This window comes from Acinetobacter sp. AS167, from assembly GCF_037152175.1.
In the GTDB taxonomy this organism is placed as follows: Bacteria; Pseudomonadota; Gammaproteobacteria; order Pseudomonadales; family Moraxellaceae; genus Acinetobacter.
In genome coordinates, this window is record NZ_JBBCMP010000008.1 from 57,672 (window position 1) to 115,342 (window position 57,671).

Consider the following 57,671-nt stretch of genomic DNA (forward strand, 5'->3'; position numbering starts at 1 on the left):
TTGTGGAACAGCTGGAATTTCAATTGTACGGGTCTGAGCCACTTCAGAAGCAGCTGCTTCGGTTGTTTCATTTTTTTGATTATTCTCATGTTTTTGGCAAGCGCTGAATAGGACACAAATGAAAAGTGTTGTGAGTGACAAATGTTGTTTTAAAACTTTCATAGAATGACTGTTGTTGTGAGTTATTGAATGCCACAAGAATAATAAAAATTGAACTGAAATAACATCTAACTGTCAGAACAAATCGCATCGCTAAAGCAATCTTTTTTAACACGCTTAAAGTCGATTGGGCTTAGATTTAGATATTGATTGAGTTGGGAAAGTGCCAATAATTGAGGAATATTTTCTAGTTTAGTGCGTTCTTTTTCACTAATTTGAATTTTTTGCTGTCTTTGCTCTTTGCTCATATTTAAAAAATGAACAAACTTTTTCGCCTGTGCTGAAAGCTCACCATCATTAGATTTTGCCAATCGTTCAATCACCAACCAACTTAAGGCATCTATATCGGTTTGATTTTCAAAACTTATCGAAATAGGCGCTTCTTCAGTACCTAAAAATAATAGACTGCTATATGCATTTTTTAGGAACTGCGCATCATTTAAAAAAGGGCTATTGGGGTAGGTTTGCAGGTAATCTTGCCAAAATTTAGCTCTTTTGGCAGTTTCTTCAGCATCAATATCGAGTTTATGATTTTTAAAAAGTGGGTGAGTATTTTGTTCTGCAAGATTTTCGATAAAAACTTGTTCAGGCGCAGTTAGATACGGCGCGAAAACTTTTGCTAGATATTGCGGGCTTCTACGATACACAATTTTATCATCTGTTTGTTCGGTCAGCTCAATATAAGCTTGCCCTTTGTGACGTAATAAATATTGATCACGAAGATTAAGTTGTTCAAATTTACTTTGTTGAATGGTGGGGTATGCAGCTTGATCTAAAGCATAATTTTCAAATGCTTGCTGTTGTTCTGAAGTACGTTCGATCTGTAAAAATTGTTGATACATACGTTTTGACTGATGCATCAATACCATTTGTTCCGCAGGTTTCATCAATGGCAAACACATACGAATATCTTGATTGACTTGCTCTATTGCAAGTGTGGTTCTTTTTTCGTTGATTGCAAGCATTTCATTTTTGAGATTTTGACAAATTTGAGTTAAATCAGGTATTGGATTTTCTTTTGGTGGAGTCTCTTTAGACTCTTTAACAATGTCAGTCGTTGGTTTTTGGCATGCGATAACCATCATGCAACTCAATATAACGAGTATGCCTGAAATGAGAAAATGAAGGATATTGCGAGGAAATTTCATTCGACCAGCATTTAAAAGAAGCTCAATTTTGTTCGGTGCCATTGTCGCTGAATCGAGGCTAAATAAATGAAATATTTTGTAGTTTTGTGATAATAAAACGTTAATTTTTGCAAGAAACTGAGGCGTGTGTCTAACTTAAGGTTGGTAAAAATTAGCATTCGATAAATAATCAAGAATTGGGTTTATATGGATTTTCATAGCAAAGTTACATATTTAAATTCAGTAGATTGTAGTAGTATATTTACTCTAATCACTTTGATTGGAAGCAAAATGAGCTATATTGAGAAATTTATTTGAAAGAAAAATACTTGTCATAAAATATTCATGATGAATGTGCTTTAATATTAATCCATAAAAATAGTTTTGTTGCGTGTGGAGCATCTAACCTTGAGCCCAAGTAATCCTGTATTAAACCATCACATATCTTCTCAATTTAATGAGGACTTACAGGATGTGAATACCAAATTTATGACCATGGGTGGTTTGGTAGAACAACAAGTCGCAAATGCAGTGCACGCTTTATTAGACACCAATGCCAATATGGCGATTGATGTTCAATTTCAAGACAATACAGTCAATCGTTATGAACGAGAAATTGATGAAGCACTGACTTTGATTCTGGCGCGTCGTCATCCAGCTGCAATCGACTTACGCATGGTAATTGCCATGAGTAAAGCCAATACCGATTTAGAGCGTATTGGTGATGAAGCTGCAAAAATTGCCCGCATAGCACAGACTTTATGTGAAGAGGGTGAATCGCCGCGTGGTTATATGGAAACACGGCATATTGGTAATCAAGTGCGTGTAATGATTCATGATGCTTTAGATGCTTTTGCGCGTGTAGATGCAGAACAGGCTTTAAAAGTTTTGTTGGCAGATGCAGATATTGACCGTGAATACCAATCTGCGACGCGCACACTAATGACCTACATGATCGAAGATCCACGTCATATTAGCCGTGTAATCAATGTGATGTGGGTATTGCGTTCACTTGAGCGGATTGGTGATCATGCGCGTAATATCTCAGAACAAGTCATTTATATTGCAAAAGGTTTTGATGTTCGTCATACCAGCGTTGAAGAAATTGAGCAAAAAGTACAAGGCAAGTAATTGAATTTATGATCAATAAAAAGACCTGAATCATTCAGGTCTTTTTATTTGTAATATTTAAGATTACAAAAATAAAATTACACCTGAGCAAGTGCTTGTTCTAAGTCCGCAATCAAATCCTCGATATGTTCAATACCCACAGATAAACGCACCATATCAATACTCACACCAGCTGCTTTTAGCTCTGTTTCATTAAGTTGACGATGAGTGGTGGTTGCTGGATGACAGGCTAAACTTTTTGCATCACCAATATTCACTAGGCGAGTAAACAGCTGTAGTGCGTCGATAAAACGGGTACCACCTTCACGTCCATCTTTTACCCCAAAAGACAGAATTGCAGAGGGTTTACCTTTAACATACTTTTGTGCCAAAGCATGCTGTGGATGATCTTTTAAACCTGCATAGTTAACCCATTGCACTTTTGGATGCGCCTGTAAATATTCAGCGACTTTTTGTGCATTTTCAGTATGGCGTTCCATACGCAAATTTAGTGTTTCTAAACCTTGTAAAATTAAGAATACGCTGAGTGGGCTAATCGCTGCGCCTGTATTTCTTAATGGGACAACACGTGCACGGGCAATATATGCTGCAGCACCCAAAGCTTCTACATAGTTCACCCCATGATAACTTGGATCGGGGGTATTTAAGACTTTGAAGCGCTCGGGATATTTGCCCCAAGGAAATTTACCACTATCGACAATCGCACCACCAATCGAGTTGCCATGACCTCCAATATATTTAGTCAATGAATGCACCACGATATCTGCACCATGTTCAAAAGGTTTCAGTAGGGCAGGTGTTGCAACAGTATTATCCACAATGACGGGTACACCATATTCATGTGCGATTTTAGCAATGGCATCTAGGTCAATAATATTACCCAACGGATTGCCAATCGACTCAACGAAAACCAATTTGGTTTTTTCATCAATCAAGCCGCGCAATGCTTCAGGATCTTGGTAATCAAAGAAACGTACTTCAATGCCTTGTTTAGGTAACGTATGGGCAAATAAATTATAGGTGCCGCCATACAGCGTTGAAACCGATGCAATATTGTCACCTGCTTCTGCAATAGTCTGGATTGAGTAAGTAATCGCAGACATACCAGAAGCCAATGCTAAAGCACCGATACCGCCCTCAAGTGCGCTCAGGCGTTGCTCAAGCACAGCTGTGGTTGGGTTCATGATACGTGTATAAATATTCCCTTGAACTTTAAGATCAAATAGATCTGCGCCGTGCTGCGTATTATCAAAGGCATAAGAGGTTGTTTGATAAATGGGAACGGCTACGGCTTTAGTCGTTGCTTCTGGTTCATAGCCTGCATGTATCGCAAGAGTTTCATCTTTATATGTCATGTTCTTCCGTCAACTTTTTATTAAATTTCAATAGAGTGTATCAAATAAATATATGAAGTAAACAAGGGTTTATATATTTTAAAATCATAAAAATAGATAAAGCCAACATTGTAGCCCGAGTTGAATTCAGTTTGAACGAGTAAATAGAGACCGAATATCGCTGAGTTCATTAAGCTGTCATTTGCTCAAACTAGCATAGACACTTCTATAAATTCTGTTATTAAAAAACACAATAAATAAGCAGTAATAAATAAACTAACTCGCCATAAAACAACTTTAACTTTAGTACGCTCTAGTTTACTGGGTTTGACCGCATGTTCTGATGATGAACAAAATTCAACAACACAGATGACCTTAACCAAAAATATAACATTGGCGTTTGGTGCTGACGCTTGTGTAATCATTGTCAAACTACAATGCACCAAGTTCAACTCAGACCAAGACACAATTTGTATATCATTATCAGTCGAATTTTTGTTGGTGATAATGTTTGAGATTGCAATTTGATTGAGATTATTGGTGTTGAAAATGTTTTCTTGATGCTTTTAAAATATCTCAATCAATTGGACAAATCTGAACAAAAATAGATAAATTCAGCGTATAATTGACGGTATTTATTTATTCGCATTTTGCGAATTTCTATTCATTATAGAGGAGTCCTACGTGGCCCAATATATTTACACGATGAACCGTGTGTCGAAGATGGTTCCGCCTAAACGCGAAATCTTAAAAGACATCTCTTTATCATTTTTCCCAGGTGCAAAAATTGGTGTACTTGGTTTAAACGGTGCAGGTAAATCTACCCTACTCCGTATTATGGCTGGCGTAGATAAAGATTTCTCAGGTGAAGCTCGTGCGCAACCAGGTATTAAAATCGGTTATCTTGAGCAAGAACCACCATTAGATCCAAATAAAGATGTTCGTGGTAACGTTGAAGATGGTTTACGGGAACCATTGGATGCATTGGCACGTTTAGATGAAGTTTTTGCTGAATATGCAGCTGAAGATGCTGACTTTGATGCGCTTGCAAAAGAGCAAGAGAAATTAGAAGCAATTATCCATGCTTGGGATGCGCATAACCTAAGTAACCAAATGGATCAGGCTGCGGCAGCATTGAATCTCCCAGCATGGGATTCTGACGTAAGCTTACTTTCAGGTGGTGAACGTCGTCGTGTTGCATTATGTCGTTTGTTATTGTCTAAACCAGATATGCTACTGCTTGACGAACCGACTAACCATTTGGATGCAGAATCTGTATCTTGGTTAGAACGCTTCTTGAAAGACTTTGCCGGTACAATTGTTGCAATTACCCATGACCGTTATTTCTTGGATAACGTTGCGGAGTGGATTCTTGAGCTTGACCGTGGACATGGTATTCCTTATCAAGGTAACTATTCTTCTTGGTTGGAACAAAAGAATGCTCGTTTAGAGCAGGAAAATAAACAAGAAGAATCTTTTGCTAAAGCATTGAAAAAAGAATTGGAATGGGTTCGTTCAAATGCTAAAGGTCAGCAAAAGAAAAACAAAGCACGTATGGAGCGCTTTGAAGAGCTTAACTCACGTGAGTTCCAACAACGTAATGAAACGTCTGAAATCTATATTCCACCTGGTCCACGCCTAGGGAATAAGGTTGTAGAAGTTGAGGGCATCAGTAAATCGTTTGATGGTCGTCTACTTTATGAAAACCTATCTTTCACGGTGCCACCAACGGCAATTGTTGGTATTGTTGGTCCAAACGGTGCGGGTAAAACTACATTATTCCGTATGATGACAGGCGAACAGCAACCGGATACGGGTAGCGTTGTATTAGGTGAATCTGTAAAAGTTGCTTATGTTGGTCAGATTCGTGACACTTTAGATAACAATAAAACCGTTTGGGAAGAAGTTTCTGGCGGTTTAGATATCTTAAGAATTGGCGAATATGAGATCGCATCTCGTGCCTATATCGGTCGTTTTAACTTCAAAGGTCAAGATCAGCAAAAGCGTGTAGGTGAATTGTCTGGTGGTGAACGTAACCGTTTACAACTTGCAAAGATTCTTCAGATGGGCGCAAACGTGATTTTGCTCGATGAACCGTCGAATGATTTGGATATTGAAACATTACGTGCACTAGAGGATGCAATTCTTGTATTCCCTGGTACTGTTATGGTGGTATCGCATGACCGTTGGTTCCTCGACCGTATTGCGACACATATCTTGTCATTTGAAAATGAACAGCCTGAATTTTACGAAGGTAACTATGCTGAATATGAAGCATATCGCTTAGCTCGTTTGGGTGATGCTGCTGTGCAAAAACGGACCAAATACAAAAAAATTGGGGGTTAACTCCTCATTTTGTTGATAAAAAACCAGCTTTCGAGCTGGTTTTTTATTGCTGATAGAAATGACATAGTTGGTCTCGTGCTTCGAGATGACCCTGATTTGCAGCAAGTAATAACCATTTGTATGCATTGACTTTATCTGGAGATAATCCAAGTTGCCCCTGTAAGTAAATCATGCCTAATTTATATTGTGCTGAGCTATACCCTTTGAGTGCTGAATGTAAAAAATACCAAATCGCATTACGTTGATATTTATATATTTTTTCATTGTGATGGTAATCAATATCAAGTTTATACTGCTGATTCAGCGCTAAATGTTCATAACTGGTTGCGCGATGGTAAATGTGCATTGATTCAGAGATATTAAATGATTGATATGGGGTGGAATAATGGTATTTATAACTGAAGATTTCCTTTAATTTTCGTATTGTTTTTATTAAATCCATAATGACTCATGCTTATTTTTTATAAAGTTCCTATCATAAGATTAAAGGAAATAAATAGAATAAGAAATACCCAGTGATCAGGATTTTTCCATATAAAAGTATTTAAAAAGTGATTCAAGATAAATAAATAGTTTATTCAGTTTTAATTCTTATTCAGTTTGATATCAGTGAGTTTAATAATTGATAATTTATATAAAATGAGTTGTTAGTCGTTATTTAAAATAATACCTATTATTTATGTATTCTATCTAGGTGTTTTAATAGGGCTTAATAAATAATATATAAAAGAATGCAAAATAACATTCTTCTATATATGTACTCATTATCAATTAAAGACGCATTTCAATTCCTTGCTCAGCAAGATATTTTTTCGCCTCAGGGATAGAGTATTGACCAAAATGGAATATAGAGGCTGCCAATACAGCATCGGCACCACCTTTTAAAATACCATCTGCTAAATGTTGTAAATTACCCACACCACCTGATGCAATGGTCGGAATGGTGACACGATCATTAATTTGACGCATTAAACCAATGTCATAACCCGCTTTAGTCCCATCTGCATCCATAGAGGTAACCAATAACTCACCTGCACCGAATTGTGCCATTTTCACAGCCCATTCAATCGCATCTATGCCTGTCGGTTTGCGGCCGCCATGGGTGAAAATTTCCCATTTATTTTCACCAGTTCTTTTTGCATCGATTGCTACAACAATACATTGTGCACCAAAGCGCTGAGAAGCTTCTTGAACGAATTCAGGATTAAATACTGCAGCAGAGTTGATGCTGACTTTATCTGCACCTGCATTTAATAACAAACGGATATCTTCAACTTTACGAACACCACCACCAACTGTAAGGGGGACAAACACACTTTCAGCCATACGTTCAACAGTACGATAAGTGGTATCACGGCCATTCGATGTTGCGGTAATGTCTAAAAAGGTGATTTCATCTGCACCTTGCTCATTATAACGACGGGCAACTTCTACAGGATCTCCTGCGTCACGGATATCTAAAAACTGGACACCTTTCACCACACGACCATTATCTACGTCCAGGCAAGGAATAATACGTTTAGCGAGCATAATTTTTTCCAAAAATAACAGGCGATTATGAAAGTTCGTGACTTAGGTGCTACACCTCGATAGTCGAAGCGGTTATTCTATCAAACTTATGTAAGTTTTTTCGCAGGTTTTCTATGTCGGTTTATACCACTTTGAGTTTAAAAGAAGTTCAACACTTTGCAGCACCTTATGGATTAGAGGTGGTTGAACTTAAACCAATTCAAGGCGGTGTGCAAAATACCAACTATTTTATCATTTGTGCTGATGGAACACAGTTCGTATTAACATTATTTGAAAATATGGATGCGCAAGCAGCAGGGGAATTAATTCCTGTTTTAGAACACTTGGGTCAACAAGGTTTGCCAGTTCCTGTTCCGTTAAAACATAGCGGTCAGTCGATTCATAGTTTAAAAGATAAACCTGCACAAATTGCGCCACGGATGTCAGGTAAACATCCGATGCCCTCTACAATCGCTCAAGTTGAGCAAATTGCTGTGGCACAGGCCAAAATGCATGTGGCGTTACAAGACTTCCCATTACAGCGTCAAGTGGTGCGTGATCATGCTTATTGGTACAACGTTGCTCAACAAATTAAACCGACTTTAGATGTAGCTGATAGTGCTTTGCTGAATAATCTTTTAGGTTTGTATGAAGCACTGACAATGATGTATCCAAATCGACCTAAAGGTTTTATTCATTCGGATTTGTTCTGTGACAATACTTTGTTTGAAGGCGATGAGTTAAAAGGCATTCTTGATTTTTATGAAATGAATCAAGATGAATTGCTTTTTGATATTGCGATTACGTTAAATGATTTTTGTACAGAATATCCGAGTGTTACTTTGAATGAAGCCAAAGCAATGGCTTTCTTAAATGCATATACCTCGATTCGTCCTTTGACTGAAGATGAAAGAGCTTGTTTAGAGTTATATTTGGCTATGGCCGCAGGTCGCTTTTGGATGATGCGTTTACAAATTGCTCAGATGAATGCTGCTGAAGCACGTACAGGTGATGATATTTTGCAGAAAAATCCGCAAGAAATGCGTAATATGTTGATCGAAAGATTAAAGTTTGTTACTGCTTAATAGTTTTTTAGGAAATAAAATGCGTGATCAAGGTCGTTTAGTTGAATGGTTTGATGATAAAGGCTATGGCTTTATTCAACCAAATGATGGTGTAAAAGATCGCGTATTTTTACACATCAAAGATTTTGCACAAAAAGGGCCACGCCCAATCGTTGGCTGTGCACTTGAATATGTGGTGCAATTAGATGGTCAAGGGCGTTATAAAGCAAAACAAGTCACGTATTTAAAAGCTACACAAATGGCGAAAGTGACAAGCCCGCAAGCGGCTAAAGCCAAACATTTACATGCAACAAAGCAGGCTAAATTACAGCCGATGCAAATTCTTTGCGCTGTTTATATTATTGTTTTGGCAATCTTGAGCATAAGTGGTTTGCTAAATGGCATGTTTATTCTTTTTGTCAGTATCATCAATGTGATGACCTATTGGTTTTATGCACAAGATAAAGAAGCTGCGCAGAGCAATCAGCGTCGTGTTCCTGAAAATACCCTGCATATTTTAGCTTTTTTAGGCGGTTGGCCCGCAGCTTGGCTAGCCCAGCAACGCTTACGACATAAAACACAAAAACAACCCTTTAAAAAGATTTATTTGTGTACCATATTCTTTAATATTTTATTGATTTTATGGTTAATTTCGCCTTTGAATATGTTTAAGATTTAAACGGGCGTTAGCAAATTTAAAAGGGCTTACAATGAATAATTATGTTGATCCAAATAATAGTAAATCTCTGACTTTAATTTTATATATCCTTTATATTGTTGCAATTTTTTCTGCGGGAATTCTTGCAATCATTGCATTGATTATCAATTATGTAAAATTGAATTCGGTCCGTGGTACGATTTTCGAAAGTCATTTTAGATGGCAAATCCGCACTTTTTGGTGGTATTTAGTCTGGACGGTAATTGCATTTATTCCGTTTATTTTTCTATTTTTTACCATGGATAATGTCAATGCCTTTGCTGGTGTTGCGGTGGGTGCTACGATCTTTTGTGCTGCCACTTTATTTATTTCTTGGATATGGATTGTCTATCGGGCCATTCGAGGCATTATTGCGCTGAATGATGATCAAGCCTTACCGATATAACTGAATGAACAATATTTGGTAAGTCTTGTTCTTGAGCAATACAGCTTGATCAAACAGTAATTTTAGTAAAAACAGCGTTCTGATTAAGAACGCTGTTTTTCTATCTCAGCCGAATTTTCTTCAAGCTGTCGTTTGTATAAAAATTTGGGTTTCCATTCACTGATGATAACCCCCAATACTACAAGTAAACCGCCAAAAAGAGCCAGCAATGGTAAGCGCTCACCTGCAATTCTCCCAAATAAAGCTGCCCAAACTGGTTCGCCAGCATAAATCAAGGCAGCTTGAGAAGGATCGACAGAACGTTGTGCCCAATTCATTGTCAATTGTAATAGAGCACTGGTTAAGCCTAGCCCAACTGAAAGCATCACCAATTGCCACGAGAAGGGTGGAATATGCAACTCGTCCACAAAAGGCATACTGGCAAATGAAATCAATGAAGCAAAGGCAAGCTGAATCACCGTTACACGCTGAATATTGACGCTTCCAGCAAAGTACCCGATGAGAATGATCTCCATAGCAATTGCAAATGAGCCAACTAATGTGACGATTTGCCCTGTATTTAAATCAATTTGATCAAAACCATTTCCTGTCAGAAAAATTAAACCGATAAATGCTAAAAAAATACCAAGCCAGATCATGATATGTGGTCTTTTACGAAAAATCACCCAGATAAGAATCGGAACAAGTGGTACATACAAAGCAGTTAAAAATGCAGACTCACTGCTACTAATAGTTTGCATACCTACCGTTTGTGAGCCATAACCTGCAGCAATCATGCCACCAATGAGCGCACCTGCGATTAGCTCTTTTAGATTTATACCTTTTAGATATTTATAAGATAATAATCCAACAGCAATGGTGGCCGCAGCAAAACGACAACCGACAAAAAACATAGGGGAACTATAGTTTAGGGCACAATGTACAATGACAAATGTACCACCCCAAATCATGGTCATGAGTATCAACGCAATTTGAGGTGTTCTGGACTTTAAAAATAAAGCGAGGGGAGAGGAAGACATAAAATAGAGTAATGTGGAAGAGCAGGGCTATTTTACGTGAAAGCACAGGATTGTGCAGATGTTAAGCTGAGTAATCGGGTATTTAAATCATTCAATTGTCATGCAATAGTGATAGCCTATTGAATCAAAATTTTGATAAAGAGAAATAAATCATGGTGATCGAACAGGCTTTATTTCATATTGTTGATGGTCAACAAATGGCTTTTGAAAAGAAATTTTATGAACTATCGGATACCTTTAGAAGTGCTCAAGGTTGTGAAAAATTTAAATTGATCCGATGTATAGAAGACAATCAAAAATATATTCTACAAATTCATTGGATTGACCTTCAAACCCATACAGATATTTTTATGAAAACGGATGAATTCAAACAGTGGTTTATGTCAATGAAACCCTTTTTAGCCAGTAAAATTGAAATGCAACATTTTGAAAATACATTGGTTTAAATAAAAATATAGCAATTCAAACACTATTTTTCACATATAAAAAAAGAGAACCTCTTAGGTTCTCTTTTTTAATCAGATCTTGATTTGGACATTAAAACCCTTGTTCATCCAATAACAATTGAGCTTCACGTAGGTTGAGTGTGCCTTCGTAAATTGCACGACCTGTGATCGCACCTAAAATACCTGGTTTCCCTTTTAAATTACGTACATCGTCTAGATTGGTTACACCGCCTGACGCGATCACTGGAAGACCTGAGTATTGCGCAAGATTTACAGTCTGTTCAACATTTACGCCTTGCATCATACCATCACGCGCGATATCGGTATAAACAATGCTCGAAACCCCAGCATCTGCAAAACGTTTTGCAAGATCAGTGGCTTTTACATCTGTGACATTTGCCCAACCATCTGTTGCAACCATACCATTTATTGCATCAATACCAACGATTATGTGTCCTGCAAACTTATTGCATGCTTCTTCAACAAATTCAGGATTTTGAACTGCTTTAGTTCCAATGATTACAAAAGAAACACCTGCATCTAGGTAATGTTCAATTGTTTCCAAAGAGCGAATACCACCACCAATTTGAATAGGAAGTTCAGGTTGTGCTCTAGCAATTGCCTCAACTACTGGTTTATGAATTGGTGTTCCCGCAAAAGCCCCATTCAAATCAACCAAATGTAAACGACGAGCGCCTTCATTCACCCAATGCTGTGCTGTTGCGACAGGATCATCAGAAAATACGGTATCGTCTTCCATACGACCTTGTTTTAAACGAACACATTTACCATCTTTCAGATCAATTGCCGGGATGATCAGCATGCTTTCGCTCCTTGCTTAATCTCAATTAAGAATTTATTGATCTTCATATTAGCAAAAACTTGATCAATTTCTAAGTGTCAGTTTAGGCTTTTATTGGGCTGAATGCTCAATTTAAGCTGAGTATGCGCGATCGTGTCAGGTATTAAGCCTAAATCCAGTAAGGCTTTGAAAATTAATATAGCAGCATAAGCATCGGCTGCCGCATATTCAATTTGAGGTGTTGTGAGGATTTTACGTGACCAATTTGAAGTGCTAATTGATTTACTTTTAGGGAAGTTGACCTTGAATAACAATGCCATCGCATTTTTAATCCCCAAAGGATTGTTGAAACCAAAACTCGAAAAGCATTTTGAAAGTTCGATAACACTGTTGAGTTGTATGCCTTTTTTACGAAATAGATGTGCATCATTTTTTAAGCCAAAACCGACTTTAATTTGATCAGGATTTTCAAAAAAAGGGGTTAAAAAATGAAGAACATCAGGTGAAACTTGAAATAAATAGGCTTTTTCAAAAGTCGCGAGTTGAATAAGGTGTGGACCTGTTTGTATTTCACCTTTATTAAATGTAGGTTTAGACTCGGTATCGAAACCAAAAAGGCGCGCCGTTTTTAATTCTTCTGCAATCGCGTGGCATTGTTGCAAGTCATTGATCACCATAATTTTATTCAAAAGTAAATTTTGAAAACGGGGAAAGCTCTGAATTTGCTCTTTACTTGGAAGTTGCTGAGTTTGAATATTCACAAATTTAAGCTCACAAATTTTAGTCGACCGGTTTAAGCATTAAAAATATTAATCATATTGTGTTATAACAAACTTTGAATAAAAGATGATAGTTTTATGGGTCGAAAACACAGGAATAAAGTGTATGGTTGAAAAAGATGATGATCTTTTTATCGAAGGTGCAAAGCGTTTAAAACAATTGATTCAGGATAAAAATATAAAAGCCAGTGATATTGTTAACGTACTTGAAACTTCTAAAGGGACCATGACCAAATGGTTGCAGAACTCTACACCCTCGAGTGCGCAAAGTCTAATTGAATTGGCCCGTTTAGTCGGAATGACTGAACGTTGGAATATGGAGTCTAAACACCAAGATAAAGCTGATCTTGTAACTAAAGCTTATGCTGAGTCTGAATTGGATTTAAGTCATGTCACAATGGAACAATTGATCAATGAAATTAAAGACCGGTACGCAGCTTTAAATTTAAAGGCGGATATTAAAATTAGTGTTGAACCGTTGGAAGGTGGTTTTGTCACCAAAGAGTAAAATAACCACCTTATAAACATAGGGTGGTTATTCCAGATGCTTTATTCAGATTGATTAATTTGCTGTTGATATTGTTGTAGTTGTTGTGCTTGCTCTATATAACTTTGATATGCTGGAATTGCTGTAATTGCAAGAATTAGAATACTGATTGGTAATACTACAATATAAATCCAGCCGAGTACTTTTTCCCAACCCTGAGTAATACGAGGTGCGCCATAGTTATTTGCCCCTGTATCTCCTTTTGCACAACTTAAATAAATAAAAAAGAATAAGTTAACCAAAGGTATAAACATGAGAAGAGATAGCCATCCACTTTGATTTTTGTCATGTAAGCGGCGGATTATAAAAATAAAACTGAAGTAAATCAGAGCAATGTAGATAATAATCGCAACTGCACCTAATATAAATAAGAGTGCAATAGAAGGTGAATTACTTAAAGCAGGGATGAATAATGCAGCGATAATACCCACTACGCACATAGATAGGCCCAATAGCATATTCCATCCTAAATAGGATAATCTGCCGAAACGGCCACCGGCGCTTAGAGCTGAATCATGGGTTTGAAAATTAGAGGGCATTTTTGTTTTCCTAGAATGAATTAAGGTTTAAATCAGTTTTTAAAATGAATTGTTGGATTTTTATTCAATTTGAATGAATCATAATAAACAGAGGATAAAAAATAAAGTCTTAATAGAATAAAAAATCAAGCCAACTGCAATTGGCTTGATTTTTAGAGATATAAATCAGGATGAAACTGACGAATGAATTAGATTTTCCATTCCACAAAGTTTTTCAGTAACTGCAAACCTGCTGTATGGCTCTTTTCTGGATGGAATTGTGTCGCAAACAAATTTTCTTTATGAATGGCTGTGCAGAACTGCAAACCATAATCACATGTTGCAGCAACAAGAGACTGCTCTTGTGGTTCGACATAATAGCTATGTACAAAGTAGAAACGGGTATCTTGATTAATATCTTTCCACATAGGATGATTCGGATCTATTTGATGAACTTGGTTCCATCCCATATGTGGGACTTTTAAGTCTTTCATATCTGGGAAATGTTTTACAACTCCATCAAAAATCCCCAGTGCTGGAGTACCTGCATTTTCCTCTGATGATTCAAGCAAAGCTTGCATACCGACACAAATCGCAAGTACAGGTTTATTAAACGCCGCATGGCGTACAACTTCATCAATACCAGCTTCATGCATACCCTGCATACAATCACGCATTGCACCTACACCAGGAAATACGATTTTATCTGCTTGAGCGATTAATTTTGGATCATTTGTGACATCTACAGTTGCGCCAACATGTTCGAGTGCTTTGGCTGCTGAATGAAGATTTCCCATGCCATAGTCAAGAAGGGCAATACGGGTCATTACAAGGTTCCTTTGGTCGATGCAACAGTATTTTCTGCACGAGGATCAACTTCACATGCCATACGAAGTGCGCGTGCAAATGCTTTGAACACACTTTCAATTTGATGATGGCTATTTTTGCCTTTTAAATTGTCAATATGCAAAGTCATTAAAGCGTGATTTACAAAGCCCTGAAAAAACTCGGAAAATAAATCCACATCAAAGCTGCCGATACGAGCACGTGTAAAAGGGATATCCATCCATAAGCCCGGACGACCTGATAAATCCACTACGACACGGCTTAAAGCTTCATCAAGCGGCGCATAGAAGTGACCATAACGTTTTAAGCCTTTTTTATCACCTAGTGCTTGCGCAAATGCTTGGCCTAGTGTGATTCCACAGTCTTCTACAGTATGGTGATCATCGATTTCTAAGTCACCATCACAATGAATATCGATGTCAAATAAACCATGACGCTTGATTTGATCAACCATATGGTCTAAAAAGGGAACACCTGTATTGAGCGTGCCTTGACCAGTACCATCAAGATTCACACGAACTCGAATTTTAGTTTCGTTGGTGTTTCTTACCACTTCACTGATACGTTGCGCCATAGACACGTTCCTCAAAAAACGTCAAAAATTAAAAGTTTGATGTAAAGATATTTCGCTGTGACGAAAGTCACAGCATATTAGATTGCTCAGGAGGGTTAATCAATGCCTATTACCGTACATGCTAAAACTTCACTCGAAAATGAAGAAGTTCGCGATCAGCTTGAGCGATTATATGACACCAGTCCTGAATTTGGGGATGGTCATGATGCCATAGAACAACTTGAGCAAAACTTGGCTCATTATACCTTACTTTATGTCGCAGAATTTAATACAAAGATTATTGGTGCATTATGGTGTACAGGGCAAGGTGAAAGTCGGACTCTAGAAAATATTGTGGTGCATCCTGCTAACCGAGGACGAGGCGTTGCAGAACGTTTAGTCGAAGAAGTTTGTCGGATCGAGGAAGAAAAGGGCGTTAAAAATTTTGAACCGGGCTGTGGAGCAATCCACCGTTGTTTAGCTCACTTAGGCAAAATCTAAGATGATCAAGAGTCTTTAATCAATTGAAGCAACCTGATTAGGTTGCTTTTTTTATTTGGATATTTTAGGAAAAATAAGTTTGGGCTAATCTTGAAGCAGAATATTCTAGTTTTCAGAGAAACACTTTAGACAAATTAAATTTTGGATGAATACCTTGGTCTCTAAATAGAAAATGCAGAAATTGGCACCCCATCACTTAAAAGTGTATGGAAAACAACCTTATTCAGCGTGAATGAGTGGTTTTTGTTGTAAAAATAAACTATTGAATGATTTTTGTGATTTCAATGCTTGACGGCTAAACCATTAAATTGTTTAATACGCCCCATCGGCGTGATAGCTCAGTAGGTAGAGCAACGGATTGAAAATCCGTGTGTCCCCAGTTCGATCCTGGGTCTCGCCACCATATTTAAAAATCTTTGAGATTTCAATCCCTGATCCCATCAGGGATTTTTTTTGGATGAAAAATATTCGGTTGAATAAAAAAGTCATGATTTTTATTGACTATTGAACTGAGATACGGCTTAATACACCGCATCGGCGTGATAGCTCAGTAGGTAGAGCAACGGATTGAAAATCCGTGTGTCCCCAGTTCGATCCTGGGTCTCGCCACCATATTTGAAAAACCTCAAACCTTGTTTGAGGTTTTTTATTGCCTGTTTACTTTTTGGGAATTCAAAAATTGATTCTCATCATTAAAAAATGTCACTGAGAAGTTGTAAATTGAAGCCATTGTCTTACAAAATATCTTGTCATGACTTATAAATGTCGTAAGATAAATCTTAGGTAAGTGAAATAGATTGTTATAAGAACAATGAAAGATTTATTTTCATCAGGTAGCCAGCTTTATCAGCAAGCCCGACCGAGTTATCCTCCTGAAGTGGTTCAGGAAATTTTAAATCATGTTCCAGAACGTGGTTTTGCTTGGGATTGTGGTGCAGGTTCAGGCCAATTTACTCAACTGCTCAGCCCTTATTTCGATCATATTGTTGCAACAGATATGAGCGAAAAACAATTAAGTCTTGCACCTTATTTTGATAATGTGAGCTATCAAGTCCAATCTGCCGAAAAAACCTCATTTATAGCACAGAGTTTTGATTTGATTTCTGTTGCTCAGGCCATTCATTGGTTTGATTTTGTAGAATTTTATAAAGAAGTTGAACGCACACTAAAACCCCAAGGTATTCTTGCGGTGATCGGTTACGGCTTAATTCATGTCGAAAATTCAGCCATCAATACAATGATTCAAAACTTATATACTGAAAAACTAGAAGGCTATTGGGATACAGAGCGCCGTTATATCGATGAAGAATATAAAACCATTCCATTTCCTTTTGAAGAAATAAATGTTGCTGAGTTTAAGATGCAGTACCAGTGGTCGTCTGCGCAATTATTAAAGTATTTATCCACTTGGTCTGCAATTAAACACTATTGCGAAAGAAATCAGGATCATCCATTACTTGATTTAGCTGAAGCATTAACCAACGAGCTTGCAGATTTGACCATCACATTCCCGGTTTTTTTAAGAGTGGGCAAAATTAAAAAATCAAAGAAAAAATGCTTTATGCACAAATAAAATAAGGATCGCATTTTATCTTTGATTACAACAAATATTGCTAACAATATGCTTACTTATATATTATTTAAAAGTAAGATAATTAATGAAAACTCCTGTTAAAATATTATCCCTTACTGTATGGGTATCGGTATTCAGCTCTACATCTTTTGCAACGACAGGTTATTTTATGCATGGCTATGGGGTAAAGGCCCAAGGCAATGCAGGAACTTCCATTGCTCAATTTCAAGATGCATTAACGATTGCTAATAACCCAGCAGGGTTAAGCTGGGTTGGTGATCGTATTGATGTTGGTGCAACTGTGTTTTCACCTGATCGTTCAGCTGAGTTTGTGGCTAATCAAATACCACAAGATTATCCTAATGCCAATGGTACATACGACGGCAATGGACGCAAATATTTTGTACTACCAGAGCTTGCCTTCAATCACCAAATTAGTCACCAAGTAGCTTTAGGTTTAGCAATATATGGGAATGGCGGAATGAATACGGGGTATAAAAATAATCCATTTGCAGCATTTGGCAACACTGGAACAGCAGGAGTGGATTTAACACAGGTTTTCATTACTCCAGCAGTTGCTTGGAAATATTCAGAAAATCAATCTATTGGAATTGCAACCAATATTCTCTATCAACGTTTTGAAGCGCGGGGAATTGGTGGGTTTAGCGCATTTTCAGCCGATAGTTTAAATTTAAGCAATCGTGGTAAGGATTCTGCGACTGGCTTTGGTGCACGTATTGGTTGGGCTGGAAAATTCTTTGATCAACGCTTAACTTTTGGTGCAAATTATTCTTCAAAAATTAATGCAGATCGCTTTGATCGATATCGTGGGTTATTTGCTGAACGAGGTGACTTTGATGTTCCTGAAAGTTATGGTGTTGGTGTAGCTGTCAAAATCACACCTTTATTAACAGTAGCTGCGGATGTGCAACGGATTAACTATTCGGATGTGAAATCGGTAGGAAATCCTTTTGATCTTGCACAATTACAACAAGGTCATGCTTTTGGTACACTACAAGGGCCTGGATTTGGCTGGAACGATATCAATATCTATAAACTGGGTGTGTCTTATCAAGCACATCCAAAGCTCACACTAAGAGCCGGTTATAGTCATAATGATCAACCGATTCCAGACAGTGAAGTCTTTTTAAATATTCTTGCTCCAGGGGTGATTCAAGACCACCTCAGCGTAGGTGCAACTTGGAATTTCGATCAACATCAAGAAATCAATATTGCCTATACACGTGCTTTAGAAGATGAGGTAAAAGGAAAAATTTCCCCTGCGTTTGGTAGTGGTGAAGCGAAACTCAAAATGAGTCAGGATATTCTAGGTCTATCATATGGCTATAAATTCTAAAATTTTTTGTAAATAACTATGAGATTAATTCTATTGGGCTTATTTTAATCTGGGATAAGGCGTTTACCTAAACACACGACTTCAATTTCTTCATAGCCAAGTTGCTCATAAAAGCTTTGTACATCAATGTTATCTTTGCGGATCAGGAGTTGCAGTTTTGGGCAGCCTAATGCAACTAAGCGCTTTTCAAGTTGTTGTATCAGTGCGGTCGCAACACCATTACGTTGATCATGAGGGTGCACGGCAAGATAGTTGACCCAGCCCCGATGCCCATCATACCCCCCCATAACCGTAGCGATCAATTGTTCATCTTTGACCGCCAATAGAAACAATCCGTCTTTTTGTGCGACTTTACGGAAGATATCAATTTCTGGGTTGTTCCAAGGACGGGTTAAATCGCAGACTTCCCACAGTGCGATGACTTCGTCTAAATCGGTTTCCTGAAACTGTCTGATAATAAACATAGAATTTTTATCTCTTGTTTTTTAAAACAATCTTTACAGCAGATTAATATAAAAAACCGCAGTTGATAAGTTTATTTTTTAGACAATGCGTAAATACTTTTTGCTGAGTTTGTTAACTTATAAAAACGTTATAGGCTGAGAATAGTGATTTTTTATTGATTGAAAGTGTGCATAATAATGGAGGCATAATTTAAAACAAAAAAGGAACTTCACGTGAATAAACAGGAATTTGATTATATTATTATCGGTGGCGGAAGCTCGGGCTGTGTGTTGGCTGGGCGTTTATCAGAAAACCCGCAAGTTTCTGTTTGTCTACTTGAAGCAGGAGGGGCTGGAGAGGGCTGGAAAGTAGAAGTTCCTTGTGCAGCGGTGATTAGTATTCCAACCAAGATCAATAACTGGGCCTTTGAAACTGTACCGCAAAAGGGCTTAAATGGTCGTAAAGGCTACCAGCCTCGTGGAAAATGCTTGGGTGGCTCATCGGCAATTAATGCCATGGTGTATATCCGTGGACATCGACAAGATTATGACGATTGGGCAGCCTTAGGCAATACCGGTTGGTCATATGATGAGGTCTTGCCTTATTTTATTAAATCTGAAAATAACCAAAGAATTAAAAACAAATATCATGGTAATGCTGGCCCACTTTCAGTTATTGATTTACGCAGTGATAACCCATTACAGCAAAAATATATCGCAGCCGCTAAAGAACAAGGTTATCGAATTCTGGATGACTTCAATGGTGAAGAGCAGGAAGGTTTAGGGGTTTATCAAGTGACCCATATCAATGGGGAGCGGTGCAGCTCCGCGCGGGCTTATTTGTTTCCACATCGAGATCGTAAAAATTTAACGGTCGAAACCCATGCACAGACTCAGCGGATTTTGATTGAAAATGGGGTGGCTGTGGGGGTGGAATATAAGCAGAGTGGGCAGCTCAAACAAATTTTTGCACGTCGAGAAGTGTTATTGAGTGCGGGAGCGATGCAGTCGCCACAGATTCTGATGCTCTCAGGTATTGGTGACCAACAAGAACTTGCTGAACATGGAATTGCAGTGAAACAGCATTTACCTGGTGTGGGTAAAAATTTTCATGATCATCCTGATTTTATTTTTGGTTATAAAGTCAGTGAAATTCAAGGGACATTTGGATTATCCTTGCCAGGTTCGATTGATCTATTTAAACAAATTGGGCGTTACCGTAAAGAACGCCGTGGTTTAATGACTACGAATTTTGCTGAATGTGGCGGATTTATTAAAAGTTCAAACGAACAAAGCCTACCGAATTTACAGTTACATTTCGTCATTGCGCTCGTGGATAATCATGCACGAACAATGCATACAGGACATGGTATTTCCTGTCATGTCTGCCTGCTCAATCCAATCAGTCGTGGTTCCATTAAGATGAGTGGACCAAGTATCGATGATCCTTTATTGATTGACCCTAATTTCTATGGGGAAGAGTCTGATTTAGAGGAAATGGTCAAAGGCTTTAAACTCACTCAGAAATTAATGCAATCTGATGCTTTTAAAAGCATGATTAAAGAAGATTTATTTACAGCCACTGTAAAAACAGATGAGGAGATTCGACAAGTTTTAAGAGATCGCTCAGATACCGTTTATCACCCTGTAGGAAGCTGTAAAATGGGAGTGGATGAGATGGCTGTGGTTGATCCACGTTTGCGAGTTTATGGTATTCAAAACTTGCGTGTGGTCGATGCGTCAATCATGCCAAAAGTGGTGAATGGCAATACCAATGCCCCTGCAATTATGATTGCAGAGAAAGCGGTTGAGATGATTAATCAGGATCAAGCCAGTGTGGCGTTTATTCAAAAGAAAGACAAAGTGCGTGTCGCAATTTAAGTCTTTAGATATTTAAAAATGAAGAGAACTCATTATTGAAATTTCAAATCAACTTAAAGATACTTTTTATAGAACAGTAGATATAGCGTGAATTTAAAAATGGGGAAATGAGCATTCAAGCAAAAATAGCTCAATAAAAAACGCCCCTCATTCAGGGCGTTTTTATTTTTACATCAGGTTTAAAATCTTATGCAGATTTTTTAGCTTGATCTACAGAAGCAAGCATATGGCCTGTTTCTTCAAAGTTATAGTGCCAAGAAAGTGCTTCACGAAGAATATGAGGTGTTTGACCACCCTTTTCACATGCACGATCAAAGTAATCATTCAATGCATCACGATACATTGGGTGAGCACAGTTGTTGATGACTGCACGAGCACGTTCACGGGGTGCTAATCCACGTAAGTCAGCAAGACCTTGCTCAGTCACAAGAATATCTACATCATGCTCAGCATGGTCGATATGTGAAGCAAATGGGACAACAGAAGAGATGTCGCCACCTTTTGCAATCGATTTGGTCACGAAGATTGCTAAATGTGCATTACGTGCGAAATCACCAGAACCCCCAATACCATTCATCATCTTGGTACCGCAAACATGTGTCGAATTTACGTTGCCATAAATATCGAACTCAAGCGCGGTATTGATACCAATGATGCCTAAGCGACGAACCAATTCAGGATGGTTTGAAATTTCTTGTGGACGGAGAACCAATTTGTCTTTGTACTGTTCAAGGTTGTTAAATACTTTTTCACCATATTTAGCAGAAAGAGTAATTGAAGAACCTGAAGCAAACTTCATTTTACCCGCATCAATCAACTCGAAAGTACAGTCTTGAAGTACTTCTGAATACATCACTAAATCTTCAAAGTTAGAATCTTTAAGACCTGTCAATACAGCATTGGCGATTGAACCGATGCCTGCTTGTAAAGGACCAAGATTCGAAGGTAAGCGGCCTTCTTCAACTTCTTTTTCGAAGAATGCGATTAAGTGGTTCGCAATACCCTGAGTTTCGTCATCTGGTAGTGTTACAGTTGATGGAGAGTCATGATATTCGCTATTAATCACGATACCCACGATTTTTGCAGGATCAATATTGATTGCAGGTGTACCAATACGTTGCTCAACATGCGTCAATGGAATAGCTTGACGTGTTGGGCGATAGGTTGGGATGTAAATATCATGTAAGCCTTCAAAAGCAGGGCTTAAGTTGGTGTTGATTTCAACAATCACTTTTTCAGCGAAAATTGCAAAGCTTGCAGAATTACCCACAGATGTTGTTGGAATGATGCCACCATCTTCAGTAATCGCAATCGCTTCAATCACCGCAACATCAGGTTTTTTCAACTGAAGGTTACGCATTTGCTCAACAGTTTCAGACAAATGTTGATCAATGAACATCACTTCACCATTATTGATGGCTTTACGTAAAGTGTTATCGACTTGGAATGGTAAACGACGCGCAAGGACACCAGCTTCAGTTAATTGTTTGTCTAGGTCATTACCTAAACTTGCACCTGTGATTAAAGTAATCTTCAACGGATTCACTTTGGCTTGTTTTACCAGCGCTAAAGGTACAGCTTTTGCTTCACCTGCACGAGTAAATCCACTCATCCCCACAGTCATCCCATCTTGGATAAAAGTTGCAGCTTGTTCTGCGCTCATGACTTTGTCATGGAGAGATGCTAAACGAATACGATCTAAAGACATGGTTTACGCTCAATTCTTGTTCAAAACTAGACGGATTGTACCGCCCTCAAACTGAATTGTGCATGCCTCTAATGCTAAGGTCTAATTTTTTCAATAAATGCAGGTATAAATTTTGGTGATGGTTTTTAAGTTATTATTTATTAATAAAATAATGATAGCTGTTTGTTAAATAAACAAAGTTAAGTGTTGGTTTATTGAGCAATCACTAAAAGTGATCACTCAAACTTTGTTTGATTTTTTGAATTGGATTTGTAGGTATCGGTTCTTCCTCAACTTTTATTGACGTTGGTAGTGAAATGATGGCTTGTAGCCCGCCTTCAGGACGGTTGGAAATCAACAGTTCACCTTGATGAATATCGACAATTCGTTTGACAATGGCCAAACCTAAACCACTCCCTTGCACCGTACGTGCAGCATCACCACGCACAAAAGGTTGCATAAGCCCTTCAATTTGGTCTTCGGGAATTCCTTCCCCATTGTCTGCTACACAGATTTTAATATGCTCATCTTCTACAAAAGCACTGAGTTCAATTGGTTCTGCACCATAGCGTTTTGAATTGTTGATGAGATTACCAATCAAACGTTTTAACGACAGTGAGCGAGCAGTAATGACAGGTAGTTCTTGCGGCGTGAACTGAATATCTAAAGGTTTAAACTGAATGATCAGTTCTTGTAGCAAAGCATTGATATTGGTGTCTTGAAGCTCTTCATCTGAGCCATCACGCATATATGAAATAAACTGGCTTAAAATGGCATCCATATCATCGACATCATAAATCAAACCTTCTTTTAAAAAGTCATCATCAGACATCATTTCTGCGCTTAAACGGATCCGTGTCAGCGGTGTTCTTAAATCATGAGAGATACCTGCCAACATGATTTGACGATCACGTTCAGTTTGTTCCAGTGTATAGACCATATGGTTAAAGGCTTGGTTCACCTCACGAATTTCTTGAGGACCATGATTGGTTTCTAAATAAGGCGCTTTTCCTGTTTTACTGTAGTTATTTGCTGCATGTTGTAAACGACGCAATGGACGATTGAGCTGCCTTACCAATGTCAAGATGATCACTGCGGCAATCAGTGGAATACCGAGTAACCAACCTAAAATCAGTTCAGGGCTATAGTTGGCATAAGTATTCAGAGGTTCACGCACCCAATTGCCATTCATTTCAGGTGTTTGAACCCAAATACGTGGACTGGGTTTAAACTGGAAATAAACCGTCACGTCTTTGATTTTTAATTCTTCTGCAAGCTGGTTCTCAATACGATTGGTAAAAAAATCGGCAATAATTTTATCTTTTACATTTGGATATTCTTTGGGATCAGTAACATATTCTACACCTACCCGTTGCTTTAACCACTCGTCAATATCAAGTTGTATTTCGTCATGATAAATCTGCAAACGTGGATTGTTAACCATTTCAAGTTCAACTGCTAAAAAACGTGCATGTTGCTGAATTTCAGGTAAATAAAGCGTTTTCCAGAAAAACCATAATGACATAAACAGGCTAAAGAACACTACAAATACGACCAATACGGTGGTCCGCATGGCTGCCGAGCGAGGTTTGACTTTATCGAGGAAGCGTTCCCAATGTGTACGTTTCCGTTCTTTGTAGGTAACAAAGTCGGTAAATTCTTGTGGATCTATGGGTTCTAATTTCACAGGAGCATTCCAATCTGTGCGATATTCTTAATCTATTGATTTCAGTTTAAAGGATGGTAGATTTATAGCAATATTATAAGTGTTAGGCTGTCTTGGTTTAACTTGTTAGTCAATATAAATATTTGATATTTATACTTAATACGATAAGGATTATTACTATGTTGAGATCACATATCTTTTTGCAGGATATCCAAACAATAAAACAGTAGCCAAGTCATAAGTAAAGCTCAGGTCTATGGAAAAGCTATCACGGCTGTAATTCTATAAAAATGGATAAAAAAATACTGGCACATTTAAAACCGAGCATGTGACCAGTATTTTTCAAGCTAGATTCATTCTATCGAATCAAAATCTATTATTCGGCACCATCTGGAACGAACACATAACCTACGCCCCAAACTGTTTGAATATAACGTGCACGTGCAGGGTTTTCTTCAATCAAACGACGTAAGCGAGACACTTGAACATCGATTGAACGCTCCATAGCACCCCATTCACGACCACGTGCTAGGTTCATTAACTTGTCACGTGTCAATGGTTCACGTGGATGCTGGACTAATGCTTTTAAGACTGCAAACTCACCTGTGGTTAATGTGACCACTTGCCCTTCACGTGTCAGGGTGCGTGTTGATAAATCTAGAGACCAAGGCCCGAAAGATACAACTTCTACATTTTGACTTGGCGCACCTGGCACTTCACGAACCTGACGACGCAGTACAGCACGAATACGTGCTAATAACTCATTTGGATTAAATGGTTTTGGCAAATAATCATCCGCACCAGCTTCTAAACCAGCAATACGGTCAGAGTCACTGCCTCGTGCAGTGAGCATGATGACAGGTGTATCTATATTTGATGAGCGTAAACGTCTACAAATACTTAAACCATCTTCTACAGGAAGCATAAAGTCTAAAACGATGAGTGAGAATAACTCACGTTGTAATAGGCGATCCATCTGCGTTGCGTCGTGGGCCGTTTTTACCACAAAGCCTTTATCTTCAAGGAAACGCTGTAAAAGGGTACGTAAACGCACATCATCATCGACCACTAAAATGCGTTCGACACGGTCAGTTTCGTTTTGTACGATATCTGTATTTTCAGCAGGTACAACCAAACTCATGATGTACTCCCTTAATGTTGTAAATTATAAATATTCGTCAATCTCAGTATACTGCCTAAGCTCTTGTTAAGACTATGTATCAAATTGCTCAAAAATACAATTTTCAGGCTGTTTTGAAACCAAAAAACAACATCTATAACGAATTGAGATGATTCTATGTTTATAAATAAAAAGATATACCATATGCAAATGAAAGTTTTATGTATTTTGGCAATATGTTTTATTTTAAGTGCATGTATTAGCCGACTTTCCAGACCTGAAATCTTAGGACAAGTGATTGACGAATTTGACCAACCAATTGCTCTAGTCCAGGTCGGTGAAGCCCAAACGGATATGCAAGGCAACTTTCGACTCAAAGAACGGCGCTATTCTGCATTTTTATTGAAAGAAATCATGTATATGGAAGCGCCACCGATATGGGTGCAAGAACGACTCAATAAACAGGGCTATCAGCAATGCTATTTAAAATATTTCAATTCACATGGCGGTGGGCAACGTAAAGGTGCGCAGTGGGACGTTGGAAAAATTATTTTACAAAGCAATTTAAATACAGCTAAGCAGGATGAAATACACGATTGCACTGTAAAAACTCAAGAAAAATGATCTTTTATCACTTTTTTCACTGCTAATTTGCAAAACAATTGTGGATTTTATGGTCTTGGTCTTTATAATCACTAACTTTTAGTCCTTATCCTTGTGGAATTAAACACGATGACTGACTTAGTTCAGCAGTTGGCAAGTGAACTTGCCGTACGTCCAAACCAAGTAGAAGCTGCCATTAAACTGATAGATGAAGGCTCTAGTGTTCCATTTATTGCACGTTACCGTAAAGAAGTAACGCAAGGCTTAGACGACATCCAATTACGCCAACTTGATACACGCCTTGTTTATCTACGTGATTTATTTGAACGCCGTGAAAAAGTAATCGAATCATTAAAAGAACAAAATAAGCTCTCTGATGACTTACTTGCTCGGGTAAATGCCGCTGAAACAAAAAATGCATTAGAAGAACTTTACGCACCGTATCGTCCAAAACGTACCAGTAAATCATTTAAAGCTAGAGAAGCGGGATTAGGGGAGTTTGCTGAGAAAATTATCGCAGAGCAAATTGATCCGACTGAAGCTTTGGCTGGTTTTAGCCATGAAGAATACCCAGATGTTGAAAGTCAATTAGACGCGATTCAACACATCATCATTGATGACTGGGCACAAAATATTTCATTAACCACAGAACTTAAATCAACATTTGCCAAAACAGCAGTGTTAAAAAGTCTGGTGGCATCTGATGAGAAAAAAGAAGTCGGTAAGAAATTCCGTGATTACTTTGATTTCTCTGAAAATTTAAATAAAGTTCCTTCACACCGTTTATTGGCAATGTTACGCGGCCGCCAAGAAAATGTATTGGGTCTTAAAGTTGATGGTGATGATCATGCACCACTTGCACGTATTGAAACTGAATACGCGCTTGAAAGTGTTCAACCACAAGCACGTCAAGATTTCTTAAAGCAAATCGCAAAACTGTTTTGGTTAGGTAAAATTCGCCCAACGATTGAACATTCTTTGTTGACTGAAAAACGCCTTGTAGCTGAATCAGAAGCAATGGACGTGTTTGCAGAAAACTTACGTCATTTATTGCTCTCTGCCCCTGCTGGTTCACGTACAACTTTAGGTGTTGACCCTGGTATTCGTACAGGGGTAAAACTGGCGGTTGTTTCTGATTCAGGTGATGTGCTTGCACATAGCACGATTTACCCATTTGCACCAAAAGAAGATAAAGCTGGCTCGATTGCTGAACTTGCACGTCTTTGTCGTGAATTTAATGTCGATTTAATTGCGATTGGCAATGGTACTGCGAGTCGTGAAACAGAAGCTGTTGTTGCAGAAATGATGGCTGCAAATGCGGATCTTACATTAACGCGTGTTTCAGTAAGTGAAGCGGGCGCATCTGTTTATTCAGCATCAGAATTGGCTTCTGCTGAACTGCCTGAGCTTGATGTTGCGATTCGTGGTGCTGTTTCAATTGCCCGCCGTTTACAAGATCCATTGGCTGAACTGGTTAAAATTGACCCTAAATCTATCGGTGTAGGTCAATATCAGCATGATGTGAATCAAACCAATTTGGCAAAAACACTGGATGCTGTTGTTGAAGATTGTGTGAATGCGGTAGGTGTAGATGTAAATACGGCCTCTCCAGCAATCTTGGGCTATATCGCAGGTTTAAATAAAGCCATTGCACAGCAAATTGTAGATTACCGGAAAGAAAATGGTCGTTTTGATAATCGTCAAGCATTGAAAAATGTACCACGTTTAGGTGAGCGCACGTTTGAGCAAGCTGCGGGTTTCTTACGTATTCAAGATGGCTCAGAACCTCTAGATGCTTCCTCTGTTCACCCTGAATCGTATGGTTTGGTCAACAAGATTGTTGAAGCAAAAGCGACTACAGTGAAAGATATCATTGGTAATACTGAAATTATTCGTCAAGTGAAAGCAGAAGATTTTGCCGACGACAAATTTGGTCTACCGACGATTCAAGATGTGTTAAGCGAGTTGGAAAAACCGGGTCGTGACCCTCGTCCAGAATTCCGTACAGCAAAATTCCGTGAAGATATCACTGAAGTCAGTCAATTGACTGAAGGGATGCAGCTTGAGGGCGTGATTACCAATGTGACTAACTTCGGTGCATTCGTCGATGTTGGTGTGCATCAAGATGGTCTAATACATATTTCAGAGCTTGCCAATGAATTTGTTTCTGACCCACATAAAGTTGTGAAACCAGGGCAAATCGTACAAGTACGTGTGTTGACTGTAGATGCTGAGCGAAATCGTGTGAATTTATCGATGCGCCCAGAAGGTTCAGAAGCACCAGCTAAAGCACCACGTCAAAAGCGTGAGTTCAATAACAATGACCAACGTGGTGAGCGTAAGCCTCAGGGTAAACGTCCACAGCAAGGTCGTCCAAACCATGATAATAAAGACAAAGCACCACGTCATGACAAGAAACCGCAAGCAACTAAACCTCAAGAGAACAAAATTGGTGGTTTAGGTGCATTGTTATTACAAGCAGGGATTAAAGGGTCTAAATAAGCTATAATTTCTCAATAAAGAAACCGCCGTTAGGCGGTTTTTTTATGGATTAGACAATTGCGGAAAGATCACAATCTTTTTTAAATGGACATGCTTCCCCAACCACAAGATTTTCAAGTAGGTTCTGAATATTCTGTAATTGGATAATTTTTTCACGAATGACATTGAGTTTGTCTTTTAAAATCATATGAAATTGTTCTGCTGGAATTTCATTGATGTTGACCAAGTCTAAAATCTGTTTAATTTCAGCCAAAGTAAAGCCTAAATTTTTAGCGACCTGAATCAGTTGTAATTGCTGTAAGTCTTGTTTTGAATAATCCTTATAACCATTATTTCGTGTCAATGGGCGGATAAGATCAAGCTTTTCATAAAAACGAATCGTATCCCGACTGAGATTTAATTGCTCTGATAATTCACCGATTAACATCACTTGCTCCAAATTTTATGTATTTGCAAGAAATACTTGACTGTGGAGTGTACTCCATCCTTTAGCTTAAGTGTGAACATATAAAGGGTGTATAAAGTGATGCAAAAGAATCAAAGCGTAGAAAAAATTGCCTTGGTGGTTGGTGCAACAGGGTTTATTGGTAAATTTCTTGTTGCACGATTACTTCAAAGCAATGATCAAGTTTTTGCCTTGTGTCGTAACCTTGATCAGCAAGAGTCAAATTTGAGAAATTGGCTAGAAAAACAAGAAATAAGTCATCAAAAATTATTCTGTATACAAGGTGATGTTACTTTACCTGCATTAGGTATTTCAGCTGAAGATTGGCAAGGGCTTGCTAAGGTGAATTATTTATTTAATACCAGTGCCTTATTTGCATGGAATCTTTCGACTCAACAGGCAAGAGAAGTCAATGTTAAGGGATTAATCAATTTGCTTGAATGCGTAAACGAACATTGCCAATTGAAACGTGCAATTCATCTTTCTGGCTATATGTTAACACTCACTCAGCACTTACAAGATGTTGGAGTCTGTTTGGAAAATATTGAGAAAACAAATTGGAAACGGGTGTACCAACAACTGGGTGCTTACGAGGCTTCTAAAATTGAAGCTCATTTTACTTGGGTGAAATATGCTCAACAGTTGAAAGTTGACTGGACAGTGATCCATCCTGCAACAGTGTTAGGGGATGAAAACTCTGGTGAGATTGCTGAAAATCAACCGATTGCTCATCTGATTACCCAGCTTAAACAGGGGAAGTTGACCGCTATTCCTGCAACTCCTCAGCATTATTTACCTTTGGTTTCTGTGACAATGTTGGTCAATGCGATATGCAACGCATCACAGGATCAACTTACAATTTATCAAGATATATTGATTGCCAATCCTACTCAGATTTCTTTACAAACTCTTATTCACAATGCGGCTCACAGATTAAATCTAAAAGCACCGCAATACTTCGTCTCGCTGAACATTTTAAAATTGATTTTAAAATGGAAGTGGCTTGCTCAAAAGCTAGATCTATCTGCTGAGATGTTGGATTTCATCCGAACTGAGCAATTAAATATAGATCAGTTTTTAACATTAAATCAAAAATGGAAAATACCAGAAACCAATCTTAAGCAGACCATTGAGTTGACTGCTAAATGGGTGAGCCAGAATCATTAGATCTAGCGATAAAAATGCCCATTTCAATAAATGGGCATTCAATATTATCGTGTTGTATAACCGCCATTGGCAAAAATAGTCTGACCAGTAATCCACCAACCCTCTGTTACCAAAAAGCGCACTAAAGGCTCAATATCTTCAATCTTGGTTAAACCACCTAGTGCAGATGCAGATTTATGATAGGCCACTGCTTCAGGCGCTTCTTGACCATAAAAAAATGGCGTATCCATTGGACCCGGTGCAACAGCCGTGACGGAAATACCACGATCGCCATACTCTTTCGATGCTGCACGGGTATAGTGCTCCACAGGCGCTTTTAAGCCTTCATAGGTTGAATACAATCCTGTGTAGGCTGCTAAAAGACTGGTCACGATAGAACAAATTTTTCCACCATTATTAAGATGTTTACCCGCAGATTGGATGAAGAAATAGGCAATTTTATTGTTAATGTCATTCATTGAATCAAACTCTTGTTCAGTTGTTTCAATCAACGGTTTTTTAAGTACTCGCCCTACGGTATTAATCGCAATATCGACGCCACCGAAGATTTCTTTGGCTTTGATGAACAATGTTTCGATATTTTGAATATTGGAGAGGTCTGCTTGTATCAAAGTTGCATTAACACCTAATTGTTCAATGGCTTTGAGTGTTTCTTCTGCATCTTTTTGGGTTTCTAAGCTGTTATAGTGAATGACAAGATTTGCACCTTGTTCTGCAAACTTACGTGCGATCAGACCACCTAAATTTTTTGCTCCACCTGTAATAATGACGGTTTTATCTTTTAAACTATGCTGTTTCATTTTTATTTTCCCATCTTGATAAGTGATTATGGAATGTTAAATGCTATTTTTTATTCTAGATAGTGATTAGAATCGAATAGATTGTTTGAAAAAATTGAATAATAGATGGATAAAATTGAACGTCTCAAAATTTTTTGCTTAGTTGCGGAAAAGCATTCATTTGCTCAGGTTGCTAAAGCGCTGGATTTACCACGTTCAACAATTACCTATGCAATAAAAGGCTTAGAAACAGAATATCAAGTATTGTTATTTAATCGAACAACACGAAAGGTCAATTTAACCAATGAAGGGGCTCAATTTTTTCAAGAGGTTAAACAACTGATTCTTCAGGCTGAAGGGTTGGATAAATTCAAATTAAAAAACCGTGAGTATACGGGTCAAATCAAAATTGGATTACCGTTAAGAATAGCCACAGGATATCTGATCCCTTATTTGCATGAATTTTATGAGAAGTATCCCAATATTAAAATTTCAATTCATAGTCATGATCATTATTCAGATTTAATCGAACAGCGACTAGATTGTGTGGTTCGTGTTGGAAATGTGACGAATGAAAATTTAATTGTGAGACCAATTACAAAAGTTGATTTATATACACTTGCCTCTCCAGAATATTTGCATAAATTGACTAGCAATTTAGAAATAGGGCATTCAAATCACCATATTATGATTGGTTATCAAATGAAAAATATGGATTCAGATTTTGCAAGTCTAGTATTTGAAGATACTCAGATAAAACTTCCTTACCAACTTTTAGTTGAGGATACAGAAAGTTATTTACATGCGGGGTTGCAAGGATTGGGGGTTATTCAGATTCCAGCATTTGATGCAATTCCTTTTATAGAAAGCAAAAGATTAACTAAAATATTTGAGCAAGAATCATGCTTAAAAATACCAATCAATTTTCTTTTTTTAGAAAGGAAATATCGACCAGTATATTTTCAATTCTTTATTGATTGGCTAGAAAGTCTACTCAAACGTAAACTTTCTATTAGCTCTTAAACTTACCAATGCTCACCTGGGAACAAACGAGCATATGCTCTTTGAACAAGGTTCAATTTTTGTTGCTCACCGACAGATGCAGTTGAGCTTGGGAACAGATTGAAGCCAATTGACATTAATTTGTTATTGATTCCAGGTGCAATTGAGTAAGTAATAGAGGCTAAACGACCTAAATTTGTAGCAACTTTCTTAGGACGTTTTACAATTGCATATGCAACTAAATCAGCGGCTTGTTCTGGCGAGAGTGTTGGTACATATTTATAGATCTTAGTTGGTGCAATCATCGGGGTGCGTACTAAAGGCATATAGACTGAAGTAATGGCAATTTTATGCGAATGTACTTCCGCTGATAAGCAGCGGCTAAATGCATCCAATGCGGCTTTTGATGCAACATAAGCGGAGAAGCGAGTTGCATTTGCCAATACACCAATTGAACTGATATTAATGATGTGGCCGTCTTTACGAACCATCATTTCTGGCAAAATATTCAATACTAAACGAACTGCACCAAAGTAATTGAGTTGCATAGTACGTTCAAAATCATGGAAACGATCAACAGACTCATGCACAGCGCGCCGAATCGAACGGCCAGCGTTATTAATCAAAATATCAATATGATCAACAGAAGCAACGATCTGTTTAGATACTTCATCAATTGCGTTCATGTCATTTAAATCACAAGGGAAAATATCAGCTCGACCACCTTCAGCTTGAATTTCAGCTTGAACCTCTTTCAGTGTTTCTTCAGTACGAGAGACTAAAAGTACATGCGCACCTGCTGCTGCAAGCTTTTTTGCAACTGTTAAACCAATGCCACTAGAGGCACCTGTGATGAGTGCAATTTTACCTTGAACCTTTTTTTGAAAAAGTTGCTCTAATTTTTGATTCATAGCTATTTTCCTGAGCCTACCGACATGAACAGATGCTGTATTTTTTTGTTTCGGGTGATTGGATCTTTGTTTAAAAGATGATCACTTTTGTTGGAAGGCAATAATATACAAAAAAAATAAAAATACTAGCATTAAGTGGCTGAATTTATAAAATATTTTTAGAGTAAATACTCTATTATATTTTTACTTATTTCGTGATTTTTACCATATATAACTGAGTTTTGAAAGCAAAAAAACAAATCTATTGCATAAAATATAATCAAGTGAATTTACTTGAAAATTAAATATATTTTTAAGTAAACAGAGCTGCTTTACAACTCTGTTTATAAGGGGGATATATACAATATATTTAACCTACTTTAAGAAAAAGCAAGTTCATCATATGCTTTTTTTAATTGTTCTTTGGCTGGGGTATGACCTTGGTGAGCAGCTTGTTCAAGCCATTTTTCTGCATGGCTATAACTTCGGTCTAAACCAAGTTGTCCATTCAAGTAGCTGAGACCCATTTTATACTGAGCTTCTTGATCTCCACGTAAAGCAGCCCTTAAATAGCACCACATTGCATTACGATTTGCGATTTCATCTAAGCTTAGATTTTTGTCTTCAAAATCATGTGCTTGAGCCTTTTCGAGAGCAGCTTCAGAAGCATTCTGTTCGAATGCCCGACGAGATGTTGAATCTCCTAAAAAACGGTTAAAAATATGTACCAACATATACAACCTCCTTGCTAATCCATTAACAAAGTAAAAGAGACTGCTAATCACAAAAAAATGATTAGATATAATTAATCTAGCTGATTTTTTAGAGTTTGCAAATAGTTAAATGTAATTTGTCAATTGCGATTTTTACATATTTGTTAAAAAACACATTATTTAACAAATTATCAATTCTATTTAAAGCATAAAATTACTCACTGTAATTTTATTACATGAAGAAAACTTGCTATATTTAGGTTGTTTTGGATTTCGGATAGAATCTGTGAAACGCTCAAGTGTTTTCATCACAGTCTTGCTTAGTTTGTTTATGTTCCAAAGTCTTTGGAATGTAGCGGCGGCTTTTTGTGATCATGAAAGCACTAAGCTTCCATCACAACGTATAATTAGTCAGCATTTTGGACACCATAATGCGCCTGATTGTACCCAGGATCAACAGCAACATCCGCAGCTGTTAGATATATATGGGATAGATAAACCGATTTCTGATCAGTCAGTATCAAAACAATTACCAGCACACCAAGATGTGCGTTCCAATGATTTCCTCAATCATATAAATGATGATCATCGTGATCATTTGCCTTCTTTTGCGCATTTCATTGTGGTTGATAATCAGCAACACACAGCACAGCCTAAATTTGTAGGCTATCCTGAATCTATCTTTATTGGCTGGAATAATTTGTATCAGTCCCCTGATCTATATTTGCCCAATCCTCCCCCTCTTTCATCCCCGCTATAAGGTGGGGTAGCCGAAAATCTTGCCCACCGCTAATGGTTTAATTTAGTGGGGCATTTTCATGTCAAAAGTAATACGTAATTTAGTACAAAAAACTGCATTCGGTTTTAGGCCGTCTTTGCTCGGTGCACTGATGTTCAGTGTGATGTCATCTGTTACTTGGGCAGACAACACATCTCAAGCATTAACGTTACAACAGGCAATTGCAAAAACTGAGCAATATCAGCAGACGCAGAAGGTCTGGCAAACGCAGCAGCAAATTGCAACAGCGAACATTAAACAAGCAAAACTGTGGACAAATCCAGAGTTATCCGTATCGCAAACGGGTTTTGGTTCCAATCAAGATCAAGAGCTTTCAATTGGTGTTTCTCAACGATTGGATATTTTTGGTGAACGTAAGTCAGCACAGAGGTTGGCACAACTTTCAAAAGATCAAAGTGACTTAAATCAGCGAATTTATCAGGCTCAACTTGAATTGGCTGTGAAATACCAATGGTCACAGCTGGCGATTTTTGAATTAGAACGCAACGTGGTCCAAGAGCAGCTCAACGTCAGTGAAGAAAATCTGAATGCGATTCAGAAGCGCTATCAAGCGGGGAGTGTCGCGCAGGTTGATGTAGATCGTGCCAGACTGAGTCATGCAGAAAATGCTCGCTTATATCGTCAAGCCGATTTGCAGGTGCAAGTTGCCAAGCAGCAATTGTCCAACCTTTGGGGCGATGCTGATAAATCGATTCGTATCGGTTTAAATCCTCAATCTTTATGGCCGTCTTCGACACACCAACAGGTACAAGAATATCTCGCGGACAATCTTTTTGAAAAATCACGTCAGTTACAGGTGTTGCAAGCAAAAGCGACAGTGGCGCAATTAAAAGCTTCGGCACGGCCTAATCCGACTGTGAATTTAGGCGTGAATCGTACTCGATCACCTGAAACCTCGACTGACAATGCTTTAGTTGTGGGGGTCTCTATCCCATTGAATATTTTCAACCGCCAGCAATACGGTGTGCAAATTGCGCAAGCAAAGCAGGATTTACTCAGTAGACAACAGGAGTTTTATCTCCGCCAAAATGCTTTGCAGGTGGGAACATTATTGACTGAATTGCAAGGACTGGAAGTACAGTTTAAAGCAGTCGATGAGTCTCAGATTCCGCTTGCAGCTCAGGTTCAACGTAAAACTTTGCAGGGGTTTACTGTCGGTAAATTTGCCGTTAACGATGTGCAACTCGCAACATTACAGTTGCAAGAAGTGCGTTTGAGAAAAGTGCAATTATTGAAAGATGGCTGGCAACGTGCCATTGAAGCGGAAAGTTTGAGCCTCGGTATTGAACCAAGTCAAATCATGGCAAAAGATGCTTTAGCGCAGATCAATCAGAGTTTATGGCAGGACACACAAGCTTTACCAATTGTGGGCGGGGGAAATTAATATGCTGAATCAATTTAAATCTTTTAAACTTCAGAAAGGCAAAATTTCTCAACGCCTAATGATCATCATTACGCTTGTAATGACTGCTCTTATTGCCATGGGATTGTTCTTTTCAACCAAAAAAGGCACGAGCAAAGAAGGTGGCGAGAAAGAAGCAGAGCATGCTGAAGAAGGACATTCACATGATGAAAATGCTAAGGGAACCACCAAAGATGGTTCCGAAGAAGCGAAGCACAGTGAAGAAGAGGGTGGCGAGAAAGAGAATGCTGAAGCCATTAGTTTGACTGCTCAGCAGATCACAGAACAAGGGATTAAACTAGCTAAAGTAGAGATGGGTACTGTTACCAAATCAGCTTCTTATCCTGCAAAAGTCACAGTCAATACAGATCGTCAAGCACATGTATCACCTGCATTTAGTGGGCAGGTAGTTGCCGTGAATGTTGAATTGGGACAGCGTGTGCAAAAAGGGCAAGCGCTGGCCACTATAGTAGTGCCTGATTTGGTCGATCAGCAGGCAAACTTACAGGTTGCACAGACAAGTCTAGAGCTGGCACGTCAGGACTATGAACGAGAGCGCCAGTTATGGTCACAAGGTATTTCTGCCAAGCAGGATTATCAACGGGCTTATAATGCCTACAAACAAGCACAGATTCAGGTGCAAGCCACCAGATCACGTTTATCTGCTTTTGGTGCCTCATCAAGCAGTAATGGTCGTTATGTTATCACAGCACCAATTGCAGGCATTATCAGTAAAAAAGACTTGGTTATGGGTGAAAATGTGCAGCTTGCTAGCCAGCTATTTATCATTGATCAACTGGATCAGCTATGGCTTGAATTTATTGTACCAAGTTCAGAGTTTTCAGCGATTGCTCCAAATCAACAGCTTGAATTTAAGTCACTGCAGACGGGGAATATGTTTAAAGCACAGATTCAAAGTTTAAACAGTGAAGCTGATGTGCAGACAGGACGTTTACAAGTCCGTGCCAAAGTGTTGTCGAATGCGGCTGAATTGCGTCCGAATTTGATGGTCAACGTTCAACTACAACAGCAAGGCACTTCTCAAGCATTGCGTGTACTCAAAAGTGCTATACAGAAAGTTGAAGGAAAAGACGTAGTGTTTATTTCCAGCGAACATGATAAGAAAATCGAGTTTACTGCGCAGCCTGTTGTGTTGGGTCAGGTGTCAGGAGATGGTCTGTGGGTTGAAGTGAAAACTGGTCTGACCCAAGGCCAGCAATATGCTGGTCAGGGTAGCTTCTTGCTGAAATCTGAATTGGAAAAAGGAGAGGCGAGCCATGGGCATTAATGATTCTTCTGATTCTAAGTTAGACAGAGATGCGGATTCAGCATTACCTCAACCTGAAGGGGTGTTTGATCGACTGATTCAATTTTCGATTAAAAATGCCATTTGGGTTATGCTGTTTATTGTGGCGTGGATTGGCGTGGGGATTTACGGCTATCAAAAATTACCAATTGATGCTGTACCCGATATCACCAATACCCAAGTACAAGTGAACACACAAGCTGCTGGTTTTACCGCATTAGAAGTTGAGCAAAGGATTACCTATCCTATTGAAACTGCGATGGCAGGTTTACCCAAGCTAGAGTTGACTCGTTCCATTTCCCGTTATGGTTTATCCCAAGTGACCATTATTTTTAAAGATGGGACGGATATTTATTGGGCACGACAACAGATTAATCAACGCTTACAAGAAGCCCAAACCGAACTGCCAGATGATATTGCACCGACAATGTCTCCTGTATCGACAGGATTGGGTGAGATTTATCAGTGGGTGATCAAGGCAGAGCCGAATGCAAAAAAACCTGATGATACGCCCTATACCGCGATGGATTTACGTGAAATTCAGGACTGGATTGTACGACCGCAGTTACAACGTGTTCCTGGTGTTGCAGAGGTCAACTCGATTGGTGGCTTTAATAAAACTTATGTGGTCACGCCTGATTTAAATCGTTTGCAACAATTACAAATCCCTGTCAGTGACCTACAAAATGCTTTAACTGGAAACAATGAAAACCGTGGTGCTGGTTTTATTGAAACCAATGGGCAGCAATTGACAGTACGTGTTCCAGGAACTTTGAACAATATTGAAGATATTCAAAATGTAAGTATAGGCAATAAAAATGGTTTTCCGATCCGAGTTGCAGATGTAGCGACTGTATCGATTGGACATGATTTACGTACAGGTGGTGCAACTTACAATGGCGAGGAAACTGTACTTGGTATCGCCATGATGATGATGGGTGAAAATAGTCGTACTGTGGCGAAATCAGTGGATGCCAAAATCAAGGAAGTTCAGCAATCTTTACCGAAAGGTATTGTGATTCAAACCGTATATGACCGGACAGCTTTGGTTGAGCGTGCGATTAGTACAGTACAGAAGAACCTTGTAGAAGGGGCGATTCTGGTTATTGTTATTCTGTTCCTATTTCTTGGTAATTTCCGTGCAGCGTTGATTACTGCATGTGTGATTCCATTATCGATGCTATTTACTTTGGCGGGTATGGCTGAGCAGAAAATTAGTGCCAATCTAATGAGCTTAGGCGCACTGGATTTCGGGATCATTGTAGATGGTGCGGTCGTTATTGTTGAAAACTGTATTCGGCGACTGGCAGAGGCACAACATGCAAAAGGCAGATTACTTTCACGGGTAGAGCGTTTTAAAGAAGTTTTTCTTGCGGCTAAACAGGCACGTCGCCCTTTAATCTTTGGTCAATTAATTATTTTGGTGGTGTACTTACCTATTTTCGCCTTGTCTGGTGTTGAAGCAAAGCTTTTTCACCCGATGGCTATGACAGTGGTATTGGCACTGGTGGGTGCAATCATTCTTTCAGTTACTTTTGTTCCTGCTGCAGTGGCTTTATTTGTTAATGGTGAAGTTAAAGAAACAGAAAGTCGCTGGATGCTGTGGTTAAAGCAAAAATATGAAAAGCTACTCAATTTAGCCTATAACTTCCGAATGTTAGTCGTCACCCTTGCGGTGAGTATTCTGTTTTTAACGGGCGTGCTTGCCACACAAATTGGTAGTGAGTTTGCACCCACCTTGAGTGAGGGCGATTTTGCAGTGCAACAAATGCGTTCGCCAAGTACTGGCCTAGAGCAGTCTTTACGTATGCAGGAGAATACTGAAAAGTTATTGCTCAAAGCGTTTCCAGAAATCAAAGCTATATTTGCCCGTACAGGGACGGCAGAGGTGGCAACAGATGTCATGCCGCCTAATATTTCCGATGCTGTGGTGCTGTTAAAGCCACGTGATGAATGGAAGAATCCAAAGCAAACAATTGATGAGCTACGTCAACGTATGATTGTATTTCTTGGTACATTACCTGGAAATAATAGTGAATTTTCTCAACCGATTGAACTTCGTTTCAACGAATTGATTTCTGGTGTACGAAGCGATGTGGGAATCAAGATTTTTGGCGATGATATGGAGGTGTTGAATCAACAAGCCACTAAAATTGCACAACAAATCAAAGGTATTATTGGCGCAACCGCCGTCAATGTGGAACAGACTTCAGGCCTACCGCTTTTAAATGTTGAAGTGAACAAAGCTGCGGCAGCGCAGTATGGTTTGTCAGTGAGGGCGATTCAAGACTTGGTGGCGACTAGCGTTGGTGGTCAGAATGTTGGGCAAATACTACAAGGTGACCGCCGTTTCGACTTTGTGATTCGTCTGGATGATGCTCAACGTACACCTGAGCATTTGGCCGTTTTACCTATTCAAACACCAAACGGTGGTCTAATCCAACTTCAGGATGTGGCTAAAGTTGAAAATATCTTGGGTATTAATCAGGTCAGTCGTGAAAATGGTAAACGTCGTGTAGTCGTGACAGCCAATGTTGAAGGGCGTGATTTGGGCTCATTTGTCACCGAATTACAATCGACTCTGGCAAAAGAGCAAATGCCAGCGGGTTATTGGTTGAGCTATGGTGGACAGTTTGAAAACCTAACCTCTGCGAAAGCCCGTATGCAACTGGTCGTTCCTCTGGCACTGATGACTATTTTTGTGCTGTTAATGGCCGTTTTCCATAACTTTAAGGAAAGTTTGTTGGTGTTTACAGGTGTGCCATTTGCGTTGTGTGGTGGTTTGATTGCACTGTGGCTTCGGGGTATACCATTGTCGATGTCTGCAGGTGTCGGCTTTATCGCGCTCTCGGGTGTAGCGGTATTAAATGGTTTGGTGATGTTGACCTTTATCAAGGAATTACGTCAACAACTCGATATTTATCAGGCCACATGGCAAGGTGCAATTTTACGATTAAGACCTGTATTGATGACTGCTTGTGTAGCATCGTTAGGTTTTGTGCCGATGGCACTGGCTACGGGGACAGGCGCTGAAGTTCAGCGCCCACTGGCAACTGTCGTGATTGGCGGCATCATGTCATCCACCTTATTGACTTTGGTGATTTTACCGGTGATTTATCGCTGGATGAATGAACGTAAAGTTAAAGCACAAACTGATGCTTGATCGTTAATTTAAAAATAACCTCACCGTTCTTCGCTTAGAACGGTGAGGTATTGAAACTCTATTTGCAGTTTATTACTAACTGGTAGGCAATACACCTAGACTGATGATGGTGTAATTTTGATTCACAGGTTGAATGGTTTTGTTAAATGCTTCACTGACTTCAACCAGATATTGCCCTGAATAAGGAAAAGTGACTGTCGCTGAACCATCTTGAGCAACTGGAACTTTTTGTGCTTGTTTATCGGTTTGCCCTTGAGCCCGGATAAGTAGTTCAGCATTTTTGAGCGCTTGTCCTGATTTTTTAATCAAGATTTGCACAGGTTGCTGCGCAGTAATGCTGTTGGGATGCGTTTTAAATTCAACTTGTATTGCTGCATCAGTGTTGTTTTGGGCTGGTGAAGTTCTTTCTTTAGAAATATAGCTTTGGATTGACCATTCTCGGTTAATGGTGATCGGTACAGGCGGTTTCTTAAAGTCAGCAGGAATCACATATTCGCGTTCAGCGATCTTACCTGCTTTTTCAGCAGGTACATCAAAAAGCATTTTCCATTCTTTATTATGTTGGACATATTTGAGTGGGAAAGACGCTTTACTGAAGATGAGATAGGTCCCAGCTTGTGGTAAGGCTAAGTCAAACACCGTCGCCGATTTTAATGTGCTTGCAGCTTCAACTTGTAACTTGCTCTGATCTGGTTGAATTACGTTGAGAGCGGTTTGTTTCATGGCATGTTCTGCATTCAGTGCTTCTTCAGCATAGGATGCAATCACTGGGATTTGTGTATTTGTGGTGTTATAGCCCAGAGGTGCAACATAGGGTTCATGCGCATAACTATAAGAGCAAAGAAGTACAGAAAGGTAGAGGTATTTTTTCATTGTCGATATTCCATTAACAGGGGTATTTTAACTGTGGAAAATAGAGTCGCCATTATATAGAAGAATTTTACTATTGATAATAATTATTATTATCAATAGTAAATAGAAAGAATATTCAATATTTTGATAAAACAAAATCAGAGGTATGAACATGAGTGAACAACAAGGGCATGATCATAGTCATGCTGTCGTCACAGAAGGAAATGTAAAAAAACTAACTTTTGCATTGGCATTAACCAGTACCTTTTTAATTGTTGAAGTGATTGCCGGTTTCATAACACAAAGCTTGGCTTTGTTGTCCGATGCAGCACATATGTTTACTGATGCAGCAGCATTGGCAATTGCATTGGTTGCCATCAAAATTGGTAAATTACCCGCAGATGATAAACGGACTTTTGGCTATCAGCGTTTTGAAATTTTAGCAGCACTGTTTAATGCCATGATGCTGTTTGTCGTTGCAATTTATATTCTCTACGAGGCGTATCGGCGCTTTAGCCAACCCCCTGAAATTCAGAGTGTCGGTATGATGATTGTGGCGGTTGTTGGGTTGGTGATTAACCTTATTTCAATGAAGATTTTATTCTCCAGTTCAAAGCAAAGCCTTAATATAAAAGGTGCTTATCTGGAAGTATTGAGTGATGCACTGGGTTCTGTGGGGGTGATCATCGGGGGCGCAATTATTTATTTCACTGGCTGGATGTGGGTGGATACGATTATTGCTGTACTCATCGGCTTTTGGGTCTTACCAAGAACATGGATTTTGCTAAAACAAAGTATCAATATTTTACTGGAAGGTGTGCCTGAGGAAATTGATATTGAAAAATTACGTAATGATCTTTTATCCGTTAAAGGTGTAGAAAGTATTCATCAACTTAAGGTTTGGGCCATTACATCTAAAAATGTGCATCTGACAGTACATTTATTTGCACCAGAAGCGGATCGAAATCAACTGTATCAACAGGTTATGGAAATGCTTAGCCATCAACATGGGATTACTGAGATGACGCTACAAATTGAAGATAATGAGTGTATGGTACACTCGCATGATGAATCAGATGGGAATGATTACAGTAACGCTGATGAAACACATACAGATGAAGCAAAAAACCATTCACATTAAGGTGAATGGTTTAATTTGAACATGAGGCAAAGCTGAAGGATTAGATTTGCCACTCATGATTGCAGTCACGGCACTTCCAGCTTTTATTGGCTTGCATAAATGATTGCATTGATATTTTAAAATCGGGCAGATCACGCCAAAACACTACCCCTGCAATCACAGCTGCAATGAAGATCACGACGGTTGCAATTTGCAATGTTTGACCTGCGCCGTTGCTGAAAATCCACATCACAATACTAATGACAACCAATAACAACAAAATAAAAAGTAACGGAATCAAAAATACCAAGCTTTTTGGAACAACAGGACGTACAGCAGGTGTATTCCCATGGGTAACAGGCAAGATTTTTCGACTTTGGCACTTTGGGCATTGGTATTGCATGGTGGCTCCACATTTATAATCTAAGCATATTCTAATCGTTCTATTTTAGAATGCAAAAAAGACTGAATTGCAGCTTAAATCAAAATTTAGACAATAAAAAACCCAAGTCACTATGCTTGGGTTTTTTACAAAGATGTCGCCATCTTGAATATGGCGTCCCTACGGGGATTCGAACCCCGGTTACCGCCGTGAAAGGGCGATGTCCTAGGCCTCTAGACGATAGGGACAAGTGAGGCAACACAGGTAAAACTTTTGGTGGAGTCAAGGAGGATCGAACTCCTGACCTCTACAATGCCATTGTAGCGCTCTACCAACTGAGCTATAACCCCCAGTCTGTGTGAGCGCAATATTAGGGATATTGCACTCACACGTCAACAGAAAATTTAATTAAGCTTCATCAACTGCATCATTTTTCGGCAATTTGATGCTTTCGTTCAGTTTTTCCCAAACTTTTGCTTCTTTTTTGCTCGGACCGCCCACGATTTCAAGTGCATGACGTAAACGGGCAAAGGTTAAATCAGGGCCAATGGTGACCATCGATTGCATCACAGGAGTAGATGATGTTGAACCTGCAATTGCGATAAAGAATGCTGGCATGAAATCACGGAGTTTGATTTCCATTTGATTCGCCAAATCCATCAAGGTTTGGCTCACAGTATCGTTGTTCCATGTAAATAAGCTTTCTAAACGCCAAATTGCAAATTGTAAGCTTTGACGAACTTGTTCTTCAGTCAGCTTTTTGCTGTCAAATTGTTCTTTGGTCAATGTTGGGAATTGGTTGAAGTAAAAACCAGCCCAATTTACCGCTTCAGACAGTAAGTTAATACGTGGCTGAATGGCAGCAGCAATATCTTCTAGCGTTTGGCGATCAGATTTCCAAGCCAGAAGTGTATTTAACAGTTCAGCAGGGCTGAGTGCCTTAATCCATTGTCCATTTAGCCAGTTTAATTTTTCAACATCAAAAATTGGACCACCCAAAGACACACGCTGGATATCAAAGTGTTCAATCATTTCAGCCAAAGAGAATTTCTCTCTTTCATCTGGCATTGACCAACCCATACGGCCTAAATAGTTCAGTAAGGCTTCAGGTAGCACACCGATGTCTTTGTAGTAGTTGATTGAGGTTGGATTTTTACGTTTAGACAATTTTGACTTGTCTGGGTTACGCAACAATGGCATATGGCACAATGTTGGCATGTCCCAACCAAAATATTGGTAGAGCAACTGGTGTTTTGGTGCAGATGGAATCCATTCTTCACCACGAATCACATGGGTGATTTCCATTAAATGGTCATCGACTACATTGGCTAAATGATAAGTTGGCAAACCATCTGTTTTGAGTAGAATTTGCATGTCGACTTGCGCCCAAGGAATCTCCACTTCACCACGAAGTAAGTCATTGAATTGGCAAACGCCTTCTTCAGGGACTTTCATACGGATCACATGGGCTTCACCCGCAGCCAAACGCTGTTGTACCTCTTCTGGAGAAAGCTTTAAGCCACGACCGTCATAACCAGGGGTTTCACCACGGGCTTGTTGTTCAGCACGCATTTGATCAAGCTCTTCCGCTGTTGCGAAACAGTAAAAGGCATGCCCTTTTTCAACAAGTTCTAATGCATATTGTTTATAGATTCCCATTCGCTCAGATTGGCGATAAGGAGCATGAGGTCCGCCGATATCAGGCCCTTCTGACCAGTTTAAACCTAACCAACGCAGTGAATCTAAAATCATTTTTTCAGATTCAGGTGTTGAACGGAGTTGGTCGGTATCTTCAATACGAAGAATAAATTCGCCACCATGTTGTTGTGCAAAACATAAGTTAAACAAGGCAATATAGGCAGTGCCCACATGTGGAAAACCAGTTGGAGAGGGTGCGATACGAGTACGGACTTTCATAACTAAATATTATTCAGAATGTAAATTGAAACTATTATAACGAAAAAGCCCAACTGCTTAAGGGTTAATTCACCAATAAACGATTGGGCTTCTAAATTCTTTTGAGGAGCGTAGAATTTATTTTTCTAAATCAAATTTTTACAAAGTATGTGGTTGGAATAAAGCTTGTACAAAACAGGAGAATTTCTGATGTTGTTCAGCTAAAAAGTTTTGTGAGGCTGTGGTTTTAATTGAGGTTAAAACTTTAAGCTGATCTTTATCTGAGATCAATTTATTCTCGCCACGCTTTTGCTGATTAAGCGCTTTTTCAATCGGTGATTGTTTGTCTACCACAACAATTAATGATTGTATTGGCTTGGTTGTATCTTTAATTGCAGCAGTATGGCCTGTCTGTGCCATCACTGCGAGTCCTAGACTTAAGCCCAAGATCTTTAAATAAGAATCATTCATTCCATCGGCTCCCCTTGATGGTCAAATTTTTGTTCTTGAACATGTTTATTGTAGCAAAACAACTTACAAAAAGCATAACTACGTCACATTTTTTAATAATACTACACAAAAAATGTTTAAAAAACAATCATTGAAACGAAATGTAATATTTTAATTGATAACATATAAATGTGGATGAATCGTGAAGAATTCAAGTTTAGGTTAATTTGTGTAAAAAACATACTAAATAATTTACATGAGTAATACACATTTTTAGATATATTAAATTATGAATAAGTTAGTTTAAATATTTATAAGTAATTGATTGTTAAATCAAAATAATAAAAATATAGTGCTTCTAAATCATTAGAAACTGAGAAAGAAATGAAAAAACTACTGCTTTTAAGTGCGATCAGTTTAATCGTCACAGGGAATACTTATGCAGCGAAAGAATTTTTAAATGTATCCTACGATCCTACCCGAGAATTTTATCAAGAATATAACAAAAGTTTTGGTCAATTTTGGAAATCAAAAACAGGCCAAGATATTGAATTTAAACAGTCTCATGGTGGTTCTGGCAAGCAAGCACGTTCAGTAGTAGATGGTTTGCAAGCAGATGTGGTGACACTGGCTTTGGCTAATGATATTGATGAAATTGTCAATGCAGGTTTGATTGAAAAAGGCTGGCAAAAAGAATTTCCGAATAATTCTGCACCCTACACATCTACTGTTGTTTTTTTAGTGCGTAAGGGCAATCCGAAAGCAATTAAGGATTGGAATGATCTGGTAAAACCAGGAGTTGAAATTATTACACCAAACCCTAAAACAGGCGGTGCACCACGCTGGATTTATTTATCAGCATGGGGTTACGCACTAAAACAACCGGGTGGTAATGATGCAAAAGCGCGTGAATTAGTCAAACAAATATATAAAAATGTCAAAGTGTTAGATTCAGGCGCTCGTGGCTCGCTCACAACATTTGCGGATCGTGGTATTGGCGATGTTTTGTTGTCTTGGGAAAATGAAGCAATTTTGGCGACGTCTGGTCCAGATAAAGATAAATATCAAATTATTTATCCATCGATTTCAATTCTAGCCGAGCCTTCAGTCGCAATCGTCGATAAAGTGGTTGATAAAGATGGCAATCGTAATTTAGCAAAAGGCTATTTAAATTATCTTTATTCACCAGTAGGGCAGGACTTGGCAGCAAAATATAATTTCCGTCCGCGTAATGCCAAAGCTGCGGGCAAATATTCGGCAAAATTTCCAAAAATTAAACTCTTTACCATAGATCAAGTTTTTGGCGGCTGGGCAAAAGCGCAAAAAACCCATTTTGCCAATGGGGGGATTTACGATCAATTTACGGCTGAAAAGTAATTTGAATCAAATACAAACAAGTCCTCTTTGATCAAAGGGGGGCTTTTTTAGCTTGAAATATTTGTGATAAAACAAATAAAACAGACAAAATATAAGCCACAGTGATGTTGAGCGCTTTCATCAATTAAAACCATAGATGGATTTTTAATCTGTTCTAAGTTTGCGGGTATTTCGCTTTTTGATTGAAGTTTATTCGCTTATTTCATATATTTAGAATAATTTTAGCGATGTTAGCACTCATAATATGAAAACTAATTTTAAAGCACTGATGAGTGCTGTGGTTATGGTGACGGGATTAACTGTTGCAACGACAGCAAGTTATGCTGCTGACCGTGAATTTTTAAATGTGTCTTATGATGCAACGCGTGAGTTTTATGATGAGTTTAATAAATCATTTGGTGCTTACTGGAAATCTCGTACAGGTAAGACTGTTGATTTTAAACAATCGCATGGTGGTTCGGGAAAACAAGCGCGTGCCGTGGTTGATGGCTTAAAAGGTGATGTGGTGACCTTAGCTTTGGCGAATGATATCAACGAAATTGTGAAATCAGGTCAAATTAACCCAGGATGGGAAAAAGAATTTCCAAATAACTCAGCACCGTATACGTCTACCGTTGTGTTTTTGGTACGCAAAGGTAATCCCAAAGGTATCAAGGATTGGACAGATTTGACCAGACCTGGGGTACAAATCATTACGCCTAACCCTAAAACAGGTGGTTTACCTCGCTGGATCTATCTCTCAGCTTGGGGCTATGCACTTAAACAACCAGGTGGTAATGATGCTAAAGCACGTGATTTTGTTTCTAAGATGTACCATAACGTAAAAGTTATGGATCCAGCTGCACGTGCATCGATGACCACATTTGCTGAACGTGGGATTGGTGATGTTTTACTGACGTGGGAAAATGAAGCTATGGTGAGTAAGAAAGCATCTGGCAATAAGTTTGATATTGTCTACCCCTCGATGTCAATTTTGACTGAACCATCAGTGGCAATTGTTGATAAAACAGTAGAGAAGAATGGCAATAAATGGTTAGCAACGGGTTATATTAACTATTTGTATTCTCCAATAGGTCAAGATATGGCAGCACGCCATTTCTATCGCCCGCGCAATGCAAAAATCTTAGCTAAATATTCCAATCAATTCCCTGAACTGAAAACTTTTACGATTGATGAAGTCTTTGGTGGTTGGGCAAAAGCGCAACAAACTCACTTTGCCAATGGCGGTGTTTTTGATCAGATTTATAATAGCAAGCGCTAAACATCAACTATTTTGATTGAATCAACCTCCTTTTTAGGAGGTTTTTTCATTCTGTTATGAATCATTTAGACTAATATTAAACTGAGTAATCAATTTAACTATGGATATTGTACTAAGGCTCGCAACTGAAGATGATATTGAGATTATTTTTGATATACGAACGTCAGTCAAAGACAACCATTTGTCAAAACAACAACTGACTGAACTTGGTATCACTGAGTTGGTAATATTAGATTTGATTCAAAATACTTCGACTGTCTAGCTTACAGAGCTACAGCATCAAGCGTGTGGTTTTTCGATCGCAGATTTAACTGAGAGCAGTGTATTTGCCATGTTTGTCCAGCCCGATTTTGAAGCCAAAGGTGTCGAAACTGCGCTTTTGAAAAAATCAGAAGATTTATTATTTGAATCTTTTCACGAAATTTGCTTAGAAACTGATCAAAAAAGTCGTACTTTTGAATTTTATCTCCGACAGGATTGGCGTGTTTCAGAGTATTTTGACAAGGGTGATGTGAAAATGGTCAAGACACAATAACGCTTTGTAGCAGAATGAATGAGCCATTTTTTGTACTGAACTTTTATAAAATGCACTTTAAAACGGTTTTCTCTATAAAAAGTAATATTTCCCTACAAAAAGTCGTTTGGAGCTTTGGCAAAACAAGGTAATAATGTGCAGTTACTTTTTTTGCTTAAACTGAAACCATAATTATGTCTCATATTTCTGTATTACTACATGAAACTGTCGATGCTTTACTTGCAGATCGCAATACAGGAATTTACGTGGATGGGACATTTGGACGTGGTGGACACACGCGTTTATTGTTATCTAAATTAGATGAACATTCAAAAGTTTATGCTTTTGATAAAGATCCACAAGCGTTAGAAGTAGCATATCAGTTAGAAAAAGAAGATCCTCGTTTTAAAATTATTCATGCCAGTTTTGCAGATTTACAACAAGAATTAAATCAATTGGATATTTATCAAGTCGATGGGGTTATGGCAGATTTAGGGGTGTCATCACCACAGCTAGATCAAGCAGATCGTGGTTTTAGTTTTATGAAAGATGGACCACTTGATATGCGTATGGATAATTCTCAAGGACAAACAGCCGCAGATTGGCTACTGGATGTCGATGAAGAACATTTGGCCAATGTGATTTTTCAATATGGTGAGGAACGTTATAGTCGTCGTATTGCACGTGCGATTAAGCAAGCAGGTTATATCGAAACCACTGGAAAATTAGCGGAAATTGTTAAAGTTGCGCATCCAAAGTGGGAAAAGAATAAACATGCTGCGACACGGACGTTCCAAGCTATTCGTATTGAAATTAATAAAGAACTCGATGACGTACATACCTTTTTACCTCAAGCCGTAGATTTGTTAAAATCAAATGCACGTTTGGCTGTCATTAGTTTCCACTCACTTGAAGACCGGATTATTAAACAATTTATTCAAAAAGAATCAACGTTGCCAGAAGATAATGGTTGGGGATTACCTCAAAAAGTACAAGATACTCGTCGACTGAAAAAAGTAGACAGAATTCGTGCCAGCGAGGAAGAAGTCAAAGCCAATCCTCGTTCACGTAGTGCATGGCTTCGAGTTGCAGAACGCTTAGAACAAAAAGGCGCAGAATGAAACAAGAAATTATAGAAGAATCAAGTCATAAGCTGGCCATTAAAAAAACCATTGTTTATGGTGTATTGGTTGCTGCTGTGTTGATCAGTGCCTTTATGGTGGTGTTGCAAGTCTTTGCCTATCGTCATGATTTCCGTGATCTAAATAGCTACATGCGTGAACGTGAAGATATCAATGCAGAATGGGGACGTTTGCTCATTGAACAACAAACATTTGGTGCAACTGCACAAATTGGAACGCGTGCAGTGACACAATTGAGAATGTATTCACCGCCAGCTGCGCAAACAGTTGTCATTTCATTACCAACTGAATCAGAGCAGAAGAAGTAAGGCATCTGTATGGCAGATAAGCAAACTAAACCAACCCGGCAGCCGCGTAAAAAGCAGCCTTCAATTACCCAGAAAAGTACTGTATCGATAGATATGTGGCGTTTCTATTTAATGTGGGGCGTGGTTCTTTTATGTTTTGTGGGTTTGGTCGGTCGCGCATTTTATGTGCAAGTGATTAACAAAGACTTTTTACAAAATAAAGCCAATGCCAATATCCTACGTTCTGAAACATTAAAAGCCATGCGTGGTGTGATTAGTGATCGTCATGGCGTGCCTCTGGCAATCAGTTCCCCAATCATGAAAGTAGTGATTGATCCACGGGAGTATTTTGAGACTAAAAAACAGTTTGATACTATTACGGCTGAATTACAAAAAACACCCAATAGTCGCAAGCTTAAACGTCAACTGCCTGATGAAAATTTAAATCTAGATGAGTTAGCAGATGCAGTTGGTCTTGATCGCGCAGATTTAAAAAAGCGATTAAGTGAACGTCCTCGTTCTCGTTATTTGGTACTCAAAAAAGAAGTTCCACCACCTCAGGCTGATTTTATTACACAGCATAAATTTGCTGGTGTTTATGCAGAGAAAACCTACAAACGTTACTATCCTCAGCCACAACCCAATGCGCAAATTATTGGTCTCACCAATAGTGAAGGAACGGGGATTGAGGGTTTAGAGATGCAATTGAACACACGTCTGGCGGGTGAAGATGGTGAGCAAAAGATTTCTCGTGATAAACATGGTAACCGTATTACCACGCCTGAAGTGGTGAAAGAAGTTAAAGCAGGGGAGAACATCACCTTAAGTATCGATTCACGTTTGCAATATATTATGTATCGTGAGTTGACTGCGGTGGGTGTTGCCAATAATGCACGTTCCGCTTCTGCAATTGCTGTGGATGTAAAAACGGGCGAAATTCTGGCTATGGCGAGTTGGCCTTCTTATAATCCCAATGATAAAAATGGCTTAAGTAATAAAGATGCTATGCGGAACCGTGGTGCAATTGACATGTTTGAACCTGGTTCAACCATGAAACCTTTTACTATTGCCGCAGGCTTAGAAAGTGGCAAATATACGCCTAACTCTGTGGTTAGTACTAGTCCTGGTTCGATGCGTTTAGGCTCCCATACTATTCGTGATACGCATAATTATGGTTCGTTGACCGTCACTGGTGTGATTATCAAATCTTCGAACGTGGGATCGGCAAAGATTGCCTTGTCTTTACCAAAAGAAACTTTACCAAGTTTCTTTAGAAAAGTGGGTTTTGGTCAGCGTTCTGCAGTTAAATTCCCAGGTGAGAGTGGAGGTTTAGTACTTCCACCTGAAAAGTTAAATTCTTCACAAATTGGCACAATGGCCTATGGTTATGGTTTAAATGCTACTATTTTACAGTTGGCGCAAGGCTATGCAATGTTGGCCAATCATGGTGTGGAATATCCTTTAAGTCTCTATAAATTAAATGATCAGCCCAAAGGTAAACAGGTTTTAGCTCCTAAAATTGCTGATGAAGTTTTGTTGATGTTAGAGCAAGTCACGATGCCCGGTGGTACTGCAAAACAAGCCAATATTCCTGGTTATCGCGTGGGTGGTAAAACAGGTACAGCACATAAGTTGCGTCCTGACCACAGAGGCTATTCGAATACTGAATACCGTGCTTTATTTGCTGGTGTGGCACCGATTAGCGATCCTCGTTTAGCCGTTATTGTTGTAGTCGAAAATCCGCGGGGACAATATTATGGTGGTTTGGTTGCAGCCCCAGTATTTGCTCGAATTATGCAAGAATCTTTACGTTTAATGAATGTGCCTTTAGATAAACCTCTTGAAACGGCTAAGGCCAAGCCATAGGTAAACCATAATGATTAATTTTCAAGATATTTATAAAGTTGATAATACAAAGACGTGGATGTCTGAGTCATTTAATGGCTTTTCTCTAGATAGTCGTTATGTACAACAAGGACAAATTTTTATTGCTTTAACCAGTTATTCGCAACCAGAAAAAACAGCACAATTCGCTCAAATTGCTTTAGACAAAGGCGCATTGGCGATTATTAGTGAAACAGATTTAGGTTTTGAATCTGCATTGATCTGCCCAGATGTTCGTCAGTTAATGGGTCAATGGCAAAAACAATATTTACAAGCAACATCCCCTGTAAAAGCTGCGCGAATTCTTGCAGTCACAGGAACCAATGGTAAAACTACGATTTCACGCCTCGTTGCTGAATTACTGGCATTGCAAAATAAAAAATGTGCAGTAATGGGAACCACAGGTAATGGGATTTTGCCAAACCTAGAAGCGTCTTCACATACCACTTTAGATGCTTTACATTTACAAAGTCTTTTGCATGAATTTTCTATGCAAGGTGCTGAATTCGCTTCTATTGAGGCAAGTTCACATGGTTTGGCACAAGGTCGTTTAAATGGTTGTGATATTGAGATTGCTGCATATAGTAATCTGAGTCGAGATCACTTGGATTATCACGGGACGCTTGAAGCCTATGCTGAAGCAAAAGCGTTACTGTTTAAATTTGCTACGCTAAAAGTTGCGGTAATTAATATAGACGATGCGCATGCAGATCTAATGATGAATGCGGCAAGTAGCAATCTGTCACATCCAAAAGTATTGACCTATTCAACCTCTAAAGCGGCTGATTACCAAGTATTTGGGATTAAATATAGCCTAGATGGAGCAACATTCCATCTAAAAACAGCCAAAGCTGAATTTACTGTGAATAGCCCATTACTTGGGCATTTTAATATTGAAAATTTGGTGGCCAGTTTAATTGTTGCTGAGCAAGCAGGTTTTGATTTAAAGCAACTTATCGCAGTTGTACCTAACCTAAAAGGTGCACCTGGACGTATGCAAGTGATTCGTGATCAAGATCGTCTGTTTGTGGTGGATTATGCACATACACCAGACGCTTTAACTCAGGTTTTAAAAACCTTAAAACGTCATGTTGAAAATCAGCTTTGGGCTGTCTTTGGTTGTGGTGGCGATCGAGATCGCGGTAAACGCCCATTGATGACCAAAGCAGCTTTGGAACAAGCCAATCCTGTGATCATCACATCAGATAATCCGCGTACAGAAAATCCTGAGCAAATTTTTGCCGATATGAAGCATGAAATTGATTTTAGCCAGCATGAGGTTCACGAAATCCGTGATCGCCGTGAAGCAATCAAATATGCAGTAAAGCATGCACAATCAGGTGATATTGTTGTGATTGCCGGAAAAGGGCATGAAAATTATCAAGAAATTGATGGTGTCCGTCATTGGTTTGACGATATCGTTGAAGTGCAATCGGCAATAGATACACAACACAATAAACCCAATTCAGCTTATCCAGCTCATTAGGACTAAGAGATGCACACCTCTACCACCAGTACTGTGCCTTTGGAGCCATGGTCAGCAGCACAACTTGCTGAAGCAACTCAAGGTTATTGGTATTTAGATCAAGCACCACAAGGTGAAATTAAACGTATTTTGACTGATTCACGTCATGCTGAATTAGGTGATGCTTTTTTGGCGCTCAAAGGTGAGCGTTTTGATGCACATGATTTTGTTGCCCAAGTGGCTGCGAATGGCTGCCAAATTGCCATTGTTAGCCATCCAATTGAAGCAAATATCTGCCAACTTGTCGTGGCGGATACTCGTTTGGCATTGGGGCATTTAGGCGCGTATCGTCGGGCTCAACATCCACAATTAAAAGTGATTGCACTTACAGGTAGTAGTGGTAAGACCACCACCAAAGAGATGTTGGGGAGTATTCTTTCACGTTTAGCCCCGACCTTGATTACACGTGGCAATTTAAATAATGATCTTGGTGTGCCAATGATGTTATTGGAGCTACGTTCAGAGCATCAATATGCGGTGATGGAACTTGGTGCAAGCCATCAAGGTGAAATTGATTACACCTCAAATCTTGTACAGCCACATGTTGCTGGTATTCTAAATATTGGAACTGCACATTTAGGCGAATTTGGTGGACGTGATGGAATTTGCCGTGCTAAATCTGAAATTTACCGTCATATTGATCCAGCTGGAATAGCAATTGTTCCTGCTCAGGATGATTTTACGAATGCGATTCGCCAAGTGGTACATACTGAGCAAGTGTTAAGTTTTGGTCAGGGTGGCGAAGTCTTTGCGACGGATGTTCAGTTACACGCACAGTCTACAATCTTTACACTTAATACGCATCAAGGTGTAAGAACGGTCAATCTGCCTTTTGCAGGCGAACATAATGTTCATAATGCAGAAGCAGCGACAGTATTTGCTTTGGCGATTGGTGTTGAGTTAGACGATATTGTGATTGGCTTGGAGTCGGCACAAGGTGCAAAAGGGCGTTTGAATTTTATTCATAAGCGCAAGCACTTATTTATTGATGATACCTATAATGCCAATCCGACTTCAATGCGTGCAGCAGCTGAAGTACTTGCGCAACAGCAAGGGATCAAAGTGATGGTGATTGGCGATATTGGCGAACTGGGCGATACTGCTGCTCAGCAACACTATATGTTGGGTCGTGATCTGGTTTCAGTGGATGGGATCGACTTTGTTGTCGCGGTAGGGGAGTTTGCGCCTGCCACACAAGAAGGTGCGCGAAGTACTCAATATGGTAAAAAATTACAAGCTTTTCTTAACCAAGAACAAGCTTTACCTTTATTGTTAAGTTTAATTGCAACACATCAACCACAGTCCATGAGTTTCTTGTTTAAAGGTTCTCGCTATACCCATATGGAAACGTTGATGGCTGATTTGATGGAGAAAGTTTAATGCTGTATTGGTTATTTCAACACTTGGCGGGTTATGAAAACGCGTTCCAAGTTGTTCGATACTTATCGTTACGAGCATTGCTCAGTGTACTCACTGCACTTGCGATTGGTTGGGCCTTGGGACCAGTAATGATCCGTAAATTACAAGCGCTCAAATATGGTCAGGCGGTTAGTTCATATGCACCTGAAAATCATGCCAAAAAAATGGGTACGCCCACTATGGGTGGGATTTTAATTCTGCTTTCAATTGGGATTAGTACTTTACTGTGGGCAGATTTATCCAATCCTTATGTATGGATTGTCTTGGCTGTTATGGTGATCTTTGGTGCTGTAGGATGGGCGGATGATTGGATTAAAGTACGCTATAAAGACAATGCGGGCTTACCTGCTAAGAAGAAGTTCTTTTGGACTTCAGTTGGTTCTTTAGGTGCGGGTATTGCTTTGTATATAATCGCCACTCAGCAAGACAGTCCTGTACATACTGCGAATATGTTGGATTTATTGATTCCATTTTTTAAAAATCTGAGCATTCCATTGTCGTCCATTCCGTTGGGTATTGGATTTATTATTTTTACCTATCTGGTGATTAATGGTGGATCAAATGCAGTAAATTTGACAGATGGCTTAGATGGCTTAGCGATTATGCCGATTGTCTTGGTTGCTGCAGGTTTAGGTGTTTTTGCATATTTGGCAGGTGATATCCGCTTTGCCAATTATTTACATATTCCTTATGTAAAATATACGTCTGAGCTGGTGATTATTTGTGCTGCAATGATTGGGGCTGGTTTAGCATTTCTTTGGTACAACGCGCATCCTGCCCAAGTCTTTATGGGGGATGTAGGGGCGTTATCATTGGGGGCAATGTTAGGTACAATCGCGGTAATGGTTCGTCAAGAAATCGTCTTTGCTATTATGGGTGGTGTATTTGTTGTAGAAGCAATCTCCGTATTCTTGCAAATCGGATCGTTGCGTATGCGGAATAAGCGTGTATTTCTTATGGCGCCGTTACATCATCATTATGAGAAAAAAGGCTGGCGTGAGACTCAAGTGGTGATTCGTTTTTGGATTATCACAATTATGCTGGTAGTTTTGGGTCTAATGACATTAAAATTACGTTAAGCCAGAGTGATTTGAAAAAGTCGGCATTTGCCGGCTTTTTTATGGCCAAAAAATATCTTTTTGGAGAATGCAATGAATTTGTTGATGTGCCCCGTATGTCGTGAGGTATTGAGCCTATCGGATCGGACTTGGCGCTGTGTAAACAATCATAGTTATGATGTAGCAAAACAAGGCTATGTAAATTTACATGTAGTACAACATAAGCATAGTAAAAATCCTGGAGATACGCCTGAATCTGTACAAGCACGACGTGGATTTTTAAGTGGTGGATTTTATGCACCTTTACAACAAGCCGTTGTTGAGAAAATTCGTGGGTTGCGTGTTGAAAACCTACTGGATATCGGTTGTGGTGAGGGCTACTATACCGATGCTATGCAGCAAGAAGTGATGCAATGTATTGGTGTTGATATTGCAAAAAATGCGGTTCAAGTTGCTGCAAAACTCAATAAAGACGTGACATGGATTGTGGGTACAGGTGCAACCTTACCTGTATTGGATCATTCTATTGATTTGTGTACCAGCTTATTTAGTCCGATCCCTGAAGAAGAAATACTCAGAGTTCTTAAGCCTAAGGCTTATTTGATGGTGGTGACACCTGCTCCTGAGCATTTATATGCAATGCGTGAGGGTTTGTTTGATGAAGTTAAAGCGCATGAACCACAAAAATTTGTAGAGCAATTACAATCCTCTTTTGAGTTAATTGAGCAGCCTATTGTTGAAACAACGTTTGAGTTGGATCAAGCACAATTAAAAAACTTGATTGCGATGACCCCCTATGCTTATAAAGCAAAACCTGAAAAGCGTTTGGCTTTAGAGGCACACATTAAAACCACATTAAAAGCTGCATTCCAAATTTATATTTTTCAAAAAAAATAACAGAAATCTTAGCCATAAAAAATGCCATCAATTGATGGCATTTTTTATTTGAAAAGTTAATTATTGAACTTCATTAATCAAGTTTTCAAGAGAATCGCTTTCTCGTTTCGCACTCCCTTGATTCATTGCAGGAGGGGCTACTTTGTTCGGTTTTAGCGGTTGATCTGAACCCTCATCAGGTAGGTCTTCAAAGTCATTTGATGAATTACGTGATGGTGTAACAGGTGCAGGTTTGAAGATTGGACGGGCTAAAGGTGGTGATGAACCATAGCCTTCGTTTTGAGTAGCGCCTTCAACTTGTGTTTGGTTGCGTTCTTCACGAGAAATTGGTGCTTTGGCATTTTTATCAAAATGTACCCAAGCAGATGGCGTGTCTTTTAAGGCTTTACCCATAAAGCCAGTCCAGACTGGAAGTGCTGCGATCCCACCGAACTCACGACGACCAAGTGTTGAAGGTTGGTCAAAACCGACCCAAGCAATCGCGACTAATTTGCCGTTGAAGCCAGCAAACCAAGCATCTTTAGCATCATTGGTTGTACCCGTTTTACCGCCAATGTCATCGCGACCAATTTTAAGCGCTGCACGACCTGTACCATGTACAATGACATCACGAAGAATATTTGCCATATCAAAAGCAGATTGTGATTTTAAAATCCGTTGCGCTTGGCGATATTTACTTTGCTCTTCCTTACTTAGTGGGGGTTGAGTCTCATCTACTGTAAGGTTTGCACCTTTAATAACTTCATCATCAGGAGTGATTGCTTCTGCATCTGCAACAGTTTCTTTTTGATTGATACATGGAATACACGCATATTCAGGCGCTGCTTCGTAAATGGTTTTTCCATAAGCATCTTCAATACGACTGATGAAATGTGGTTGAATCCGATATCCACCATTGGCAATTGCGGCATATCCTGTAGCCATTTGAACAGGAAGTACTTGCGGAGTACCAAGAGCGATGGTGAAGTTTCGTGGAATTTGATCTTCTTGTAGGCCAAAATCCATCAATAATTGACGAGCACGTTCTACACCGACGCTTTGTAATAAACGTACAGATACTGTATTACGAGATAAGTACAACGCACGTCGTAAAGGAATCATACCCAAATAACGACCATCTGAGTTTCTCGGTGACCAACGACCAATCGTAATTGGGCTATCGTTCACCATGGTATAAGGGGTCATCCCGCGTTCAAGTGCAAGGGCATATACGAATGGCTTAATGGTTGAACCAGGTTGACGCCAGCCTTGTATTGCGCGGTTAAATTTAGATTGGTAAAAGTTGTATCCACCCACCACAGCTTCAATTGAACCATCGTTCGGGT

The 57,671-nt window shown here is 39.0% G+C and carries 55 protein-coding genes and 4 tRNA genes (2 of these 59 cut by a window edge); 33 read left to right on the plus strand and 26 right to left on the minus strand.

Annotated elements, in window-relative coordinates; genetic code table 11:
* Window positions 1–162, minus strand: the 5' end (the start) of a protein-coding gene (locus WFN33_RS13820; protein ID WP_336953645.1) for a hypothetical protein. The gene continues 894 nt to the left of window position 1, outside the view; 162 of the gene's 1,056 nt are visible here — the first part of the coding sequence; its start codon is at window positions 160–162; the stop codon falls past the left edge of the window.
* Between the two features lie 65 nt (window positions 163–227).
* Entirely contained in the window at window positions 228–1,244 is a 1,017-nt protein-coding gene (locus WFN33_RS13825) for a hypothetical protein (RefSeq protein ID WP_336953646.1), read from the minus strand.
* 450 nt (window positions 1,245–1,694) lie between these two features.
* On the opposite strand from WFN33_RS13825, the gene phoU reads away from it, so the two are divergent.
* Window positions 1,695–2,417, plus strand: a complete 723-nt coding sequence (gene phoU, locus WFN33_RS13830; protein WP_336953647.1) for a phosphate signaling complex protein PhoU — start codon at window positions 1,695–1,697, stop codon at window positions 2,415–2,417.
* A 77-nt stretch (window positions 2,418–2,494) separates the two neighbouring features.
* On the opposite strand, the gene WFN33_RS13835 is transcribed toward phoU, so the two are convergent.
* Window positions 2,495–3,772: an O-acetylhomoserine aminocarboxypropyltransferase/cysteine synthase family protein gene (locus WFN33_RS13835; protein ID WP_336953648.1), complete on the minus strand. Its 1,278-nt coding sequence runs from the start codon at window positions 3,770–3,772 to the stop codon at window positions 2,495–2,497.
* Window positions 3,773–4,435: 663 nt separating this feature from the next.
* Between WFN33_RS13835 and ettA the strand changes: the two genes are divergently transcribed.
* Window positions 4,436–6,097 carry an energy-dependent translational throttle protein EttA gene (gene ettA / locus WFN33_RS13840; protein WP_336953649.1) on the plus strand — a complete coding sequence of 554 codons (1,662 nt, stop codon included), beginning with the start codon at window positions 4,436–4,438 and terminating at the stop codon, window positions 6,095–6,097.
* A gap of 43 nt (window positions 6,098–6,140) precedes the next feature.
* Here the strand turns inward: ettA and WFN33_RS13845 are convergent, their stop codons facing one another.
* Together WFN33_RS13845 and hisF are read right to left on the minus strand one after the other, a co-directional pair.
* Window positions 6,141–6,443, minus strand: coding sequence for a sel1 repeat family protein (locus WFN33_RS13845; protein ID WP_336953650.1), 303 nt, complete (start codon window positions 6,441–6,443; stop codon window positions 6,141–6,143).
* Between the two features lie 425 nt (window positions 6,444–6,868).
* The gene (gene hisF, locus WFN33_RS13850) at window positions 6,869–7,627 is read right to left on the minus strand and encodes an imidazole glycerol phosphate synthase subunit HisF (protein WP_427927399.1); all 759 of its coding nucleotides are present in this window, start codon (window positions 7,625–7,627) and stop codon (window positions 6,869–6,871) included.
* A gap of 113 nt (window positions 7,628–7,740) precedes the next feature.
* Here hisF and WFN33_RS13855 point away from each other — a divergent pair, with 113 nt between their 5' ends.
* Genes WFN33_RS13855 through WFN33_RS13865 form a run of 3 tightly spaced genes read left to right on the plus strand, consistent with a single transcriptional unit; the run spans window position 7,741 to window position 9,773 of the window.
* The gene (locus WFN33_RS13855) at window positions 7,741–8,691 is read left to right on the plus strand and encodes a homoserine kinase (protein WP_336953651.1); all 951 of its coding nucleotides are present in this window, start codon (window positions 7,741–7,743) and stop codon (window positions 8,689–8,691) included.
* A 19-nt stretch (window positions 8,692–8,710) separates the two neighbouring features.
* Entirely contained in the window at window positions 8,711–9,349 is a 639-nt protein-coding gene (locus WFN33_RS13860; protein WP_336953652.1) for a DUF1294 domain-containing protein, read from the plus strand.
* Window positions 9,350–9,380: 31 nt separating this feature from the next.
* Window positions 9,381–9,773 (plus strand): DUF4870 family protein, encoded by a 393-nt coding sequence (locus tag WFN33_RS13865; RefSeq protein ID WP_004725331.1) that lies wholly within the window; start codon window positions 9,381–9,383, stop codon window positions 9,771–9,773.
* An 83-nt stretch (window positions 9,774–9,856) separates the two neighbouring features.
* On the opposite strand, the gene WFN33_RS13870 is transcribed toward WFN33_RS13865, so the two are convergent.
* Entirely contained in the window at window positions 9,857–10,792 is a 936-nt protein-coding gene (locus WFN33_RS13870) for a DMT family transporter (protein WP_336953653.1), read from the minus strand.
* A gap of 152 nt (window positions 10,793–10,944) precedes the next feature.
* Here WFN33_RS13870 and WFN33_RS13875 point away from each other — a divergent pair, with 152 nt between their 5' ends.
* Window positions 10,945–11,238, plus strand: a complete 294-nt coding sequence (locus WFN33_RS13875) for an antibiotic biosynthesis monooxygenase family protein (RefSeq protein ID WP_336953654.1) — start codon at window positions 10,945–10,947, stop codon at window positions 11,236–11,238.
* A 91-nt stretch (window positions 11,239–11,329) separates the two neighbouring features.
* On the opposite strand, the gene hisA is transcribed toward WFN33_RS13875, so the two are convergent.
* Together hisA and WFN33_RS13885 are read right to left on the minus strand one after the other, a co-directional pair.
* Window positions 11,330–12,061: a 1-(5-phosphoribosyl)-5-[(5-phosphoribosylamino)methylideneamino]imidazole-4-carboxamide isomerase gene (gene hisA / locus WFN33_RS13880; protein ID WP_336953655.1), complete on the minus strand. Its 732-nt coding sequence runs from the start codon at window positions 12,059–12,061 to the stop codon at window positions 11,330–11,332.
* A gap of 77 nt (window positions 12,062–12,138) precedes the next feature.
* Window positions 12,139–12,801, minus strand: a complete 663-nt coding sequence (locus WFN33_RS13885; protein WP_336953656.1) for a 3'-5' exonuclease — start codon at window positions 12,799–12,801, stop codon at window positions 12,139–12,141.
* 124 nt (window positions 12,802–12,925) lie between these two features.
* On the opposite strand from WFN33_RS13885, the gene WFN33_RS13890 reads away from it, so the two are divergent.
* Window positions 12,926–13,327 (plus strand): transcriptional regulator, encoded by a 402-nt coding sequence (locus tag WFN33_RS13890; RefSeq protein ID WP_336953657.1) that lies wholly within the window; start codon window positions 12,926–12,928, stop codon window positions 13,325–13,327.
* Between the two features lie 41 nt (window positions 13,328–13,368).
* On the opposite strand, the gene WFN33_RS13895 is transcribed toward WFN33_RS13890, so the two are convergent.
* The 3 genes from WFN33_RS13895 to hisB form a co-directional block, all read right to left on the minus strand.
* Window positions 13,369–13,905, minus strand: coding sequence for a DUF805 domain-containing protein (locus WFN33_RS13895; protein WP_336953658.1), 537 nt, complete (start codon window positions 13,903–13,905; stop codon window positions 13,369–13,371).
* A gap of 188 nt (window positions 13,906–14,093) precedes the next feature.
* Complete coding sequence (gene hisH, locus WFN33_RS13900; RefSeq protein ID WP_336953659.1) at window positions 14,094–14,711, minus strand: imidazole glycerol phosphate synthase subunit HisH; 618 nt, start codon at window positions 14,709–14,711, stop codon at window positions 14,094–14,096.
* Window positions 14,711–15,304, minus strand: coding sequence for an imidazoleglycerol-phosphate dehydratase HisB (gene hisB, locus WFN33_RS13905; RefSeq protein ID WP_004725347.1), 594 nt, complete (start codon window positions 15,302–15,304; stop codon window positions 14,711–14,713). Before hisB ends, hisH begins: the two co-directional genes overlap by 1 nt.
* A gap of 102 nt (window positions 15,305–15,406) precedes the next feature.
* Here hisB and WFN33_RS13910 point away from each other — a divergent pair, with 102 nt between their 5' ends.
* The 5 genes from WFN33_RS13910 to WFN33_RS13930 all read left to right on the plus strand — a co-directional run bounded on the left by WFN33_RS13910 (window position 15,407) and on the right by WFN33_RS13930 (window position 18,714).
* Window positions 15,407–15,784, plus strand: coding sequence for a GNAT family N-acetyltransferase (locus WFN33_RS13910; RefSeq protein ID WP_005034402.1), 378 nt, complete (start codon window positions 15,407–15,409; stop codon window positions 15,782–15,784).
* Window positions 15,785–16,111: 327 nt separating this feature from the next.
* Window positions 16,112–16,187: transfer RNA gene (locus WFN33_RS13915), tRNA-Phe, on the plus strand.
* Window positions 16,188–16,320: 133 nt separating this feature from the next.
* A tRNA-Phe gene (locus WFN33_RS13920) sits at window positions 16,321–16,396 on the plus strand.
* A 199-nt stretch (window positions 16,397–16,595) separates the two neighbouring features.
* On the plus strand, window positions 16,596–17,357 hold the full coding sequence (locus tag WFN33_RS13925) for a class I SAM-dependent methyltransferase (RefSeq protein ID WP_336953660.1): 762 nt from the start codon (window positions 16,596–16,598) through the stop codon (window positions 17,355–17,357).
* An 85-nt stretch (window positions 17,358–17,442) separates the two neighbouring features.
* Window positions 17,443–18,714, plus strand: a complete 1,272-nt coding sequence (locus tag WFN33_RS13930; RefSeq protein WP_336953661.1) for an OmpP1/FadL family transporter — start codon at window positions 17,443–17,445, stop codon at window positions 18,712–18,714.
* Between the two features lie 44 nt (window positions 18,715–18,758).
* Here WFN33_RS13930 and WFN33_RS13935 read toward each other — a convergent pair whose 3' ends face one another.
* Complete coding sequence (locus tag WFN33_RS13935) at window positions 18,759–19,178, minus strand: GNAT family acetyltransferase (protein WP_336953662.1); 420 nt, start codon at window positions 19,176–19,178, stop codon at window positions 18,759–18,761.
* 213 nt (window positions 19,179–19,391) lie between these two features.
* On the opposite strand from WFN33_RS13935, the gene WFN33_RS13940 reads away from it, so the two are divergent.
* Window positions 19,392–21,038 carry a GMC family oxidoreductase gene (locus WFN33_RS13940; RefSeq protein WP_336953663.1) on the plus strand — a complete coding sequence of 549 codons (1,647 nt, stop codon included), beginning with the start codon at window positions 19,392–19,394 and terminating at the stop codon, window positions 21,036–21,038.
* Window positions 21,039–21,225: 187 nt separating this feature from the next.
* On the opposite strand, the gene WFN33_RS13945 is transcribed toward WFN33_RS13940, so the two are convergent.
* The 3 genes from WFN33_RS13945 to ompR form a co-directional block, all read right to left on the minus strand.
* The gene (locus WFN33_RS13945) at window positions 21,226–22,746 is read right to left on the minus strand and encodes an acetyl-CoA hydrolase/transferase family protein (protein WP_336953664.1); all 1,521 of its coding nucleotides are present in this window, start codon (window positions 22,744–22,746) and stop codon (window positions 21,226–21,228) included.
* Between the two features lie 205 nt (window positions 22,747–22,951).
* Window positions 22,952–24,412: an ATP-binding protein gene (locus WFN33_RS13950; protein WP_336953665.1), complete on the minus strand. Its 1,461-nt coding sequence runs from the start codon at window positions 24,410–24,412 to the stop codon at window positions 22,952–22,954.
* A 355-nt stretch (window positions 24,413–24,767) separates the two neighbouring features.
* The gene (gene ompR, locus WFN33_RS13955) at window positions 24,768–25,532 is read right to left on the minus strand and encodes an osmolarity response regulator transcription factor OmpR (protein ID WP_004816610.1); all 765 of its coding nucleotides are present in this window, start codon (window positions 25,530–25,532) and stop codon (window positions 24,768–24,770) included.
* Between the two features lie 183 nt (window positions 25,533–25,715).
* Here ompR and WFN33_RS13960 point away from each other — a divergent pair, with 183 nt between their 5' ends.
* Window positions 25,716–26,135 carry a carboxypeptidase regulatory-like domain-containing protein gene (locus tag WFN33_RS13960; protein WP_336953666.1) on the plus strand — a complete coding sequence of 140 codons (420 nt, stop codon included), beginning with the start codon at window positions 25,716–25,718 and terminating at the stop codon, window positions 26,133–26,135.
* Between the two features lie 108 nt (window positions 26,136–26,243).
* The gene (locus WFN33_RS13965) at window positions 26,244–28,616 is read left to right on the plus strand and encodes a Tex family protein (protein ID WP_336953667.1); all 2,373 of its coding nucleotides are present in this window, start codon (window positions 26,244–26,246) and stop codon (window positions 28,614–28,616) included.
* A 49-nt stretch (window positions 28,617–28,665) separates the two neighbouring features.
* Here the strand turns inward: WFN33_RS13965 and WFN33_RS13970 are convergent, their stop codons facing one another.
* On the minus strand, window positions 28,666–29,043 hold the full coding sequence (locus WFN33_RS13970; protein ID WP_336953668.1) for a MerR family transcriptional regulator: 378 nt from the start codon (window positions 29,041–29,043) through the stop codon (window positions 28,666–28,668).
* A 99-nt stretch (window positions 29,044–29,142) separates the two neighbouring features.
* Between WFN33_RS13970 and WFN33_RS13975 the strand changes: the two genes are divergently transcribed.
* On the plus strand, window positions 29,143–30,228 hold the full coding sequence (locus WFN33_RS13975; RefSeq protein WP_336953669.1) for an SDR family oxidoreductase: 1,086 nt from the start codon (window positions 29,143–29,145) through the stop codon (window positions 30,226–30,228).
* A gap of 44 nt (window positions 30,229–30,272) precedes the next feature.
* Here the strand turns inward: WFN33_RS13975 and WFN33_RS13980 are convergent, their stop codons facing one another.
* Window positions 30,273–31,028 (minus strand): SDR family oxidoreductase, encoded by a 756-nt coding sequence (locus WFN33_RS13980; protein ID WP_336953670.1) that lies wholly within the window; start codon window positions 31,026–31,028, stop codon window positions 30,273–30,275.
* 105 nt (window positions 31,029–31,133) lie between these two features.
* Here WFN33_RS13980 and WFN33_RS13985 point away from each other — a divergent pair, with 105 nt between their 5' ends.
* The gene (locus WFN33_RS13985; RefSeq protein ID WP_336953671.1) at window positions 31,134–32,030 is read left to right on the plus strand and encodes a LysR family transcriptional regulator; all 897 of its coding nucleotides are present in this window, start codon (window positions 31,134–31,136) and stop codon (window positions 32,028–32,030) included.
* Window positions 32,031–32,032: 2 nt separating this feature from the next.
* Here the strand turns inward: WFN33_RS13985 and WFN33_RS13990 are convergent, their stop codons facing one another.
* Together WFN33_RS13990 and WFN33_RS13995 are read right to left on the minus strand one after the other, a co-directional pair.
* On the minus strand, window positions 32,033–32,920 hold the full coding sequence (locus tag WFN33_RS13990) for an SDR family NAD(P)-dependent oxidoreductase (RefSeq protein WP_336953672.1): 888 nt from the start codon (window positions 32,918–32,920) through the stop codon (window positions 32,033–32,035).
* A 359-nt stretch (window positions 32,921–33,279) separates the two neighbouring features.
* Complete coding sequence (locus WFN33_RS13995) at window positions 33,280–33,633, minus strand: hypothetical protein (RefSeq protein WP_336953673.1); 354 nt, start codon at window positions 33,631–33,633, stop codon at window positions 33,280–33,282.
* 265 nt (window positions 33,634–33,898) lie between these two features.
* Here WFN33_RS13995 and WFN33_RS14000 point away from each other — a divergent pair, with 265 nt between their 5' ends.
* Genes WFN33_RS14000 through WFN33_RS14015 form a run of 4 tightly spaced genes read left to right on the plus strand, consistent with a single transcriptional unit; the run spans window position 33,899 to window position 40,282 of the window.
* On the plus strand, window positions 33,899–34,372 hold the full coding sequence (locus WFN33_RS14000) for a cation transporter (RefSeq protein WP_336953674.1): 474 nt from the start codon (window positions 33,899–33,901) through the stop codon (window positions 34,370–34,372).
* A 58-nt stretch (window positions 34,373–34,430) separates the two neighbouring features.
* Window positions 34,431–35,795, plus strand: a complete 1,365-nt coding sequence (locus WFN33_RS14005) for a TolC family protein (RefSeq protein ID WP_336953675.1) — start codon at window positions 34,431–34,433, stop codon at window positions 35,793–35,795.
* Between the two features lies 1 nt (window position 35,796).
* A complete protein-coding gene (locus WFN33_RS14010; RefSeq protein ID WP_336953676.1) occupies window positions 35,797–37,101 on the plus strand; it encodes an efflux RND transporter periplasmic adaptor subunit in 1,305 nt (434 codons plus the stop codon).
* Window positions 37,091–40,282, plus strand: coding sequence for an efflux RND transporter permease subunit (locus WFN33_RS14015; RefSeq protein WP_336953677.1), 3,192 nt, complete (start codon window positions 37,091–37,093; stop codon window positions 40,280–40,282). Before WFN33_RS14010 ends, WFN33_RS14015 begins: the two co-directional genes overlap by 11 nt.
* 75 nt (window positions 40,283–40,357) lie before the next feature.
* On the opposite strand, the gene WFN33_RS14020 is transcribed toward WFN33_RS14015, so the two are convergent.
* Window positions 40,358–41,155, minus strand: a complete 798-nt coding sequence (locus WFN33_RS14020) for a DUF4198 domain-containing protein (RefSeq protein ID WP_336953678.1) — start codon at window positions 41,153–41,155, stop codon at window positions 40,358–40,360.
* A gap of 151 nt (window positions 41,156–41,306) precedes the next feature.
* On the opposite strand from WFN33_RS14020, the gene WFN33_RS14025 reads away from it, so the two are divergent.
* Window positions 41,307–42,275, plus strand: coding sequence for a cation diffusion facilitator family transporter (locus WFN33_RS14025; protein WP_336953679.1), 969 nt, complete (start codon window positions 41,307–41,309; stop codon window positions 42,273–42,275).
* A 40-nt stretch (window positions 42,276–42,315) separates the two neighbouring features.
* Here the strand turns inward: WFN33_RS14025 and WFN33_RS14030 are convergent, their stop codons facing one another.
* The 5 genes from WFN33_RS14030 to WFN33_RS14050 form a co-directional block, all read right to left on the minus strand.
* Window positions 42,316–42,657: a hypothetical protein gene (locus WFN33_RS14030; protein WP_336953680.1), complete on the minus strand. Its 342-nt coding sequence runs from the start codon at window positions 42,655–42,657 to the stop codon at window positions 42,316–42,318.
* A gap of 151 nt (window positions 42,658–42,808) precedes the next feature.
* Window positions 42,809–42,884, minus strand: a tRNA-Glu gene (locus WFN33_RS14035).
* Window positions 42,885–42,910: 26 nt separating this feature from the next.
* A tRNA-Ala gene (locus WFN33_RS14040) sits at window positions 42,911–42,986 on the minus strand.
* A gap of 58 nt (window positions 42,987–43,044) precedes the next feature.
* Entirely contained in the window at window positions 43,045–44,553 is a 1,509-nt protein-coding gene (gene gltX / locus WFN33_RS14045; RefSeq protein ID WP_004725395.1) for a glutamate--tRNA ligase, read from the minus strand.
* Between the two features lie 138 nt (window positions 44,554–44,691).
* Window positions 44,692–45,003 carry a hypothetical protein gene (locus tag WFN33_RS14050; protein WP_004725398.1) on the minus strand — a complete coding sequence of 104 codons (312 nt, stop codon included), beginning with the start codon at window positions 45,001–45,003 and terminating at the stop codon, window positions 44,692–44,694.
* 363 nt (window positions 45,004–45,366) lie between these two features.
* Between WFN33_RS14050 and WFN33_RS14055 the strand changes: the two genes are divergently transcribed.
* The 11 genes from WFN33_RS14055 (at window position 45,367) to WFN33_RS14105 (ending at window position 56,346) form a co-directional block, all read left to right on the plus strand.
* Window positions 45,367–46,359 carry a sulfate ABC transporter substrate-binding protein gene (locus tag WFN33_RS14055; protein ID WP_336953681.1) on the plus strand — a complete coding sequence of 331 codons (993 nt, stop codon included), beginning with the start codon at window positions 45,367–45,369 and terminating at the stop codon, window positions 46,357–46,359.
* 244 nt (window positions 46,360–46,603) lie between these two features.
* Window positions 46,604–47,620, plus strand: coding sequence for a sulfate ABC transporter substrate-binding protein (locus WFN33_RS14060; RefSeq protein WP_336953682.1), 1,017 nt, complete (start codon window positions 46,604–46,606; stop codon window positions 47,618–47,620).
* Between the two features lie 100 nt (window positions 47,621–47,720).
* Window positions 47,721–47,882: a hypothetical protein gene (locus WFN33_RS14065; protein ID WP_336953683.1), complete on the plus strand. Its 162-nt coding sequence runs from the start codon at window positions 47,721–47,723 to the stop codon at window positions 47,880–47,882.
* A 69-nt stretch (window positions 47,883–47,951) separates the two neighbouring features.
* Window positions 47,952–48,155, plus strand: a complete 204-nt coding sequence (locus WFN33_RS14070) for a hypothetical protein (RefSeq protein WP_336953684.1) — start codon at window positions 47,952–47,954, stop codon at window positions 48,153–48,155.
* A gap of 173 nt (window positions 48,156–48,328) precedes the next feature.
* The gene (gene rsmH, locus WFN33_RS14075) at window positions 48,329–49,255 is read left to right on the plus strand and encodes a 16S rRNA (cytosine(1402)-N(4))-methyltransferase RsmH (RefSeq protein ID WP_336953685.1); all 927 of its coding nucleotides are present in this window, start codon (window positions 48,329–48,331) and stop codon (window positions 49,253–49,255) included.
* Window positions 49,252–49,584, plus strand: coding sequence for a cell division protein FtsL (gene ftsL, locus WFN33_RS14080; RefSeq protein WP_336953686.1), 333 nt, complete (start codon window positions 49,252–49,254; stop codon window positions 49,582–49,584). The genes rsmH and ftsL overlap by 4 nt, the downstream gene beginning before the upstream one ends.
* Window positions 49,585–49,593: 9 nt before the next feature.
* Window positions 49,594–51,429 (plus strand): penicillin-binding protein PBP3, encoded by a 1,836-nt coding sequence (gene ftsI, locus WFN33_RS14085; protein WP_336953687.1) that lies wholly within the window; start codon window positions 49,594–49,596, stop codon window positions 51,427–51,429.
* Between the two features lie 7 nt (window positions 51,430–51,436).
* Window positions 51,437–52,933 (plus strand): UDP-N-acetylmuramoyl-L-alanyl-D-glutamate--2,6-diaminopimelate ligase, encoded by a 1,497-nt coding sequence (locus WFN33_RS14090; protein ID WP_336953738.1) that lies wholly within the window; start codon window positions 51,437–51,439, stop codon window positions 52,931–52,933.
* Between the two features lie 9 nt (window positions 52,934–52,942).
* Window positions 52,943–54,352, plus strand: a complete 1,410-nt coding sequence (locus tag WFN33_RS14095) for a UDP-N-acetylmuramoyl-tripeptide--D-alanyl-D-alanine ligase (protein ID WP_336953688.1) — start codon at window positions 52,943–52,945, stop codon at window positions 54,350–54,352.
* Window positions 54,352–55,470, plus strand: coding sequence for a phospho-N-acetylmuramoyl-pentapeptide-transferase (gene mraY / locus WFN33_RS14100; RefSeq protein WP_004725416.1), 1,119 nt, complete (start codon window positions 54,352–54,354; stop codon window positions 55,468–55,470). Before WFN33_RS14095 ends, mraY begins: the two co-directional genes overlap by 1 nt.
* Window positions 55,471–55,542: 72 nt before the next feature.
* Complete coding sequence (locus tag WFN33_RS14105) at window positions 55,543–56,346, plus strand: putative RNA methyltransferase (protein WP_336953689.1); 804 nt, start codon at window positions 55,543–55,545, stop codon at window positions 56,344–56,346.
* Between the two features lie 60 nt (window positions 56,347–56,406).
* Here the strand turns inward: WFN33_RS14105 and ponA are convergent, their stop codons facing one another.
* Window positions 56,407–57,671, minus strand: partial view of a penicillin-binding protein PBP1a gene (ponA, locus tag WFN33_RS14110; protein WP_336953690.1) — the 3' portion only. It continues 1,279 nt past the right edge of the window; 1,265 of the gene's 2,544 nt are visible here — the last part of the coding sequence; its start codon lies off the right edge, out of view; it ends in the stop codon at window positions 56,407–56,409.

Excerpts from the sequence above, each read along its gene's own strand:
- WFN33_RS13825 (WP_336953646.1), bottom strand. The coding sequence starts at position 1,244 with ATGATGGTTATCGCATGCCAAAAACCAACGACTGACATTGTTAAAGAG.
- WFN33_RS13835 (WP_336953648.1), bottom strand. The coding sequence starts at position 3,772 with ATGACATATAAAGATGAAACTCTTGCGATACATGCAGGCTATGAACCA.
- WFN33_RS13845 (WP_336953650.1), bottom strand. The coding sequence starts at position 6,443 with ATGCACATTTACCATCGCGCAACCAGTTATGAACATTTAGCGCTGAAT.
- hisF (WP_427927399.1), bottom strand. The coding sequence starts at position 7,627 with ATGCTCGCTAAACGTATTATTCCTTGCCTGGACGTAGATAATGGTCGT.
- WFN33_RS13855 (WP_336953651.1), top strand. The coding sequence starts at position 7,741 with ATGTCGGTTTATACCACTTTGAGTTTAAAAGAAGTTCAACACTTTGCA.
- WFN33_RS13860 (WP_336953652.1), top strand. The coding sequence starts at position 8,711 with ATGCGTGATCAAGGTCGTTTAGTTGAATGGTTTGATGATAAAGGCTAT.
- WFN33_RS13865 (WP_004725331.1), top strand. The coding sequence starts at position 9,381 with ATGAATAATTATGTTGATCCAAATAATAGTAAATCTCTGACTTTAATT.
- WFN33_RS13870 (WP_336953653.1), bottom strand. The coding sequence starts at position 10,792 with ATGTCTTCCTCTCCCCTCGCTTTATTTTTAAAGTCCAGAACACCTCAA.
- WFN33_RS13875 (WP_336953654.1), top strand. The coding sequence starts at position 10,945 with ATGGTGATCGAACAGGCTTTATTTCATATTGTTGATGGTCAACAAATG.
- hisA (WP_336953655.1), bottom strand. The coding sequence starts at position 12,061 with ATGCTGATCATCCCGGCAATTGATCTGAAAGATGGTAAATGTGTTCGT.
- WFN33_RS13890 (WP_336953657.1), top strand. The coding sequence starts at position 12,926 with ATGGTTGAAAAAGATGATGATCTTTTTATCGAAGGTGCAAAGCGTTTA.
- WFN33_RS13895 (WP_336953658.1), bottom strand. The coding sequence starts at position 13,905 with ATGCCCTCTAATTTTCAAACCCATGATTCAGCTCTAAGCGCCGGTGGC.
- hisH (WP_336953659.1), bottom strand. The coding sequence starts at position 14,711 with ATGACCCGTATTGCCCTTCTTGACTATGGCATGGGAAATCTTCATTCA.
- hisB (WP_004725347.1), bottom strand. The coding sequence starts at position 15,304 with ATGGCGCAACGTATCAGTGAAGTGGTAAGAAACACCAACGAAACTAAA.
- WFN33_RS13910 (WP_005034402.1), top strand. The coding sequence starts at position 15,407 with ATGCCTATTACCGTACATGCTAAAACTTCACTCGAAAATGAAGAAGTT.
- WFN33_RS13925 (WP_336953660.1), top strand. The coding sequence starts at position 16,596 with ATGAAAGATTTATTTTCATCAGGTAGCCAGCTTTATCAGCAAGCCCGA.
- WFN33_RS13930 (WP_336953661.1), top strand. The coding sequence starts at position 17,443 with ATGAAAACTCCTGTTAAAATATTATCCCTTACTGTATGGGTATCGGTA.
- WFN33_RS13935 (WP_336953662.1), bottom strand. The coding sequence starts at position 19,178 with ATGTTTATTATCAGACAGTTTCAGGAAACCGATTTAGACGAAGTCATC.
- WFN33_RS13945 (WP_336953664.1), bottom strand. The coding sequence starts at position 22,746 with ATGTCTTTAGATCGTATTCGTTTAGCATCTCTCCATGACAAAGTCATG.
- ompR (WP_004816610.1), bottom strand. The coding sequence starts at position 25,532 with ATGAGTTTGGTTGTACCTGCTGAAAATACAGATATCGTACAAAACGAA.
- WFN33_RS13960 (WP_336953666.1), top strand. The coding sequence starts at position 25,716 with ATGCAAATGAAAGTTTTATGTATTTTGGCAATATGTTTTATTTTAAGT.
- WFN33_RS13965 (WP_336953667.1), top strand. The coding sequence starts at position 26,244 with ATGACTGACTTAGTTCAGCAGTTGGCAAGTGAACTTGCCGTACGTCCA.
- WFN33_RS13970 (WP_336953668.1), bottom strand. The coding sequence starts at position 29,043 with ATGTTAATCGGTGAATTATCAGAGCAATTAAATCTCAGTCGGGATACG.
- WFN33_RS13975 (WP_336953669.1), top strand. The coding sequence starts at position 29,143 with ATGCAAAAGAATCAAAGCGTAGAAAAAATTGCCTTGGTGGTTGGTGCA.
- WFN33_RS13980 (WP_336953670.1), bottom strand. The coding sequence starts at position 31,028 with ATGAAACAGCATAGTTTAAAAGATAAAACCGTCATTATTACAGGTGGA.
- WFN33_RS13985 (WP_336953671.1), top strand. The coding sequence starts at position 31,134 with ATGGATAAAATTGAACGTCTCAAAATTTTTTGCTTAGTTGCGGAAAAG.
- WFN33_RS13990 (WP_336953672.1), bottom strand. The coding sequence starts at position 32,920 with ATGAATCAAAAATTAGAGCAACTTTTTCAAAAAAAGGTTCAAGGTAAA.
- WFN33_RS13995 (WP_336953673.1), bottom strand. The coding sequence starts at position 33,633 with ATGTTGGTACATATTTTTAACCGTTTTTTAGGAGATTCAACATCTCGT.
- WFN33_RS14005 (WP_336953675.1), top strand. The coding sequence starts at position 34,431 with ATGTCAAAAGTAATACGTAATTTAGTACAAAAAACTGCATTCGGTTTT.
- WFN33_RS14010 (WP_336953676.1), top strand. The coding sequence starts at position 35,797 with ATGCTGAATCAATTTAAATCTTTTAAACTTCAGAAAGGCAAAATTTCT.
- WFN33_RS14015 (WP_336953677.1), top strand. The coding sequence starts at position 37,091 with ATGGGCATTAATGATTCTTCTGATTCTAAGTTAGACAGAGATGCGGAT.
- WFN33_RS14020 (WP_336953678.1), bottom strand. The coding sequence starts at position 41,155 with ATGAAAAAATACCTCTACCTTTCTGTACTTCTTTGCTCTTATAGTTAT.
- WFN33_RS14025 (WP_336953679.1), top strand. The coding sequence starts at position 41,307 with ATGAGTGAACAACAAGGGCATGATCATAGTCATGCTGTCGTCACAGAA.
- WFN33_RS14030 (WP_336953680.1), bottom strand. The coding sequence starts at position 42,657 with ATGCAATACCAATGCCCAAAGTGCCAAAGTCGAAAAATCTTGCCTGTT.
- gltX (WP_004725395.1), bottom strand. The coding sequence starts at position 44,553 with ATGAAAGTCCGTACTCGTATCGCACCCTCTCCAACTGGTTTTCCACAT.
- WFN33_RS14050 (WP_004725398.1), bottom strand. The coding sequence starts at position 45,003 with ATGAATGATTCTTATTTAAAGATCTTGGGCTTAAGTCTAGGACTCGCA.
- WFN33_RS14055 (WP_336953681.1), top strand. The coding sequence starts at position 45,367 with ATGAAAAAACTACTGCTTTTAAGTGCGATCAGTTTAATCGTCACAGGG.
- WFN33_RS14060 (WP_336953682.1), top strand. The coding sequence starts at position 46,604 with ATGAAAACTAATTTTAAAGCACTGATGAGTGCTGTGGTTATGGTGACG.
- WFN33_RS14065 (WP_336953683.1), top strand. The coding sequence starts at position 47,721 with ATGGATATTGTACTAAGGCTCGCAACTGAAGATGATATTGAGATTATT.
- WFN33_RS14070 (WP_336953684.1), top strand. The coding sequence starts at position 47,952 with ATGTTTGTCCAGCCCGATTTTGAAGCCAAAGGTGTCGAAACTGCGCTT.
- rsmH (WP_336953685.1), top strand. The coding sequence starts at position 48,329 with ATGTCTCATATTTCTGTATTACTACATGAAACTGTCGATGCTTTACTT.
- ftsL (WP_336953686.1), top strand. The coding sequence starts at position 49,252 with ATGAAACAAGAAATTATAGAAGAATCAAGTCATAAGCTGGCCATTAAA.
- ftsI (WP_336953687.1), top strand. The coding sequence starts at position 49,594 with ATGGCAGATAAGCAAACTAAACCAACCCGGCAGCCGCGTAAAAAGCAG.
- WFN33_RS14095 (WP_336953688.1), top strand. The coding sequence starts at position 52,943 with ATGCACACCTCTACCACCAGTACTGTGCCTTTGGAGCCATGGTCAGCA.
- mraY (WP_004725416.1), top strand. The coding sequence starts at position 54,352 with ATGCTGTATTGGTTATTTCAACACTTGGCGGGTTATGAAAACGCGTTC.
- WFN33_RS14105 (WP_336953689.1), top strand. The coding sequence starts at position 55,543 with ATGAATTTGTTGATGTGCCCCGTATGTCGTGAGGTATTGAGCCTATCG.